This window comes from Streptomyces sp. NPDC002776, assembly GCF_053592195.1.
In genome coordinates, this window is sequence record NZ_JBSFVG010000011.1 from 165,285 (window position 1) to 220,438 (window position 55,154).

General features: G+C 72.0%; 56 protein-coding genes, 3 pseudogenes and 1 riboswitch (1 of these 60 only partly in view). Of the genes and pseudogenes, 29 read left to right on the top strand and 30 right to left on the bottom strand.

Annotated features, from left to right (window positions below; genetic code table 11):
• Window positions 1–827, top strand: partial view of an 8-amino-7-oxononanoate synthase gene (locus ACWD11_RS22905; protein WP_451285135.1) — the 3' portion only. It extends 301 nt beyond the left edge of the window; 827 of the gene's 1,128 nt are visible here — the last part of the coding sequence; the start codon falls outside the window, past its left edge; its stop codon occupies window positions 825–827.
• An 87-nt stretch (window positions 828–914) separates the two neighbouring features.
• Here the strand turns inward: ACWD11_RS22905 and ACWD11_RS22910 are convergent, their stop codons facing one another.
• Together ACWD11_RS22910 and ACWD11_RS22915 are read right to left on the bottom strand one after the other, a co-directional pair.
• Window positions 915–1,142 (bottom strand): DUF397 domain-containing protein, encoded by a 228-nt coding sequence (locus ACWD11_RS22910; RefSeq protein ID WP_389417602.1) that lies wholly within the window; start codon window positions 1,140–1,142, stop codon window positions 915–917.
• Window positions 1,143–1,151: 9 nt separating this feature from the next.
• On the bottom strand, window positions 1,152–2,018 hold the full coding sequence (locus ACWD11_RS22915) for a helix-turn-helix domain-containing protein (protein ID WP_451285137.1): 867 nt from the start codon (window positions 2,016–2,018) through the stop codon (window positions 1,152–1,154).
• 212 nt (window positions 2,019–2,230) lie between these two features.
• Between ACWD11_RS22915 and ACWD11_RS22920 the strand changes: the two genes are divergently transcribed.
• Entirely contained in the window at window positions 2,231–2,689 is a 459-nt protein-coding gene (locus ACWD11_RS22920; protein ID WP_389417604.1) for an ATP-binding protein, read from the top strand.
• Between the two features lie 128 nt (window positions 2,690–2,817).
• Here the strand turns inward: ACWD11_RS22920 and ACWD11_RS22925 are convergent, their stop codons facing one another.
• Window positions 2,818–3,291: a C40 family peptidase gene (locus ACWD11_RS22925; RefSeq protein ID WP_389417605.1), complete on the bottom strand. Its 474-nt coding sequence runs from the start codon at window positions 3,289–3,291 to the stop codon at window positions 2,818–2,820.
• 3 nt (window positions 3,292–3,294) lie between these two features.
• Window positions 3,295–3,420: riboswitch (cyclic di-AMP (ydaO/yuaA leader) on the bottom strand.
• A 738-nt stretch (window positions 3,421–4,158) separates the two neighbouring features.
• Between ACWD11_RS22925 and ACWD11_RS22930 the strand changes: the two genes are divergently transcribed.
• The 6 genes from ACWD11_RS22930 (at window position 4,159) to ACWD11_RS22955 (ending at window position 8,669) form a co-directional block, all read left to right on the top strand.
• Window positions 4,159–4,461: an urease subunit gamma gene (locus ACWD11_RS22930; protein WP_389417606.1), complete on the top strand. Its 303-nt coding sequence runs from the start codon at window positions 4,159–4,161 to the stop codon at window positions 4,459–4,461.
• Window positions 4,462–4,471: 10 nt separating this feature from the next.
• Window positions 4,472–4,783, top strand: coding sequence for an urease subunit beta (locus tag ACWD11_RS22935; RefSeq protein ID WP_328869781.1), 312 nt, complete (start codon window positions 4,472–4,474; stop codon window positions 4,781–4,783).
• Window positions 4,776–6,497, top strand: coding sequence for an urease subunit alpha (locus ACWD11_RS22940; RefSeq protein ID WP_451285140.1), 1,722 nt, complete (start codon window positions 4,776–4,778; stop codon window positions 6,495–6,497). The genes ACWD11_RS22935 and ACWD11_RS22940 overlap by 8 nt, the downstream gene beginning before the upstream one ends.
• Window positions 6,497–7,171, top strand: coding sequence for an urease accessory protein UreF (locus ACWD11_RS22945; RefSeq protein WP_451285142.1), 675 nt, complete (start codon window positions 6,497–6,499; stop codon window positions 7,169–7,171). The genes ACWD11_RS22940 and ACWD11_RS22945 overlap by 1 nt, the downstream gene beginning before the upstream one ends.
• Before the next feature lie 62 nt (window positions 7,172–7,233).
• Window positions 7,234–7,911 (top strand): urease accessory protein UreG, encoded by a 678-nt coding sequence (gene ureG / locus ACWD11_RS22950; protein ID WP_389417609.1) that lies wholly within the window; start codon window positions 7,234–7,236, stop codon window positions 7,909–7,911.
• The gene (locus ACWD11_RS22955) at window positions 7,908–8,669 is read left to right on the top strand and encodes an urease accessory protein UreD (protein ID WP_389417972.1); all 762 of its coding nucleotides are present in this window, start codon (window positions 7,908–7,910) and stop codon (window positions 8,667–8,669) included. The genes ureG and ACWD11_RS22955 overlap by 4 nt, the downstream gene beginning before the upstream one ends.
• A gap of 28 nt (window positions 8,670–8,697) precedes the next feature.
• Here the strand turns inward: ACWD11_RS22955 and ACWD11_RS22960 are convergent, their stop codons facing one another.
• From ACWD11_RS22960 to ACWD11_RS22980, 5 genes are all read right to left on the bottom strand, one after another.
• Window positions 8,698–9,420 carry a lysophospholipid acyltransferase family protein gene (locus ACWD11_RS22960; RefSeq protein ID WP_389417610.1) on the bottom strand — a complete coding sequence of 241 codons (723 nt, stop codon included), beginning with the start codon at window positions 9,418–9,420 and terminating at the stop codon, window positions 8,698–8,700.
• Window positions 9,421–9,554: 134 nt separating this feature from the next.
• Window positions 9,555–12,002, bottom strand: coding sequence for a SpoIIE family protein phosphatase (locus tag ACWD11_RS22965; RefSeq protein ID WP_389417611.1), 2,448 nt, complete (start codon window positions 12,000–12,002; stop codon window positions 9,555–9,557).
• Window positions 12,003–12,114: 112 nt separating this feature from the next.
• A complete protein-coding gene (gene rocD, locus ACWD11_RS22970; RefSeq protein WP_389417612.1) occupies window positions 12,115–13,338 on the bottom strand; it encodes an ornithine--oxo-acid transaminase in 1,224 nt (407 codons plus the stop codon).
• Entirely contained in the window at window positions 13,335–14,156 is an 822-nt protein-coding gene (gene ddaH, locus ACWD11_RS22975) for a dimethylargininase (protein ID WP_389417613.1), read from the bottom strand. The genes rocD and ddaH overlap by 4 nt, the downstream gene beginning before the upstream one ends.
• A 122-nt stretch (window positions 14,157–14,278) precedes the next feature.
• Complete coding sequence (locus ACWD11_RS22980; protein ID WP_389417614.1) at window positions 14,279–14,782, bottom strand: Lrp/AsnC family transcriptional regulator; 504 nt, start codon at window positions 14,780–14,782, stop codon at window positions 14,279–14,281.
• A gap of 77 nt (window positions 14,783–14,859) precedes the next feature.
• Here ACWD11_RS22980 and ACWD11_RS22985 point away from each other — a divergent pair, with 77 nt between their 5' ends.
• From ACWD11_RS22985 to ACWD11_RS23000, 4 genes are all read left to right on the top strand, one after another.
• Entirely contained in the window at window positions 14,860–15,609 is a 750-nt protein-coding gene (locus ACWD11_RS22985) for a LytR/AlgR family response regulator transcription factor (protein WP_389417615.1), read from the top strand.
• A gap of 2 nt (window positions 15,610–15,611) precedes the next feature.
• The gene (locus tag ACWD11_RS22990) at window positions 15,612–15,977 is read left to right on the top strand and encodes a hypothetical protein (RefSeq protein ID WP_389417616.1); all 366 of its coding nucleotides are present in this window, start codon (window positions 15,612–15,614) and stop codon (window positions 15,975–15,977) included.
• A 13-nt stretch (window positions 15,978–15,990) separates the two neighbouring features.
• Entirely contained in the window at window positions 15,991–17,700 is a 1,710-nt protein-coding gene (locus ACWD11_RS22995) for a sodium/solute symporter (RefSeq protein WP_451285146.1), read from the top strand.
• 157 nt (window positions 17,701–17,857) lie between these two features.
• Window positions 17,858–19,063 (top strand): sensor histidine kinase, encoded by a 1,206-nt coding sequence (locus ACWD11_RS23000; protein ID WP_389417618.1) that lies wholly within the window; start codon window positions 17,858–17,860, stop codon window positions 19,061–19,063.
• Between the two features lie 3 nt (window positions 19,064–19,066).
• Here the strand turns inward: ACWD11_RS23000 and ACWD11_RS23005 are convergent, their stop codons facing one another.
• From ACWD11_RS23005 to ACWD11_RS23025, 5 genes are all read right to left on the bottom strand, one after another.
• Window positions 19,067–19,237: a hypothetical protein gene (locus ACWD11_RS23005; protein WP_451285148.1), complete on the bottom strand. Its 171-nt coding sequence runs from the start codon at window positions 19,235–19,237 to the stop codon at window positions 19,067–19,069.
• A 121-nt stretch (window positions 19,238–19,358) separates the two neighbouring features.
• Entirely contained in the window at window positions 19,359–20,309 is a 951-nt protein-coding gene (locus ACWD11_RS23010; RefSeq protein ID WP_451285150.1) for a cytochrome c oxidase assembly protein, read from the bottom strand.
• 105 nt (window positions 20,310–20,414) lie between these two features.
• Entirely contained in the window at window positions 20,415–21,440 is a 1,026-nt protein-coding gene (locus tag ACWD11_RS23015) for a 6-phosphofructokinase (protein ID WP_389417621.1), read from the bottom strand.
• 213 nt (window positions 21,441–21,653) lie between these two features.
• Window positions 21,654–22,382, bottom strand: a complete 729-nt coding sequence (locus tag ACWD11_RS23020) for a type 1 glutamine amidotransferase (RefSeq protein WP_389417622.1) — start codon at window positions 22,380–22,382, stop codon at window positions 21,654–21,656.
• A 24-nt stretch (window positions 22,383–22,406) separates the two neighbouring features.
• Window positions 22,407–23,645 (bottom strand): MurT ligase domain-containing protein, encoded by a 1,239-nt coding sequence (locus ACWD11_RS23025; RefSeq protein ID WP_389417623.1) that lies wholly within the window; start codon window positions 23,643–23,645, stop codon window positions 22,407–22,409.
• An 83-nt stretch (window positions 23,646–23,728) separates the two neighbouring features.
• Here ACWD11_RS23025 and def point away from each other — a divergent pair, with 83 nt between their 5' ends.
• Entirely contained in the window at window positions 23,729–24,268 is a 540-nt protein-coding gene (gene def / locus ACWD11_RS23030; protein WP_389417624.1) for a peptide deformylase, read from the top strand.
• 1 nt (window position 24,269) lies between these two features.
• Here the strand turns inward: def and ACWD11_RS23035 are convergent, their stop codons facing one another.
• Window positions 24,270–24,914, bottom strand: coding sequence for a TetR family transcriptional regulator (locus ACWD11_RS23035; RefSeq protein ID WP_389417625.1), 645 nt, complete (start codon window positions 24,912–24,914; stop codon window positions 24,270–24,272).
• A 172-nt stretch (window positions 24,915–25,086) separates the two neighbouring features.
• On the opposite strand from ACWD11_RS23035, the gene ACWD11_RS23040 reads away from it, so the two are divergent.
• A complete protein-coding gene (locus ACWD11_RS23040) occupies window positions 25,087–26,313 on the top strand; it encodes an acyl-CoA dehydrogenase family protein (protein WP_389417626.1) in 1,227 nt (408 codons plus the stop codon).
• A 16-nt stretch (window positions 26,314–26,329) separates the two neighbouring features.
• Here the strand turns inward: ACWD11_RS23040 and ACWD11_RS23045 are convergent, their stop codons facing one another.
• The 8 genes from ACWD11_RS23045 to ACWD11_RS23080 all read right to left on the bottom strand — a co-directional run bounded on the left by ACWD11_RS23045 (window position 26,330) and on the right by ACWD11_RS23080 (window position 33,975).
• A complete protein-coding gene (locus tag ACWD11_RS23045) occupies window positions 26,330–26,851 on the bottom strand; it encodes a cupin domain-containing protein (RefSeq protein ID WP_389417627.1) in 522 nt (173 codons plus the stop codon).
• 7 nt (window positions 26,852–26,858) lie between these two features.
• Window positions 26,859–28,073: a cytochrome P450 gene (locus tag ACWD11_RS23050; RefSeq protein WP_451285154.1), complete on the bottom strand. Its 1,215-nt coding sequence runs from the start codon at window positions 28,071–28,073 to the stop codon at window positions 26,859–26,861.
• The gene (locus tag ACWD11_RS23055; protein WP_389417973.1) at window positions 28,070–29,155 is read right to left on the bottom strand and encodes a type III polyketide synthase; all 1,086 of its coding nucleotides are present in this window, start codon (window positions 29,153–29,155) and stop codon (window positions 28,070–28,072) included. The genes ACWD11_RS23050 and ACWD11_RS23055 overlap by 4 nt, the downstream gene beginning before the upstream one ends.
• A gap of 105 nt (window positions 29,156–29,260) precedes the next feature.
• Complete coding sequence (locus ACWD11_RS23060; RefSeq protein WP_389417629.1) at window positions 29,261–29,494, bottom strand: DUF6213 family protein; 234 nt, start codon at window positions 29,492–29,494, stop codon at window positions 29,261–29,263.
• A 25-nt stretch (window positions 29,495–29,519) separates the two neighbouring features.
• Complete coding sequence (locus tag ACWD11_RS23065; RefSeq protein ID WP_389417630.1) at window positions 29,520–30,914, bottom strand: NADP-dependent succinic semialdehyde dehydrogenase; 1,395 nt, start codon at window positions 30,912–30,914, stop codon at window positions 29,520–29,522.
• Between the two features lie 69 nt (window positions 30,915–30,983).
• Window positions 30,984–31,445 carry an NUDIX domain-containing protein gene (locus ACWD11_RS23070; protein WP_389417631.1) on the bottom strand — a complete coding sequence of 154 codons (462 nt, stop codon included), beginning with the start codon at window positions 31,443–31,445 and terminating at the stop codon, window positions 30,984–30,986.
• Window positions 31,442–32,980, bottom strand: a complete 1,539-nt coding sequence (locus ACWD11_RS23075; RefSeq protein WP_451285156.1) for an ATP-dependent DNA ligase — start codon at window positions 32,978–32,980, stop codon at window positions 31,442–31,444. Before ACWD11_RS23075 ends, ACWD11_RS23070 begins: the two co-directional genes overlap by 4 nt.
• A gap of 71 nt (window positions 32,981–33,051) precedes the next feature.
• Window positions 33,052–33,975 carry an NAD(P)/FAD-dependent oxidoreductase gene (locus ACWD11_RS23080; RefSeq protein WP_389417974.1) on the bottom strand — a complete coding sequence of 308 codons (924 nt, stop codon included), beginning with the start codon at window positions 33,973–33,975 and terminating at the stop codon, window positions 33,052–33,054.
• 82 nt (window positions 33,976–34,057) lie between these two features.
• Here ACWD11_RS23080 and ACWD11_RS23085 point away from each other — a divergent pair, with 82 nt between their 5' ends.
• From ACWD11_RS23085 to ACWD11_RS23110, 6 genes are all read left to right on the top strand, one after another.
• Entirely contained in the window at window positions 34,058–34,630 is a 573-nt protein-coding gene (locus ACWD11_RS23085) for a helix-turn-helix domain-containing protein (protein ID WP_389417633.1), read from the top strand.
• An 86-nt stretch (window positions 34,631–34,716) separates the two neighbouring features.
• Window positions 34,717–35,682, top strand: a complete 966-nt coding sequence (locus tag ACWD11_RS23090; RefSeq protein ID WP_389417634.1) for an NADPH:quinone oxidoreductase family protein — start codon at window positions 34,717–34,719, stop codon at window positions 35,680–35,682.
• A complete protein-coding gene (locus ACWD11_RS23095) occupies window positions 35,679–36,851 on the top strand; it encodes an acyl-CoA dehydrogenase family protein (RefSeq protein WP_451285159.1) in 1,173 nt (390 codons plus the stop codon). The genes ACWD11_RS23090 and ACWD11_RS23095 overlap by 4 nt, the downstream gene beginning before the upstream one ends.
• The gene (locus ACWD11_RS23100; RefSeq protein ID WP_389417636.1) at window positions 36,848–37,930 is read left to right on the top strand and encodes an acyl-CoA dehydrogenase family protein; all 1,083 of its coding nucleotides are present in this window, start codon (window positions 36,848–36,850) and stop codon (window positions 37,928–37,930) included. The genes ACWD11_RS23095 and ACWD11_RS23100 overlap by 4 nt, the downstream gene beginning before the upstream one ends.
• Window positions 37,931–38,109: 179 nt before the next feature.
• Entirely contained in the window at window positions 38,110–38,973 is an 864-nt protein-coding gene (locus ACWD11_RS23105; RefSeq protein WP_451285161.1) for a phosphatidylinositol-specific phospholipase C/glycerophosphodiester phosphodiesterase family protein, read from the top strand.
• 110 nt (window positions 38,974–39,083) lie between these two features.
• On the top strand, window positions 39,084–39,278 hold the full coding sequence (locus tag ACWD11_RS23110) for a hypothetical protein (protein WP_389417638.1): 195 nt from the start codon (window positions 39,084–39,086) through the stop codon (window positions 39,276–39,278).
• 19 nt (window positions 39,279–39,297) lie between these two features.
• Here the strand turns inward: ACWD11_RS23110 and ACWD11_RS23115 are convergent, their stop codons facing one another.
• The 3 genes and pseudogenes from ACWD11_RS23115 to ACWD11_RS23125 form a co-directional block, all read right to left on the bottom strand.
• Complete coding sequence (locus ACWD11_RS23115; protein ID WP_451285163.1) at window positions 39,298–40,533, bottom strand: phosphodiester glycosidase family protein; 1,236 nt, start codon at window positions 40,531–40,533, stop codon at window positions 39,298–39,300.
• 74 nt (window positions 40,534–40,607) lie between these two features.
• Complete coding sequence (locus ACWD11_RS23120) at window positions 40,608–40,967, bottom strand: DUF779 domain-containing protein (RefSeq protein ID WP_389417640.1); 360 nt, start codon at window positions 40,965–40,967, stop codon at window positions 40,608–40,610.
• 91 nt (window positions 40,968–41,058) lie between these two features.
• Window positions 41,059–41,541: pseudogene (locus ACWD11_RS23125) on the bottom strand (nucleotide triphosphate diphosphatase NUDT15); the annotation flags it as partial.
• 110 nt (window positions 41,542–41,651) lie between these two features.
• Between ACWD11_RS23125 and ACWD11_RS23130 the strand changes: the two are divergent.
• The 9 genes and pseudogenes from ACWD11_RS23130 to ACWD11_RS23170 all read left to right on the top strand — a co-directional run bounded on the left by ACWD11_RS23130 (window position 41,652) and on the right by ACWD11_RS23170 (window position 48,002).
• On the top strand, window positions 41,652–42,125 hold the full coding sequence (locus ACWD11_RS23130; protein WP_389417641.1) for a MarR family winged helix-turn-helix transcriptional regulator: 474 nt from the start codon (window positions 41,652–41,654) through the stop codon (window positions 42,123–42,125).
• Window positions 42,126–42,239: 114 nt separating this feature from the next.
• Window positions 42,240–43,814, top strand: coding sequence for an MFS transporter (locus tag ACWD11_RS23135; RefSeq protein WP_389417642.1), 1,575 nt, complete (start codon window positions 42,240–42,242; stop codon window positions 43,812–43,814).
• A gap of 442 nt (window positions 43,815–44,256) precedes the next feature.
• Complete coding sequence (locus tag ACWD11_RS23140; protein WP_451285166.1) at window positions 44,257–45,153, top strand: ion transporter; 897 nt, start codon at window positions 44,257–44,259, stop codon at window positions 45,151–45,153.
• Between the two features lie 82 nt (window positions 45,154–45,235).
• Complete coding sequence (locus ACWD11_RS23145; RefSeq protein WP_451285168.1) at window positions 45,236–45,670, top strand: VOC family protein; 435 nt, start codon at window positions 45,236–45,238, stop codon at window positions 45,668–45,670.
• Between the two features lie 23 nt (window positions 45,671–45,693).
• The gene (locus ACWD11_RS23150) at window positions 45,694–45,837 is read left to right on the top strand and encodes a hypothetical protein (protein ID WP_389417645.1); all 144 of its coding nucleotides are present in this window, start codon (window positions 45,694–45,696) and stop codon (window positions 45,835–45,837) included.
• Window positions 45,838–45,842: 5 nt separating this feature from the next.
• Window positions 45,843–45,938, top strand: a pseudogene (locus tag ACWD11_RS23155) (dioxygenase); the annotation flags it as partial.
• 193 nt (window positions 45,939–46,131) lie between these two features.
• A pseudogene (locus ACWD11_RS23160) lies at window positions 46,132–46,412 on the top strand (dioxygenase family protein).
• A 55-nt stretch (window positions 46,413–46,467) separates the two neighbouring features.
• Window positions 46,468–46,596, top strand: coding sequence for a hypothetical protein (locus ACWD11_RS23165; RefSeq protein WP_389417646.1), 129 nt, complete (start codon window positions 46,468–46,470; stop codon window positions 46,594–46,596).
• A 104-nt stretch (window positions 46,597–46,700) separates the two neighbouring features.
• Window positions 46,701–48,002 (top strand): phytase, encoded by a 1,302-nt coding sequence (locus ACWD11_RS23170; RefSeq protein ID WP_451285170.1) that lies wholly within the window; start codon window positions 46,701–46,703, stop codon window positions 48,000–48,002.
• Between the two features lie 49 nt (window positions 48,003–48,051).
• On the opposite strand, the gene ACWD11_RS23175 is transcribed toward ACWD11_RS23170, so the two are convergent.
• From ACWD11_RS23175 to ACWD11_RS23195, 5 genes are all read right to left on the bottom strand, one after another.
• The gene (locus ACWD11_RS23175; RefSeq protein ID WP_389417648.1) at window positions 48,052–49,956 is read right to left on the bottom strand and encodes a protein-arginine deiminase domain-containing protein; all 1,905 of its coding nucleotides are present in this window, start codon (window positions 49,954–49,956) and stop codon (window positions 48,052–48,054) included.
• A 132-nt stretch (window positions 49,957–50,088) separates the two neighbouring features.
• The gene (gene adh, locus ACWD11_RS23180) at window positions 50,089–51,612 is read right to left on the bottom strand and encodes an aldehyde dehydrogenase (protein WP_451285173.1); all 1,524 of its coding nucleotides are present in this window, start codon (window positions 51,610–51,612) and stop codon (window positions 50,089–50,091) included.
• Between the two features lie 280 nt (window positions 51,613–51,892).
• A complete protein-coding gene (locus ACWD11_RS23185; protein ID WP_389417650.1) occupies window positions 51,893–53,197 on the bottom strand; it encodes a GAF domain-containing protein in 1,305 nt (434 codons plus the stop codon).
• 71 nt (window positions 53,198–53,268) lie between these two features.
• Window positions 53,269–53,868 carry an N-acetylmuramoyl-L-alanine amidase gene (locus tag ACWD11_RS23190; protein WP_451285175.1) on the bottom strand — a complete coding sequence of 200 codons (600 nt, stop codon included), beginning with the start codon at window positions 53,866–53,868 and terminating at the stop codon, window positions 53,269–53,271.
• Between the two features lie 111 nt (window positions 53,869–53,979).
• A complete protein-coding gene (locus tag ACWD11_RS23195) occupies window positions 53,980–54,993 on the bottom strand; it encodes an acetamidase/formamidase family protein (protein ID WP_451285177.1) in 1,014 nt (337 codons plus the stop codon).
• Window positions 54,994–55,154 lie beyond the last annotated feature (161 nt).

Here is a 55,154-nt window from a genome sequence, read left to right on the forward strand (position 1 = left end):
CCAACCTCGCCGCGGTCACCGCGCTCGGGCCGCACGGCTCGCTCATCGTGTCCGACGCCGGCAACCACGCCTCGCTGATCGACGGCTGCCGGCTGGCCCGCGGCACGACCCAGGTGGTCGCGCACGCCGAACCGGACGCCGTGCGCAAGGCGCTGCGGACGCACGACGGGCCGGCGGTCGCCGTCTCCGACACGGTCTTCTCGGTCGACGGCGACGCGGCCCCGCTGGCCGGGCTCGCCGAGGCGTGCCGAGAGTACGGGGCGGGCCTGGTCGTGGACGACGCGCACGGCCTGGGCGTGCTCGGCGACGGCGGCCGGGGCGCTCCGCACGCGGCGGGGCTGGCCGGCGCCGACGATGTGGTGGTCACGGTGACGCTGTCCAAGTCACTGGGCAGCCAGGGCGGTGCCGTGCTCGGCCCGGCCCGGGTCATCGACCACCTGGTCAACGCGGCCCGGACGTTCATCTTCGACACCGGACTCGCCCCCGCCGCGGCCGGTGCCGCCCTCGCGGCGCTGCGGCTGCTGCGCCGGGAGCCGGAGCGGGCGGCCCGGGCGCGTGCGGTGGCGAGCGAACTGCACGCCCGCCTGACGGCCGCGGGCCATCAGGCGGTGCGTCCGGACGCGGCGGTCGTCTCCGTGCGCGCGCCGTCCCCCGAGGGGGCTCTGCGCTGGGCGGCGGACTGCCGGGCGGCGGGTCTGGCCGTGGGCTGCTTCCGTCCTCCTTCCGTGCCCGACGGCATCTCGCGGCTGCGGCTGACCGCCCGCGCGGATCTCACGGGCGGTCAGATCGAACGCGCTGTACGGGTCATCGGCGAGACACGACCATGAGTCGGCGTGACACGGCCCTGCCGCCGTGGAACTGATGGACGCTGATCAGAACTTGCTCGGTGCTTGCTCGGAACCTGATCGCAACTGTCAGGACCGGATCGCGGCCGTGAAGTCCGCCCAGCTCTCGGGGGAGAAGAGCAGCGCGGGTCCGGCCGGGGCCTTGGAGTCGCGTACGGCGAACAGTCCGGCGCAGGGGCCGGTCAGCGGCCGAGCGGTCTCCACGCAGTTGTTCGCACCCGTGCTGTAACTGCTGCGCAGCCATTGCACGTCGTGCAGTTCGGTACTGGAAGGTACGTTCCGAGGCAGTGCAGTCATGGTGCCTCCTTACGCGCCGTCAGCTAGCCCGGCGATGTAATCCAGCGATTCCTCGGGCGAAAGGGCGTGGATCTGAAGGGTGGTGAAGGCCTCCGTGTACGCCTGGAGGTCTTCTTTCCGTTCGAGGTAGAGGCTACTCGTCAAGTGGTCGAGAACAACCACGTCCAGATCAGAAGTGCGCGAAAATGAGAAAATAACGAAAGGCCCGGTGACTCCGATGTGCGCCCCGGCCGTGAACGGCAGTACCTGCAGCCGCACTTGTGGCAGGCGTCCCGCCTCCACCAGCTGCCACAGCTGCCGGGCCATCACCCCGGGGCCGCCGATCTCCCGGTGCAGCACCGCCTCGTCGAGCACCGCGCTCAGCTCCAGCGGCGGCTCGCCGCGCAGCACGTCCTGCCGGGCCAGCCGCACTTCCACCAGCGTGTCGAGGCGCTCGTCCGTGTCGTCCAGGCCGCCTACCGCGGCCCGGGTCACCTCCCGGGCGTACTCGGGCGTCTGGAGCAGCCCCGGCACCACGGAGGTCTCCAGCGTGCGCAACGCGCTCGCCTGGGACTCCAGGCTGATGAAGTCCCGGTAGGTCGGCGGCAGCACCCCGCGGTAGGCGTGCCACCAGTGGTGCCGGCCCGCGCCGTCGTCGGAGCCCGCCAATACCAGCAGCAACTCCCGTAGTTGGGAGTCGGCGACGGCGTAGGCGTCCAGCAGTAACCGCACATCGGCCGGTTTCACCCCGCTGGCGCCGGTCTCGATCCGGCTGACCTTCGACTGGTGCCAGCCCACCAGCCGCGCCGCCTCACCACTGGTGAGCCCCGCACCGGCGCGCAACGCACGCAGTTCGGCGCCCAGCTTCCGGCGGCGTACCGCGGGACCGTGCTGCATGCGCTACTCCTTACTTCAACCGGGCCGCCCAAATACGCTCTCGCGTCGCAGAGTTCACCGCATCGAGCGACAGATATATGCATATCTTGGTGGATCGCCACCGTGACCGGCGCGGTAATGGCAGTCTGGCGAGGAAGCACCAGTCCGGGACCGTACTCGAACCATCCGCTCCGTGTCGGACCGCGGTCCCGTGGGAAAGGGACGACGCCGCCATGGCAGACCATCTGGAAGCATCCGTCACTCTGCCGAGCGATCCCGCCTCGGTCTCCGCGGCCCGCGGCTATGTGGTCAGCACTCTCGAGGAATGGGGACTGCCCGCAGGGACGGACGTGGCCGACACCATCCGGCTCATCGTCTCCGAACTCGCCACCAACGCCGTACAGCACACCCTCGGCCAGTCACCCACCTTCACGGTGGACCTCGAACTGAGCCATGACGAACACCTGCGCATCGGGGTCACCGACAGCCACCCGCGGTTCCCCAAACGACTGCCGGCCGCTGTCCAGCAGGACAACGGCCGCGGTCTGGTCATCATCCGCTGGCTGACCGCCGAGTGCGGCGGCCGACTCAGAGTCAGGCCGACCCGTGAGGGCGGCAAGACGGTCTCCATCGAACTTCCCTGGACCGTACCGGCCCAGCCGGTCACCACCGCCGGTCAGCAGGAGCCCTAGCGAGCGCCCCTGCGGGCGGTACAGCGCTGACCGCCCCGGGAGCGGTCCGGCTCCTCGCGGCGGTCACTCGGGCACCCGTCAGGGCGGCGGCGTGTCAGGGGCGCCACCGCCCTTCGGGTGGCGGCCGGTCAGCTCACCCGGCCGTACCAGACGCTCTTGGTCCAGATCTTCTGCAGCCTCACCACATCCCCGGTCTTCGGGGCGTGCCAGAGCTTCCCCTTCCCGGCGTAGATGCCGACGTGGTAGACGTTCGACCCCGAGTGGAAGAACACGAGGTCGCCGGCCTTGCGGCTCTTGGCGGAGATGTGGCGTGTCTTGTTGTACTGCTGGGCCGCCGTACGAGGCAGCTTCTTGCCCGCCTTCTTGAACGAGTAGAGCGTGAGCCCGGAGCAGTCGAAGCGGTACGGGCCCGTGGCGCCGTACTTGTACGGGGAGCCTTTCTTGGAGGCCGCGACCTGGAGTGCCTTCGTCGCCGGCGTAGCCGCCTCCGCTTCCGCGGAGAGGCCCGGGGCCACGAGCGAACCGCCCACGGCGGCGATGGTCAGAGCCGAAGCCGTACCGGCCCGGGCCATGAGCGACGGGACACGATTGAGCGCAGTCATGCGCAACCCTTCGTCAGCCGCCTGTGAAGGATGACCTGTCGGATTCGGGCTGGCGAAGTTGCCCGGCCGCGATGCGGCTTCACCCCAAGGGCTGCTCGGCACGGACATCCGTGCCGGCGACCCGTCGTGCTCGGGTCCTCCACTCCTGCCGATCCACTCCTGTCGACCGGTCATCCGGGCGGCGGCAGGACTCGGCGTCCGCCCGGATCGCCCCGCCGTGGTGGCGGGGGCTTGTCGTCAGTCAGGGATCTTGGCTCACGGATGTCCGAAAATCCCAACGGAACCGGGGATTTGTGGCGTTACTCACCACTCACCCGTTCGGGTGGACACTGCTCCGTTCGAACCAGCGTCGAGGCTACGGAGGATGCCCGGACCAGCACCGGAACGTCTCTTTCGGGTGAGGGCCTAGCCTCGTTGCGCAACCCTGACGGGCCCACGGCAGGAGACACGACTACGCCGAAAGGGGGTACCTCCTTTGGTCCGTTTCGACTCCGGTCCGGACGCCTCGACGCCATCGCCGAATGGCCGGACCGGGCTCACCTGCGTCAACTGTCCGAGCGAGGCGGCAGCGTGACACGAGCCGTGCGGCGCTCGCCGTCCAACACCCGCAGTGCGCGCGCCGACGTGGGGCCCGAATGCGCGTCAGTTCCTCGGTCCGGGCCGCCGGATCGCTCGCCCGGCCCCCCCACCGGCTTCCGCCCGGCCGGCAGCTCCGGAGGCGGCGCCCTGGGCCCCTGACGGGTCACAGCTCGGTTAACGTGCCCGAAACCCGGTCCAACTAGCCTCCCTCCACGCCACCAGGGACTTTGCCCGTGGCAGCGGCAACCGGGCCCCGCACGGTCCGGAGCGAGGACTGTGAGGTGGGCTGTGCAACTGACCCCGCACGAGCAAGAGAGACTGCTGATCCATGTGGCGGCCGACGTGGCCGAGAAGCGCCGGGCCCGCGGGCTCAGGCTCAACCACCCGGAGGCGGTCGCCCTCATCACCTCGCACATCCTCGAAGGCGCGCGGGACGGCCGTACGGTCGCCGAGCTCATGGCCTCCGGACGCAAGCTGCTCACCCGGGACGACGTCATGGACGGCATCGCGGAGATGATCCACGACGTCCAGGTCGAGGCGACCTTCCCGGACGGCACCAAGCTCGTCACCGTCCACGAACCGATCGTCTGAGGGGGCTGCGATGATTCCCGGAGAGATCCTGTTCGCGGACGAGCCCGTCGTGTTCAACGAGGGCCGCGAGGTCACCCGGCTGACCGTCCTGAACGCCGCCGACCGGCCCGTCCAGGTCGGCTCCCACTACCACTTCGCCGAGGCCAACCCCGGCCTGGACTTCGACCGTGCCGCCGCCCGCGGCAAGCGCCTGAACATCGCCGCCGGCACCGCCGTGCGCTTCGAGCCCGGCATCCCCGTCGACGTCGAACTCGTCCCGCTGGCCGGCGCCCGCGTCGTGCCCGGACTGCGCGGGGAGACCGGAGGTGCCCTCGATGCCTGAGATCTCCCGGGCCGCGTACGCCGACCTGTTCGGCCCGACGACCGGCGACCGGATCCGGCTCGCCGACACCGATCTGCTGGTCGAGATCGAGGAGGACCGCTCCGGCGGCCCCGGACTCTCCGGTGACGAGGCCGTGTTCGGAGGCGGCAAGGTCATCCGCGAGTCCATGGGACAGTCGCGTGCCACGCGCGCCGAAGGCACCCCGGACACGGTGATCACCGGCGCGGTCGTGATCGACCACTGGGGGATCGTCAAGGCGGACGTCGGCATCCGCGACGGACGGATCACCGGCCTCGGCAAGGCGGGCAACCCCGACACCATGGACGGGGTCCACCCCGACCTCGTCATCGGCCCCGAGACCGAGATCATCTCGGGCAACGGCCGGATCCTCACGGCCGGCGCCATCGACGCGCACGTCCACTTCATCTGCCCGCAGATCGCCGACGAGGCGCTGGCGGCGGGGATCACCACGCTGATCGGCGGCGGCACCGGACCGGCCGAGGGCTCCAAGGCGACCACCGTGACGCCGGGGCCCTGGCATCTGGCGCGGATGCTGGAGGCAATGGAGCAGTACCCCCTCAACGTCGGCTTCCTCGGCAAGGGCAACACCGTCTCGCACGAGGCGATGCTGTCGCAGATCCGCGGCGGCGCGATGGGGCTGAAGCTGCACGAGGACTGGGGCTCCACGCCCGCCGTCATCGACGCCTCGCTGACCGTCGCCGACCGCACCGGCATCCAGGTCGCCATCCACACCGACACGTTGAACGAGGCCGGGTTCGTCGGTGACACCCTCGCCGCCATCGGCGGCCGGGGCATCCACGCCTACCACACCGAAGGCGCGGGCGGCGGGCACGCGCCGGACATCATGACCGTGGTCTCCGAGCCGCATGTGCTGCCCAGCTCCACCAACCCGACGCGGCCGTTCACCGTCAACACCGCCGAGGAACACCTCGACATGCTGATGGTGTGCCACCACCTGAACCCCGCGGTGCCGGAGGACCTCGCCTTCGCCGAGTCCCGCATCCGGCCCTCGACCATCGGCGCCGAGGACATCCTGCACGACCTCGGCGCCATCTCGATCATCTCCTCCGACTCGCAGGCCATGGGACGCGTCGGCGAGGTCGTCATGCGGACCTGGCAGACCGCGCATGTGATGAAGGGGCGGCGGGGAGCACTGCCCGGGGACGGGCGCGCGGACAATCTCCGGGTACGGCGGTACGTCGCCAAGTACACGATCAACCCCGCCCTCGCCCAGGGCATCGCCGGGCAGGTCGGGTCCGTGGAGACCGGGAAGCTCGCCGACCTGGTGCTGTGGGAGCCGGCGTTCTTCGGGGTCAAGCCGCACCTGGTCATCAAGGGCGGGCAGATCGCCTACGCGCAGATGGGCGACGCCAACGCCTCCATCCCCACCCCGCAGCCGATCCTGCCGCGCCCCATGTACGGCGCGATCGGCCGCGGCCCGGCCGCCAACTCCCTGAACTTCGTGGCCCCCTTGGCGATCGAGGACGGGCTCCCCGAGCGGCTGCGGCTCGGCAAGCGGTTCGTGGGGATCGAGTCGACCCGGGGGGTCACCAAGGCCGACATGCGGGAGAACTCCGCCCGGCCCGAGGTGCGGGTGGATCCCGACAGTTTTGCCGTGCACATCGACGGGGAGCTGGTCGAGGCCGCTCCCGCCGCTGAACTGCCCATGGCGCAGCGCTACTTCCTCTTCTGATGTCCAGGGCAGCGCTGCTCGTCCTGGCCGACGGACGGTTCCCCGCCGGGGGCCACGCGCACTCCGGCGGGGCCGAGGCCGCGGTCAAGGCGGGACGGATCACCGGGACCGGGACCCTGGAGGACTTCTGCCGCGGGCGGTTGCACACGGCGGGGCGGGTCGCCGCGGCCCTCGCCGCGTCGGCCGCGCTCGGGGTGGACGCGGTGGCGTTGGACGCGGCCGCGGACGCCCGCACCCCCTCGCCCGCGTTGCGGACCGCCGCGCGGAAGCTGGGGCGGCAGTTGCTGCGGGCCGCCCGGGCCGTCTGGCCCTGCGACGAACTCGACGCCCTGGCCGGGACGTTCCCCAAGGGGGCGCACCAGCCGGTGGTGCTGGGGGTCGCTGCCCGGGCGGCGGGGCTCGGACCGGTGGACGCGGCGTACTGCGCCGTCTACGAGAGCGTCAGCGGGCCCGCGTCCGCGACCGTACGACTGCTGAGCCTCGATCCGTTCGAGGCCACGGCCGTGCTGGCCCGGCTCGCTCCCGAGCTGGACCGGGTCGTGGACCAGGCGGTACAGGCCGCGCGGGCGGTGGCCGACGAGGGAGTCGACGCGCTGCCCGCCGCGTCCTCGCCGCTGCTGGAGATCGGCGCGGAGGTGCACGCCTCCTGGGCGGTGCGGTTGTTCGCGTCCTGAGATCACACGCAAGGCCGGCCCGACGGGCTGAACGGACCAGGCCGGCAGAGAAGGAGCCGTACATGCATCTCGACCACTCCCACGACGGGCCCGCCGCCCTCAGCGCCGACGCCCGGCGCCCCGACGGCTCCCGCCGTGCCCTGCGGATCGGGCTCGGCGGGCCCGTGGGGTCCGGGAAGACCGCCACCGTCGCAGCCCTCTGCCGGGCCCTGCGCGACGAGTTGTCCCTCGCCGTCGTCACCAACGACATCTACACCCGCGAGGACGCCGAGTTCCTGCTGCGGGAAGCCGTGCTGCCGCCCGAGCGGATCACCGCCGTGGAGACCGGCGCCTGTCCGCACACCGCCATCCGGGACGACATCTCCGCCAACCTCGAAGCCGTCGAGGACCTGGAGGACGAGGTCGGGCCGCTGCAGCTCATCCTCGTGGAGTCCGGCGGGGACAACCTCACGGCGACCTTCTCCAAGGGGCTCGTCGACGCGCAGATCTTCGTGATCGACGTGGCCGGCGGCGACGACATCCCGCGCAAGGGCGGACCCGGCGTGACCACCGCCGATCTGCTCGTCGTCAACAAGACCGACCTCGCCCCCTACGTCGGCTCCGACCTCGCCCGCATGGCGGCCGACGCCAAGGCGCAGCGGGCCGAACTTCCGGTGATCTTCCAGTCGTTGCGCTCCGAGCACGGCGTGCGGGACGTCGCCGCGTGGGTGCGGGCGCAACTCGCCGCGTGGTCGGCGTGATCGCCACCGGCGTCGCCGCCACCGCCCGGATCGGCGCCCGCGACGACGGCCGGGGCGGTACGGCGCTGCCCGTGCTGGAGGGCGAGGGGCCGCTGGCGCTGCGGCGCACCCGGGGGAGCGGGAGCGAGGCCCGGGTCATGCTCGTCGGCGCGATGAGCGGCCCCCTCGGCGGTGACCGCTTCGCCGTCGAGGCCGACGTGGCGCAGGGGGCCCGCCTGCACGTCGGATCCGCCGCCGCGACCATCGCCCTGCCCGGCCAGGCCAAGGGCGACGCCCGCTACGACGTCCGGCTCACCGTCGCCGACGGCGGCGAACTGCGCTGGCTGCCCGAGCAGTTGATCTGCGCCGGCGGCAGCGATCTGTACGTCACCACCCGGGCCGACCTCGGTGCGGGAGCCCGGCTGGTGCTGCGCGAGGAGCAGGTGCTCGGGCGGGTGGGGGAGGAGCCGGGGCGGCTCACCAGCCGGCTGACCGTGCGGATCGCCGGGCGGACCGTCCTGGACCAGGAACTCGCCTGCGGGCCCGGAGCGCCGGGCGGCTGGGACGGGCCCGCCGGACTGGCGGGGCATCGCGCGCTCGGGCAACTCGTCGTCGTACGGCCCGAGTTCGCGGTTGAGCCCGTGACGCCCCGCATCCTCGCCGAGCACGCCGTGCTGGTTCCGCTGGCGGGCCCGGCCGCACTGGTGACCGCCGTGGCGCCGGACGCGCGGGTGCTGCGTCAGGTGCTGGACCGGGCGCTGGGGGCGCTCACTGCGTGAACCGCCCGGCCCTGCGCCGTCGGAGGGCTCAGCCGAGCGGCATCTTCCGGAACCTGCGCCGGGGGCCGCTCGCCTCGGCCTCCTTCGCCTTGACCACGGCCGCGTACTCGTCGACGTACTCCTGCTCGGAGAGCGACAGGATGGCGTACATGATCTCGTCGGTGATGGCGCGCAGGACCGCCTTCTCGTTCTCCATCCCCGCGTAGCGGGAGAAGTCCAGGGGCTCGCCGAAGCGGATGACCACCGGGTGGATGTGGGGGATGACCTTGCCGGGCGGCTGGGCCTCGAAGGTGCCGATCATCGCGCAGGGGATCACCGGGACCCCGGCCTTCAGCGCCATCACGGCCACGCCCACCTTGCCCTTGTACAGGCGGCCGTCGTGCGAGCGGGTGCCCTCCGGGTAGATGCCCAGCAACTCGTCCTTGCTCAGTACCCCGAGGCCCTCGCGGATGGCGGCCTGGCCCGCGTCCTTGCCGGAGCGGTCGACCGGGATCTGCCCCGCGCTGCGGAAGAAGAAGGCCGTGAGACGGCCCTTGATGCCGGGGCCGGTGAAGTACTCGGCCTTGGCCAGGAAGGTGATGCGCCGCTTCAGGATCGCGGGCATCAGGAAGTGGTCCGAGAAGGAGAGGTGGTTGCCCGCGACGATCGCCGCCCCGGACGACGGAACGTGTCCGAGGCCCTCGATGCGCGGGCGGAAGACCAGTCTCAGCAAGGGGCCCAGCAACACGTACTTGAGCAGGTAGTAGAACAAAGAGGCGCTCCTCTACGTGCTGGTCAACCGGCGTGTTGTGGGGGTGTCAGTGTAGGCGCAGGCAGGGGCGCCCGTAACCGGGCCGGGACGACTGGCGCAGACCTTTCCGGCGACCTTGACAGCGGCGGCCGTGCTCACTCGACCGGTTCGGTGAGCGACTGCTCGGCCCAGATGATCTTCCCTTCGGGGGCGAAGCGCGTGCCCCAGCGCTGGGCGAACTGGGACACCAGCAGCAGTCCCCGGCCGCCCTCGTCCGTGGCGCGGGGATGGCGCAGATGGGGTGCGGAGGCGCCGCCGTCGAAGACCTCGCAGATCAGCGAGCGTTCCTTGATCAGCCGCAGCCGGATGGGCCCAGAGGCGTGCCGTATGGCGTTGGTGACCAGCTCGCTGACGACCAGCTCGGTGGTGAAGGCCAGCGGCTCCAGACCCCACTCGGTGAGCTGGCGGGTGGCGCTCTTGCGGGCCTCGGCGACCATGGCGGGGTCGCTCGGCAGGTCCCAGTCCGCGACCTGGCCGTCACCGAGCAGCCGGGTGCGGGCCATCAACAGCACCACGTCGTCGCGCGGCCGTACCGGCACCAGTTCGTCGACCACGGCACGGGAGTGCAGCGCGAGCGAGGCCGCCGGGCGCTCCAGGGCCGGCCGCAGCCGGTCCGGGTCCGTGTCGACGGCCCACGAGTCCCCGCGGGCCAGCAGACCGTCCGTGTACAGGGCGAGGACGCTGCCCTCGGCGAGGACCATCTCGACCGACTCGAACGGCGGGCCGCCGATGCCCAGCGGCGGGCCCTGCGGCAGATCGACGAAGGTGACCTCCCCGTCGGGCAGCACCACGGCCGGGGTGGGATGGCCCGCGGCGGCCATGGTGCACTGCCCGTCGACCGGGTCGTACACCGCGTACACGCACCCGGATCCCACCGCCCGCATGCTGCCGGAGCCCTCCGTGTCCGGGGCCACGCCGTCGTCCCGGGCCGACCGTCCGACCAGGTCGTCGAGGTGGGCCAGCACCTCCTCGGGCCGCAGGTCCAGCGCGGCGAGCGTCCGTACGGCCGTACGCAGCCGGCCCATGGCCGCGGCGGCGCCGATGCCGTGCCCCGGGACCTCGCCCACCACCAGGGCGACCCGCGCCCCGGACAGCGGCACCACGTCGTACCAGTCGCCGCCGAGGCCGGTCAGCTCGTCGGCGGGCCGGTAGCAGGCGGCGACCTCCACGGCGTCCTGGTCGGACAGCCGGTGGGGGAGCAGGCTGCGCTGAAGGACGAGGGCCGCGTCCCGTTCGCGGGTGTAGCGGCGGGCGTTGTCCACGCAGACCGCGGCCCGCGACACCAGGTCCTCGGCGAGCCGCAGATCGTCCTCGTCGAACGGCTCCTGGCGGCCCCGCCGGAAGAACGTGGTGATGCCCAGGGTCACGCCCCGGGCCCGGACCGGCACGATCATCACGCTGTGCAGACCCAGCTCCCGGAAGGTGGCCTCCCGGCCGAGCACGTCCGTCGCCCACTCCCGGGCCAGCGGATCCAGCTGTTCCGCGCGCCAGGAGCTGCCCGTGGTCAGACAGCGGATCGGCGGCGATCCGGCCAGATAGGTGGCGACCGAGCCGATGCCGACGGCCCCGTCCTCGTGCACCGAGCGATGGCCCGCCCGGCGCAGCTCCACCGGCTCGCTGTCGCTCAGCGGCCCCGGCGCCGGTTCCCCGCCGCGGATCACCGACTCCAGCAGGTCCACCCGGGCCAGGTCGGCGAAGCCGGGCACGGCCACGTCGGCCAGCTCCTGGGCGGTGTGCACCACGTCCAGGGTGCGGCCGATGTGCCGGCCCGCCTTGTCCAGCAGGGCGAGCCGCCCGCGGGCCCGGTGCCGCTCGCTGACGTCGACGACCGTGTAGTACACGCCCATCGCCCGGCCCCGGTCGTCGTCCAGCCGGGTGAACGACATCATGTGCGCCGTCTCCCGGTGCGGGGCGGAGCGCACCCGGCCCAGGTGTTCGTACCCGACCACCGGCTCCCCGGTCTCCAGCACGCGCCGCATCTGCGCCTCGACGCCCGCCGCGTCCAGACCGGGCTGTATGTCGCCCAGCCGCCGCCCGAGCCGCTGGTGGGCCGGTCCGCCGCCGAACTGCTCCAGCGCGGCGTTGGACCACACGAACCGCAGGTCGGTGTCGACGATCGCTATGCCGACGGGCGAGCGGGCCACCATCTGCTCCAGCACCGGCCGGCTCATGTTCCAGCCGGGCTCCTGCTCCATCTCCGACAGCAGCGCCAGCCAGCGGGCCGGACCGCCCGGCTCCGGCGCCGCCACGACCCGCACCATGACCCGTACCTCACGGCCGTCCGCCCGCCGGGCGGTCAGCAGCCCGGCCCAGCCGCCGTCCCGGCGACAGCGTTCGGCCAATTCGGGGACGCGGGCCGCGTCCCCGGCCGCCAGCAGCCCCGAGACCGGCCGGCCCACCACCTCCGCCGCCGGGTACGCGAACAGCCGCTGGGCCCCGCTGGTCCAGCAGGTCACCAGCCCCTGGGCGTCGAGCAGCACGGGGGCGGCATCGGCCACGTCGAACCGATGCCGCTCCGCGGCGTGCTCCTCGTGTGTGCCCACGGCCGACCTCTCCGTCGCTGGGTTCGCTGAGAGCGGTCCACGTCAGTGGTCTACCACCTCTGATCCCAGTGTTCACCCTCGCAGCGAGGAGCAAAGACGGCCACCGCGCGGATCAGACCTGCCCGAGCACCTTCTCCAGCGAGGCGAGTGCCCCGGTCAGCTCCTCCGCGGTGATCGTCAGCGGGGGCGCGAGCCGGATGGTGGAGCCGTGGGTGTCCTTGACCAGCACACCCTCCCGCATCAGCCGCTCACCGATCTCCCGCCCGCTGCCCACGGCCGGGTCGACGTCCACGCCCGCCCACAGGCCGCGCGTGCGGAAGCCGACGACACCCTTGCCGACCAGCTCCCGCAGACCGCCCCGCAGGACCACGCCCAGCTCGGCCGCCCGGCGCTGGAATTCACCCGTCTCCAGCAGTTCCACCACCGCGGTGCCGACCGCGGCGGCCAGCGGGTTGCCGCCGAACGTCGAGCCGTGCTCGCCGGGCCGCAGCACCCCGAGCACCTCCCGCCGGGCCACCACCGCGGACACCGGGACGATGCCGCCGCCGAGCGCCTTGCCGAGGAGCAGCATGTCGGGGACGACCGCCTCGTGCTCGACGGCGAGGGTGCGGCCGGTGCGGCCGAGGCCCGACTGGATCTCGTCCGCGACGAACAGGCAGCCCTTGCGCCGGGTCAGCTCCCGCACCCCGGCCAGATAGCCGTCGTCCGGGATGAGCACGCCCGCCTCACCCTGGATGGGCTCGATGAGCACCGCCGCCGTGGTGTCGTCGACGGCCTCCTCCAGCGCGGCCAGGTCGTTGTACGGCACGATCCGGAAACCCGGGGTGAAGGGCCCGAAGCCGGCGCGGGCGGTCTCGTCGGTGGAGAAGCTGACGATCGTCGTCGTACGGCCGTGGAAGTTGTCCGCCGCGACCACGATCGTGGCCCGGTCGGCCGGGACGCCCTTGACCTCGTACGCCCACTTGCGGGCCACCTTGACGGCGCTCTCGACCGCCTCGGCGCCGGTGTTCATGGGCAGCACCATGTCCAGACCGGTCAGCGCGGCGAGGCGTTCGGCGAACTCGGCGAGCCGGTCGTTGTGGAAGGCGCGCGAGGTCAGCGTGAGCCGGTCCAGCTGGCGGTGGGCGGCCTCGATCAGGCCGGGGTGGCGGTGGCCGAAGTTGAGCGCCGAGTAACCGGCCAGCATGTCGAGGTACCGGCGGCCCTCGACGTCCTCCACCCAGGTGCCCTCGGCGCGCGCGACGACGACCGGCAGCGGGTGGTAGTTGTGCGCGAGGACGGGCTCCTCGGCACGGATCAGGTCGGCGGAGGAACGGGTGCGCGCGGGTGCGGTCATGAGCGGATCTCCTGGGTGCAGCACTTGATGCCGCCGCCGGCCTTGAGCAGCTCGGACAGGTCGACGGGGACGGGGACGTAGCCGCGCAGGGCGAGCTGGTCGGCGAGGGCGGTCGCGCCCGGGGCGATGAAGACGTGCAGGCCGTCGGAGACGGAGTTCAGGCCGAAGGCCATCGCGTCCTCGCGGGTCGCCAGGACGGCGTCCGGGTACAGGCGCCGCAGCACCTCGCGGCTGCCCGGCGAGAACGCCTCCGGGTAGTAGGCGATGTTCTCCTCACGGCCGTCGTCGAGCACGAAGAGCGCGGTGTCGAGGTGGTAGAAGTACGGGTCCACCAGCGTCAGCCCGATCACCGGGACGCCGAAGAACTCCTGCACCTCGCGATGGGCCTCGCGGGTCGTGCGGAAGCCGGTGCCGGCCAGCACGTACCGGCCCGTGGGGACCAGGTCGCCCTCGCCCTCGCACACCGACTCCGGGCGGTAGACGTCGAATCCGGACGCCTTGAACCAGGTGTCGTAGTGGGTGGACTCGGGGCGGCGCTCGGGGGCGTGGAAGAGGGAGCCGAAGACCCGGCCGTCGACGGTGACCGCGCAGTTGGCGGCGAAGACCATGTCGGGCAGGCCGGGGACGGGCTCCACCGACTCGACGGTGTGGCCGTGGGAGCGGTAGGCGCGGATCAGCGACTGCCACTGCTCCTGGGCCAGATCGACGTCGACCCGGGTGTCGGGTTGCATCCAGGGATTGATCGCGTACTGGACGGCGAAGTGTCTGGGTTCGCAGACGAGAAAGCGCCGTCGGCGCTGCACACGGCTTTCGGGCACAGAGGGGTTCCTCCGCTTCCTGCGGTGTGGATGGGGTTGACACCACGGTAGGAAGTGACGGAGACGCCCGACAAGGAACAAGAGCTGCGTGTTCACGCAGGAATGCTGCGTATTTTCGCCGCTCAGCGCACGACTGCTGCGCCTTCGGGCGCCGGGTGACTGGCGCCCGCCTCCGGGCTGTCCGGGAGGAGGTGGGACAGCACCATCACGCTGATCGTCTTGCGGATGAACGGCTCGACGCGGATCCGCTCCAGCACCTCCTCGAAGTGCTCCACGTCCCGCGCCCGCACGTGCAGCAGCGCGTCCGCGCCGCCGGTCACCGTCATCGCCGCGGTGATCTCCGGATGGTTGCGGACCACCTCCGCCAGCCGCCGCGGCGGGGCCGCGCCCTCGCAGTACACCTCGACGTACGCCTCCGTGCGCCAGCCCAGCGCCGACGGCTTCACCGTGGCCGTGAACCCGGTGATCACCCCGGACTCCCGCAGCCGGTCCACCCGCCGCTTGACCGCAGTGGAGGACAGCCCGACCTCCGCGCCGATCTCGGCGAAACTGCACCTGGCATTCGCCATCAGGGCGGTGAGGATCTTCCGGTCGAGCTCGTCGAAGGGCGTGGGCCTGCTGTTCATGGCCGCACCCTATCCAGCGGGAACGTCCGACCTCGGCCCGTGTGCAGGCGTACGAATTGCTCCTACACTCCACGTTCATGCTGCGCGCCCTGGCTGTCGACGACGAAAGCCCTTCGCTGGAGGAACTGCTGTTCCTCCTCAACGCCGATCCCCGGATCGGCAGCGCGGAGGGCGCGGGGGACGCCACCGTGGCGCTGCGCCGGATCAACCGCGCCCTGGAATCGGGGCCGGGCGGGCCCGAGGCGATCGACGTGGTGTTCCTCGACATCAACATGCCCGGCCTCGACGGACTCGACCTGGCCCGGCTGCTCACCGGGTTCGCCAAGCCGCCGCTGGTCGTGTTCGTCACCGCGCACGAGGACTTCGCCGTCCAGGCCTTCGACCTCAAGGCCGTCGACTACGTCCTCAAACCGGTCCGCAAGGAGCGGCTCGCCGAGGCGGTCCGCCGGGCCGCCGAACTCATCGGCACCGGCCCCCGCATACCCGTCCACGAGCCCGACCCCGACCACATACCCGTCGAACTCGGCGGCGTGACCCGGTTCGTCTCCGTCGATGACATCACCCATGCCGAGGCCCAGGGCGACTACGCCCGGCTGCACACCGACAAGGGCAGCCATCTCGTCCGTATCCCGCTGTCCACCCTGGAGGAGCGCTGGCGCTCCCGCGGCTTCGTCCGCATCCACCGCCGCCATCTGGTCGCCCTGCGCCACATCGGCGAACTCCGCCTGGACGCGGGCTCGGTGAGCGTCCTGGTCGGCACCGAGGAGCTCCAGGTCAGCAGGCGGCACGCGCGCGAGCTGCGGGACCTGCTGATGAGGAGGACCTGACGGTGCCCGGCCAGGACCCCGCCGAGCGCCGCGTCGTCGTCACCGGCCCGCCCCGCCGCACCCCCGCGTCCGGCTACTACCGCCCGCGCACCGAGATCGACGAGCAGACCACCCTCGGCCACACCTACGTCCGCTCCCTGATGCGCTCCCAGCTGCGCGCCGCCCTCGCCGTGGTCGCCGTCCTCGCCCTGCTCATCGGCCCGCTGCCGCTGCTGTTCGCCACCGTCCCGGACTCCGACCGCCTGGAATGGACGGTCCTCGGTTTCGGCCTGTACGCCCCGCTCGTGCTGCTGGCCCGCTGGTACGTACGGCGCGCCGAACGCAACGAGCGGGACCTCGTCCGCCTCGTCGAGGACCAGGACCGCTGAGGGCCGACGGACCGTGAACGAGAACTACGCCGTCCCCGCCGTCGCGCTCGTCGTCCTGGCGACCGTCTTCGTCGGCGCCTTCGGCCTGCGCATCTCCCGCACCACCTCCGACTTCTACGTCGCCTCCCGCACCGTCGGCCCCCGCCTGAACGCGGCCGCCATCAGCGGCGAGTACCTCTCCGCCGCGTCCTTCCTCGGCATCGCGGGCCTGGTCCTGGTCCAGGGCCCCGACATGCTCTGGTACCCGGTCGGCTACACCGCCGGCTATCTGGTCCTGCTGCTCTTCGTCGCCGCCCCGCTGCGCCGCTCCGGCGCCTACACGCTCCCCGACTTCGCCGAGGCCCGGCTCGGCTCCTCGGCGGTACGGCGGCTGGCCGGGGCCTTCGTGGTGGGGGTCGGCTGGCTCTATCTGCTGCCCCAGCTGCAGGGCGCCGGGCTGACGCTGACCGTGCTCACCGGCGCGCCCGACTGGCTCGGCGGGGTGATCGTGGCGGTCGTGGTGGTGGCCATCGTCGCCGCGGGCGGCATGCGCAGCATCACCTTCGTGCAGGCCTTCCAGTACTGGCTGAAGCTCACCGCCCTGCTGGTGCCCGTGCTGTTCCTGGTCCTCGCCTGGCAGCGCGACGGCGCCCCGCACCACGCCTTCGACGAACCCGCCGCCTTCCGCGAGCAGCGCACCGTCCGCGTCGACGACAGCCTGGAGCTGCGCCTGGAGCGTCCGCTGACCGTCACCGTGAGCGGCACCGTCGACGGCCGCCCGCACGAGGACCAGCGGCTCGAACTCCCCGTCGGCACCCACCGCATCGAGGCCGGTACCCGGATGACGTTCGCCGCGGGCGCCGCCGTCCCGGAGGCCGAACGCGACGGCGACGGGGGCCTGTCGCCCTCCCAGGCCGAGAGCCGCGGCGAACGCCCGCTGTACGCGACGTACGGGCTGATCCTCGCCACCTTCCTCGGCACCATGGGCCTGCCGCACGTCGTCGTCCGCTTCTACACCAGTCCGCACGGCGTCGCCGCCCGCCGCACCACCGTCGCCGTCCTCGGCCTGATCGGCGCCTTCTACCTGCTGCCCCCGGTCTACGGCGCCCTCGGCCGGCTCTACGCCCCCGAACTGACCCTCACCGGTGACGCGGACGCCGCCGTGCTGCTGCTGCCGGAGCGGATGATCGGGGGCCTGGGCGGCGACCTGCTCGGCGCGCTGGTCGCCGGGGGCGCCTTCGCCGCGTTCCTGTCGACCGCCTCGGGACTGACCATGGCCGTCGCGGGCGTCCTCACCCAGGACGTCCTCCCCTCGCGCGGCGTACGGCACTTCAGGCTCGGCACGCTCCTCGCGATGGCGGTACCGCTCGCGGCGAGCGCCCTGGTCGGCGGGCTGCCGGTGGCCGACGCCGTGGGCCTCGCCTTCGCGGTGTCCGCGTCCTCCTTCTGCCCGCTGCTGGTGCTCGGCATCTGGTGGCGCCGGCTCACCCCGCAGGGGGCGGCCGCCGGGATGCTGGTGGGCGGCGGCTCCGCCCTGCTCGCCGTCGCCGCGACCATGGCCGGGCTGCCCGGCACCGGCGCCCTGCACGCCCTGCTGGCCTGGCCGGCCCTCTGGTCGGTGCCGCTGGGCTTCCTCACGATGACCCTGGTCTCCCTGGCCACCCCGAGCCGGGTCCCACCCGGCACGGCATCCATCCTGGCCCGCTTCCACCTGCCGGAGGAGCTGGCGGAGGTGAAGACATGAGCGGTGTGGCAGTGCCCCGGAGGGGCGCGGGGCCGTGTCAGGTGCGGCTCCGCCGCGTGGGCGCGATCAGCCACGACGCCGCCGCAACCGGCCGACGGCCTGTCCCGGCTCTCCCCGCGGAGCGCCGCGCGGAGGTGAAGGCATGAACGGTGTGAGCATGAGCGGATTCATCGCCGGGCTGTGCGTGGCGATCCTGCCGTTGCTGGCGGCGGGGTTCTGGCTGGGCCGCCGTACCGCGCGGCCCGAGAACCAGGGCGGGCTCGGTACGCCGGTCGAGCACGCCACCTTCGAGACCCTGCACACCGCCTCCCTCGCCGCGCCTCCGCTGCGGGCCGGACTGACCGAGGAGACCGCCCGCAAGTCGGCCCGCAGGCTGCGCTCCCTGCTCGGCACGGACGCCCTGTGCCTGACCGACCGGAAAGGGGTGCTGGCCTGGGACGGCGTCGGCGCGCACCACCGCGCCGAGATCATGGAACGGCTCGCGGGACCGCTGGAGTCCGGCCGCGGCGAGGCGTTCCCGCTGACCTGCGACACCCCCGACTGCCCCCTGCGCTGGGCGGTCGTCACCCCCCTCACCGTCGACGACCGCGTCCACGGCGCCCTGGTCGCCTGCGCGCCCCGCGAGTCCGCGGTCCTGGTCCGCGCGGCCGGGGAGGTCGCGCGCTGGGTCTCCGTCCAGCTGGAGCTGGCCGACCTCGACCAGTCCCGGACCCGCCTGATCGAGGCCGAGATCAGGGCGCTGCGGGCCCAGATCTCCCCGCACTTCATCTTCAACTCGCTCGCGGTGATCGCCAGCTTCGTCCGCACCGACCCCGAGCGCGCCCGCGAACTGCTCCTGGAGTTCGCCGACTTCACCCGCTACTCGTTCCGCAGGCACGGCGACTTCACCACCCTCGCCGACGAACTCCACGCCATCGACCACTACCTGGCGCTGGTGCGGGCCCGCTTCGGCGCCCGCCTCTCCGTGACCCTCCAGATCGCCCCGGAGGTCCTCCCGGTCGCGCTGCCCTTCCTCTGCCTCCAGCCGCTGGTCGAGAACGCCGTCAAGCACGGTCTGGAGGGCAGGACCGACAAGTGCCGGATCAGCATCACCGCCCAGGACGCGGGGGCGGAGGCCCTGGTCGTCATCGAGGACGACGGCGTGGGCATGGACCCCGTCCTGCTGCGCCGCATCCTCGCCGGGGAGGTCAGCCCGTCCGGCGGGATCGGTCTGTCCAACGTCGACGACCGGCTCCGGCAGGTCTACGGAGACGACTACGGACTCGTCATCGAGACCGCCGTGGGAGCGGGGATGAAGGTCACCGCCCGGCTGCCCAAGTACCAGCCGGGCGTGCACTCCGCGGGCCGGCTGACCGGCGCCTGAGCCTCACGTGGGGCGGGTGACCACCATGCCGAGGGTGATCAGCCCGAGCACGATCCAGCCGAACCACAGCCAGCCGTTGCTGCCGAGCGCCACCGTGTAGGCCGTCACCACGACGAGTCCGCCGACGGTGAGCACCCCCATCGTCCGCGTAGAGCCGTCCGTAGAACCGGGCATCGCAGCACCCTCCTCATGGTTCGTCCCCCACCATGGTGCCCCGTTCTGCCGCCGGACGGTGCCCCGGAGGAAACATGTGCCCGATTTCCGGGGCCGCACGCCCCGGATTCGAACGTACGTCTCAGTTCCCTCGGGCGTTGAGGGAGGCGAGATAGGCGTTGTACGCCTCCAGCTCCTTGTCCCCGTCCCGGTCGGCCGCGCGGTCCGTGCGCCGGGCCTGACGCTGCTCGGAGCGGTACCACTGGAACAGCAGCGCGATCAGCACCAGCACGGACGGGATCTCGCTGAACGCCCAGGCGATACCGCCGGCGGCGTTCTGGTCGGAGAGCGCGTCGATGCCGAGCGAGGCGGGCGGGTTCTCGAACGTGCCGACCATCGGGGCCGACGCCATCATCAGCGCGATCCCGAAGAACGCGTGGAACGGCATGCCCGCGAACAGCTCCAGCATCCGCATCAGATAGCCGGGCCGGTGCGGCCCCGGGTCCACGCCGATGATCGGCCAGAAGAACACCACACCCACGGCGAGGAAGTGCACCATCATCCCGATGTGCCCGACCTTGGAGCCCATCAGGAAGTCGAAGAGCGGGGTGAAGTACAGCGCGTACAGGCTCGCGATGAACAGCGGAATGGTGAAGGCGGGGTGCGTGACGATCCGCATGTAGCGGCTGTGCAGCAGCGCCAGCAGCAGCTCGCGCGGCCCCTTGCGGCCCCGGCCCGCGACCGGCAGCGCGCGCAGCGCCAGGGTGACCGGGGCGCCGAGCAGGATCAGGATCGGCGACAGCATGCTGATCACCATGTGCTGGACCATGTGCACGCTGAACATGACCATGCCGTAGTCGTTGAGCTTGGTGCACATCACCAGCGCGATGGTCAGCACCCCGGCGACGTACGACACCGTGCGGGTCACCGGCCAGGCGTCCCCGCGCCGCCGCAGCCGCACGACCCCCCACCCGTACAGGGCGAGCCCGGCCAGACACGCGACGAGGAAGAAGGCGTCCGGCGACCACTGGAGTCCCCGCCCCAGCGTGAACGGCGGCAGATCCACCATCGTGCCGTGCCCGCTGTGATCCATCCGCCGGCTCCTGTTTCGTGGGGGTTGTGCAAGTCTGTCCGGCCCCCACATTAGAACGGCCCCCGGTCACGCTCGTGACCGGGGGCCGTTCCGTTCACGGCTCGACTACAGGACGCACTCCGCCTCGGTGTACCGGTTCTCCGGCACCGTCTTCAGCGTCTCGACGGCCTCGGCCAGCGACACCATCACGATCTCGGTGCCGCGCAGCGCGGTCATCATCCCGAACTCGCCGCGGTGCACGGCCTCCACCGCGTGCCACCCGAACCGGGTCGCCAGGACCCGGTCGTACGCGGTGGGCGTGCCGCCGCGCTGCACATGCCCGAGGATCACCGGCCGGGCCTCCTTGCCGAGCCGGTGCTCCAGCTCGATGGAGAGCTGCCGGGCGATGCCCGCGAAGCGCTCGTGGCCGTAGATGTCCTTGCCGCCCTCGTCGAACTCCATGGAGCCCGGCGCCGGCTTGGCGCCCTCGGCGGCGACGACGATCGCGAACCGCTTGCCCGCCTCGAACCGCGCGCCGACCTTGCGGGTCAGCTCCTCGATGTCGAAGGGGCGTTCCGGGACGACGACGGCGTGCGCGCCGGCCGCCATGCCGGAGTGCAGGGCGATCCAGCCGGTGTGCCGGCCCATGACCTCCACGACCAGCACCCGCTGGTGCGACTCGGCGGTCGTCTTCAGCCGGTCGAGCGCCTCGGTCGCGACACCTACCGCGGTGTCGAAGCCGAAGGTGACGTCGGTGACGGCGATGTCGTTGTCGATGGTCTTGGGCACGCCCACGATGGGCAGCCCGCCGTCCGACAGCAGCCGGGCCGCCTTCAGCGTGCCCTCACCGCCGATCGGGATGATCGCGTCGAGCCCGAGTTCCTCGACATGGCCCTTGGCCCGCGCCACGCCGTCCCGCAGATGCGAGGGCTGGACCCGGGAGGACCCGAGGATGGTGCCGCCGCGGGCGAGGATGCCGCCCACCGCGTCCAGGTCGAGCTTGAGGTAGTCGCACTCCAGGAGGCCTTTCCAGCCGTCCCGGAAACCGATGACCTCGTCGCCGTGGTCGACGACGGCACGGTGCACGACGGACCGGATGACGGCGTTCAGGCCGGGGCAGTCGCCGCCGGACGTGAGGACACCAATGCGCATAGCCCGAAATACCTTCTCAACGTGGGCCGGGGACCGGACCACGCTGTCCGGCTGGATCCCGGCCACCCTACCGGCGTGAGGGGGTGACACCGTACCGGGCGTCCGCCTGCTGGACGTGCCCGCACATGTGAGCGGACGTGCCGTCAGGCGGGCCCGGTGAGCACGGTGGCAGGGCGCGCTGGAAGGCCGCTTCAGTACCTCTGGAGCACGGGTTCAGGCCGGCTGCTGCGCGGCCGCGATGCGCTCGGTGCGCAGCGCCTCGTACCAGCGGTCGTCGGTCGGCGGCAGGGCGTTGACGTCCAGCGCCAGCTTCAGCAGCAGATCGGCGATGAGCGGGTTCCGGGCCAGCACGGGGCCGTGCATGTACGTACCGAAGACCGTGTCGTTGTACGCGCCCTCCGTGCCGTCGCCCGTGCCGTTGCCCTTGCCGAAGCGGACCTGGGCGAGGGGGCGGGCCGTGGGGCCGAGATGGGTGACGCCCTGGTGGTTCTCGAAGCCGGTCAGCGGGGGCAGGCCGAGGCGCGGGTCGATGTCGCCGAGCACGTCGCCGACGCACCGCTGGCCCTCGCCGCGCACCGACACCACGTCCAGCAGACCGAGACCGGGCTCGCGCTGGCCGAGGTCGTTGATGAACTCGTGGCCGAGGATCTGGTAGCCGGCGCAGACCGAGAAGACGATCGCGCCGTTGCCCACGGCCCGGTGCAGACCGCCGTCCCGGCGCAGCCGCTCGGCCGCGAGCCGCTGCGGCCGGTCCTCGCCGCCGCCGATCAGATAGATGTCCCCGGAGGTCGGGATCGGCTGGTCGCTGCGCACGTCGAGGCGGGCCACGTCCAGGCCGCGCTGCCGGGCCCGGCGCTCCACGACCAGGACGTTGCCCTGGTCGCCGTAGGTGCTCAGCAGGTCCGGATAGATCCAGACGACCCGCAGTTGGTTGTCGCTCATGAGGTCACTGTCCTTACGGATACGTCAGTTGCCGACGCGGCGGCGCAGGTCCTGGAACGCGGTGTAGTTGGCGATGACCTCGATCCGTCCCGGCGGACACTGCTGCACGGCCTGGTCGAGGTTCTCGCAGACCTGGAAGTGCTGGTTGGCCACTTCCAGCCGCACCGCGAGGTCGAGCTTGCGGTCCCCGATGACGCAGATGGGGTGCCCGGTCAGACGCGTGTAGTCGACGTCCCACAGCCAGGAGGTGTCGGTGCCGTCGGCGCCGCGCGCGTTCACCGACAGGATCACCGGGGTGGGCGGCGGGTCGATCAGGGAGAACGTCTCCAGCCAGCCGGCCGGGTTCTTCGCGAGCAGCAGGCGCAGGTCGCGGCCCTGGAACTGGACGACGTCGTAGCGTCCGGCGACCGCCTGCACCTGGTACATGCGCTCCAGGGCCACCTGCGGCGGCACCCCGAACACGGCGGCGACGGCGGCCGAGGAGGCGGCGTTGGCCTTGTTGGCGCGGCCCGGCAGCTGGAGGTGAATGGGCCAGGCGGAGCCGTGCGGGTCGAGGACGTGGTCGCCGGAGAGCGCCCAGCTCGGCGTCGGCCGGCGGAAACCGCACTCACCGCAGAACCAGTCGTCGCCCGGCCGCTGCATCACACCGCCGCAGGACGGGCAGGACCAGGCGTCGTCCTTCCACATCTGCCCGGCGGCGACCCAGATCACATTGGGGGAGGAGGACGCGGCCCACACCACCAGCGGGTCGTCGGCGTTGGCGACGATCACGGCCTTCGACCCCGCGAGCCCCTCGCGCCAGGCCTCGGCGAGCATCCGGGTCTCGGCGGCGCGGTCGAGCTGGTCGCGGGAGAGGTTCAGCAGGGCGATGCACTTGGGGTCGGTGTCCCGGGCGACGCCCGCGAGGTACTTCTCGTCGACCTCGATGACGCCGTAACGGGCCTCCGAGCCACCGGCCAGCGCGGAGGTGATACCGGCGGGCATGTTGGCGCCGAGCGCGTTGGAGACCACCGGGCCCGCGGCGCCCAGCGCCTCCGCGATCAGCCGGGTGGTGGTGGTCTTGCCATTGGTCGCCGACACCAGGACCACGTCCAGGTTCTGCGCGAGCCGTGCGAGGAGGTCGGGGTCGAGCTTGAGCGCCACCCGGCCACCGATCACCGAACCGCTGCCGCGCCCCGCTGCGCGCGATGCCGCCGCCACCGCCTTGCCCGCGGTAACGGCGATCTTGGCCCGCGGAGTGAGCGGGTCCGAGTTGCCTGCCATCAGTCCTCGATCCTCCCAACGTCGTAGGTGGTCAGCCTATCGAGATCCCCTCGCGCTCCCGAATCGGCCGTAATCTTGCGCCCATGCGACACGGCTCGATTCCGGGCGCCCACGGGCGTGTCCGGCCCCTCACCCTGCTCGGCGACCCGCTCCTGCACACCCCCGCCGAGGAGGTCACGGACTTCGGCCCCGAACTGGCGAGGCTCGTCGAGGACATGTTCGCCACGATGTACGCGGCGCAGGGGGTCGGCCTCGCGGCGAACCAAGTCGGCGTGCCGCTGCGGGTGTTCGTCTACGACTGTCCCGACGACGAGGACGTACGGCATCTGGGGCATGTGGTGAACCCGCGTCTGGTCGAGGCCGACGGTGTGGTGGTGCGGGGGCCGGAGGGGTGCCTGTCCCTGCCCGGTCTGGAAGCGGGGACGGAACGGTACGACCACACGGTGGTGGAGGGGTTCACGGTGACGGGCGAGCCGGTGACGGTGCAGGGGACGGGCTTCTTCGCGAGGTGTCTGCAGCACGAGTGCGACCACGTGGCGGGGAAGGTGTACGCGGACCGCGTCACGGGGTGGCGGCACCGGCGGCTGATGCGGCAGGTGGCGCGAGCCTCCTGGAGCGGCTGACTCAGAAACCCGGGCCACCCACCTTGTCGCCGGCCGCCGCGAGACGGCCCCACAGCAGATCCGCCAGACTCCGCACCAACTCGGCCCGGGAACAGGGCCGTTCGCCCAGCCACCAGTCGCCCGCGGCATGCATCATCCCGACGATCCCATGGCCCCACACGCGGGCCAGCTGCTGGCTGCCCGGCCCGAGGTCCAGCCGCTCCTCGATGACCTGCGCCAGCTCCTCACCCATCCTCCGCAGCAGCGGAGCCGAGTGCTTGCCAACGTCGAACCCCTGGTCCCCGGTGTGCCCGCCCTCGGCGGGGTGCATCAGGAAGCGGTACACCTGGGGCCGTGCCTCGATGGCGGCCAAGTAGGTCTCCAGCGTGGCCTCCACCCGCTGCCGTCGCTCCGCGGGAGCGTCCAGCGCGGCCCGCAGCGAGTCCAGCAGCGCGTCGGTGTGCCGCTTGGCCAAGGCCGCGTAGAGTCCGCCCTTGTCGCCGAAGTGACGGTAGAGGATCGGCTTGGTGATGCCCGCCTCGGCGGCGATGGCGTTCATCGAGGCCTGTGGACCGTCGCGCAGCACCACCCGGTCGGCGGCCTCCAGCAGCTCGCGCCGACGGCGGTCCGCGGACCGCTGCTGCTCGGTCCGCTGTGTGGTGTCCATGTGCTCTCCCCACCCGTGCTTTTTCGGTGACGCCTGCGCAAACTAACACTCAACACGTTCCTGACATCGAACGGGCTACCGACCGGTCATCAGGAGTTGACTTTTCCTACCCGTCGGTAACAGACTGCGGTTACCGCAAGTAACATGCACGTGCGCTGCCGCTGGAGGGGACATGGCCGAGTTCACCATGGAGCTCAACGACGAACAGAAGGAGGTCCGGGACTGGCTGCACGGTTTCGCCGCCGATGTCATCCGCCCCGCGGCCGCCGAATGGGACGAGCGTGAGGAGACTCCCTGGCCGGTCATCCAGGAGGCCGCCAAGGTCGGAATCTACTCCCTCGACTTCTACGCCCAGCAGTACTTCGACGCCACCGGCCTCGGCATCCCGATGGCGATGGAGGAGCTGTTCTGGGGCGACGCCGGCATCGCGCTGTCCATCGTCGGCACCGGCCTGGCCGCCGTGGGCGTCCTCGCCAACGGCACCGAGGAGCAGATCGGCACCTGGATCCCCCAGATGTACGGCGACGCCAACGATGTCAAAGTGGCGGCCTTCTGCTCCTCCGAGCCCGACGCCGGCTCCGACGTCGCCTCCATGCGTACGCGGGCCGTCTACGACGAGGCAAAGGACGAGTGGGTGCTCAACGGCACCAAGACCTGGGCGACCAACGGCGGCATCGCCAACGTCCATGTCGTCGTCGCGGTCGTCGACCCCGAACTCGGCTCCAAGGGCCACGCCTCCTTCATCGTCCCGCCGAACACGCCGGGCCTGTCCCAGGGCCAGAAGTTCAAGAAGCACGGCATCCGCGCCTCGCACACCGCCGAGGTCGTCCTGGAGAACGTCCGCGTCCCCGGCTCCTGCCTGCTCGGCGGCAAGGAGAAGCTCGACGAGCGCCTGGCCCGGGCCCGGGAGCGGGCCCGCAGCGGCGGCGAGCGGGTGAAGAACGCGGCGATGGCGACCTTCGAGGCCTCGCGGCCGGCGGTCGGCGCCATGGCGGTGGGCACCGCCCGTGCCGCGTACGAGGTGGCGCTGGACTACGCCACCACCCGTGAGCAGTTCGGCCGCCCGATCATCGACAACCAGGGCGTCGCCTTCCAGCTCGCCGACATGCGGACGTCGATCGACGCGGCGCGGCTGCTGGTCTGGCGGGCGTCCTGGATGGCGGTCAACGGCAAGCCGTTCACCGCGGCCGAGGGCTCGATGTCGAAGCTGTTCGCCAGCGAGACGGCCAAGAAGGTCACCGGCCAGGCGATCCAGATCCTCGGCGGCAACGGCTACACCCGGGAGTACCCGGTGGAGCGGATGCACCGGGATGCGGCCATTTATACGATCTTTGAGGGCACGAGTGAGATCCAGCGTTTGGTGATTGCTCGGACGCTCTCGGGGATGACCATTCGGTAGCTTCGGGTGGGAACGCTCACCGGTGCTTCAACGGCGTGAGCTGCTCGATGTCGTACCGCTTGCGCAGCTCCTCGATCGCCGTGTGGTCCGGCGGGCCCCCGTTGCCCAGGATCTCCAGCAGTTCCTCGAAGTACCGCTCATGGTCCGGCGGCGGGCTCGCCTGGAAGAACATCTTCGCGGGCTCGTCCGTCGGGTTGGCGAAGGCGTGCGGACAGCCGGGCGGTACGACGATCACCGTGCCCGGTGTCGCGCGTACCACCCGGTTGCCCGAACCGGACTCCCAGCGCTGCCAGTTGTCGGGGGTCCGGATCCTCGGCTCGAAGGCGAGCACGTCCAGCTCGCCTTCGAGCACGTAGAACAACTCCTCGCTGCGGGTGTGCACATGGGCGCCCACGTCGAAGCCGGGTGGCACGATCACCTCGAACGTGGACGCCATGCGCGAATGCGAGCCGGTGACCTTGAAGGTCACGTGCTGGGCCGGAGTCTGCACGACCCGGCCCTGGCCCGGCGGCACCAGCAGCCCTTCCGTCGCCGTCATCGACCGCTCACCACGTCACCGGCAGCGCCTCGGGCCCGCGGATCAACGCGCCCTTGCGGAACGGCACCTTCTCCGGCGGCACGGCCAGCTGCAGCCCCGGCAGTCGGTCCAGCAGCGCGTCCACCAGGAGCTGCGACTCCATCCGGGCCAGCATGCCGCCGGGGCAGTAGTGCGGACCGAAACCGAAGGACACATGCGGGTTCGGCGAGCGCGAGAAGTCGATCGTCTCGGGGAACGGGAAGACGTCCGGATCACGGTTGGCGGCCAGGTACGACACATAGATCGCGTCCCCGGCCCGGATCCGTACGCCCCTGATGCCCACGTCCTCCGTCGCGATCCGCGACAGGCCCACCGCGTTGCGGTGCGGGATGTAGCGCAGCAGCTCGTCGATGGCCTGGGGCCGGATCTCCGGCTCCGCGCGCAGACGTTCGGCGAGGTCGGGGCGGGTCAGCAGGATGTAGAACATCTGCCCGCTGTTGTTGGTGACCGCCTCGCCGCCGATCTGGAGGAGCACCGCGAGCCCCACGGCCTCCTCCAGCGTCACCTCGCCCCGGCCCACGGCGGCGCCGAGCAGGGAGGTGACGTCCTCGGCGGTACTGCCCTCCCGGAGCCCGATGAGATCGGCGAAGTAGGCGCCCATCTCGTGCTTCGCCTTCTCGCTGACGTCCGCGCCGTGCGCGGAGGACAGGATCAGCTGGGTCCAGGTGTGCATGATGTGGCGGTCCGCGGCCGGCACGCCCATCAGCTCGCAGATCACCGCGATGGGGAAGGGGGAGAGGACCGTCGCGGTGAGGTCGGCCGGCGGCCCGGCCCGGAGCAGTTCGTCGACCAGGTCGTCCAGCATCCGGCGGGACATGTCGCGGATGCGCTCCACGCCCTTGGTTGTGAACGCGGCGGCCACCGAGCGGCGCAGCCGGGTGTGGTCGGGCGGGTCCAGGAAACCGACCGCGCCGCGGGCCGGGATGAAGTGCGGGGCGAGCCGGGTGACCGGCCGGTCCATGACGGCCTCGCGGCTGAACCGGGGGTCGTTGGTCACCATGCGTACGTCCTCGTACCGGGTGACCAGCCAGGCCCAGCCGTCGCCGTTGGGCAGCTGGATCCGGGTGATGGGGCCCTCCCGCATCAGCTCGGTCAGCACCGGGTCGAAGTCGACTCCGGTCAGATCGAGCGCCGGCCAGTGCCGGATCGGGGGGAGGATCTCGGTGAGCGTCTCTTCGGTCATACCGCCTCTTCGTCCGTGCGCCAGCGGCCGAGTGCCATCTCGGCGGTGATGCCGGGACCGAACCCGGCCAGCAGCCCGCGCGCCCGGTCCTGGGCCCCGCCCTCGTCGAACAGCCGGCGCAGCGCGTCCAGGACGACGGCGCTGGCGATGTTGCCGTACTCGGTGAGCGTGGCCCGGCTGAACCGGAAGGCGTGCGGGTCGACCTGCAGGAACTTGCTGAGGTCGTCGAGGATGCGGGGCCCGCCCGCGTGGACGATGTAGAAGTCCAGGTCGGCGGCGTCCCAGCCGTGCAGCCCCGCGAGATCCTGGAGCGCCGGGGCGAGCGGCTCCATGGTGGCCGGCACCCGCTTGTCCAGCAGGAAGTGGAAGCCGGTGGCGCGGACGTCGTACATGATCCACTCTTCGGTCTTGGGGATCAGGTACGAGCCGTTGCGCTCCAGCTCGATGCCCTCGCCGCCCCGGCCGCGCACCACGGCCGCGGCGATTCCGTCGCCGAACAGGCCGTTGGAGAGCAGGGAGCCGACGCCGATGTCGGTGGGCTGGTAGCACAGCGAGCAGAACTCGCAGGCCACGATGAGCGCGTTGGCCTTGGGGTAGGCCGTGCAGAAGTCGTGCGCCCGGTTGATCGCCGCGCCGCCGGCCGCGCAGCCCAGCTGCGCTATGGGTATCTGGCGGGTGGTGGCGTCGAAGGCCATCTCGTTGATCAGCCAGGCCGTGAGCGAGGGCATCATGAAGCCCGTGCACGAGACGTAGATGATCACGTCGATGTCGGTGGTGAGCAGCTCCGCGTCGTCGAGGGCCCGCTGTACGACGGAGGGCACCCGGGCCTTCGCCTCCGACACGTAGATCTTGTTGCGCTCCTCGAAGCCCGGATGCTTCAGCGTCTCCTCGATGGGCTGCACGATGTGCCGGGTCTTCACGCCCGTGTTCTCGATCAGCCGGAGTGCCAGCGGGAGTTGAGGGTGGTCTGCGTGGCGGGAGCGCGCCAGCTCCAGCGTCTCCTCCATCGTGATCACGTGCTCTGGAACGGACACCGAGGGTCTGCACAAAGTCGCCATGAACCGTGCCTGCTTTCGCCTCAGAGGGTGGTCCAGTCCACCTTCACCCGAGGACGCGGCGACTTCGCGTCGGGCTACTCCAAACGCGCGATCACGACGAACCTGCACCCGGCCACGAAGCAATGACCCCTACGGCGCGCCGCCGCTGCTGTGGGCGATGCACGCCACGTCGATACGATCCGCCAGCTTGGCCAGCTCGATGGTCAGGGCGGCCACGGTGTCCTCGTCGAGATCCTCCCCGGCCTCGACGAGATGCAGCCACCGCCCACCCACGGTTCGCAACAACTTGCTCACATCGGCGGCAGCCACCTGCAAGGTCCCGCGGTCGTCGACGATCAGAGGCAGAGTCACTTCGCGGTTCACAAACGGGATGGTAGCCGCGCAGGCGTCACGCCCCGTGCCAAACCGTCGTGATGTTGCAGAACTCGCGGATTCCGTGCCCGGACAGCTCACGCCCGTACCCGGACCGCTTGACCCCGCCGAACGGGAACGCCGGGTGGGAGGCCGTCATCCCGTTCACGTACACGCTGCCGGCCTCCAGGTCCCGTTCGAACCGGTCGGCCTCGGCCTCGTCGCGCGTCCACACGTTCGAACTCAGCCCGAAGGGCGTGTCGTTGGCGATGAGCACGGCCTCGTCGATGTCACCCGCGCGGTACAGCGTGGCGACGGGACCGAAGGCCTCCTCGCGGTGGATGCGCATCTCGCGGGTGATGCCGGCCAGGACGGTCGGCGGGTAGTACCAGCCGGGCAGCTCGGGCCGCCGCAGCCGGTGGCCGCCGCACAGCACCTGAGCCCCGCTCCGCCGCGCGTCGTCGACCAGGTCCTCCAGATCGGCCCGCCCCTGCTCGGTCGCGACCGGCCCGACCTCGGTGGCCTCCTCCATCGGGTCGCCGACCTTCAGCGCCCGCATGCCGGCCGTGAACCGCTCCGCGAAGGCGTCGTAGACATCGGTGTGCACGATGAACCGCTTGGCGGCGATGCACGACTGCCCGTTGTTCTGCACCCGCGCGGTGACCGCGACCTCGGCGGCCCGGTCGAGGTCGGCCGAGGGCATGACCACATACGGGTCGCTGCCGCCCAGCTCCAGCACCGTCTTCTTCACCATGTCCCCGCACACCGAGGCGACCGCCCGGCCCGCGGGCTCGCTCCCGGTGAGGGTGGCCGCCTTGACGCGCTCGTCGCGCAGGATCTCCTCGACCGCGCCGGAGCCGATCAGCAGCGTCTGGAAAGTGCCCTCCGAAAAGCCCGCCCGGTGGAACAGGTCCTCCAGGTACAGCGCGGTCTGCGGCACGTTCGAGGCATGCTTGAGCAGGCCGACGTTGCCCGCCATGAGCGCGGGCGCGGCGAAGCGCATCACCTGCCACAGCGGGAAGTTCCACGGCATCACCGCGAGCACCGGGCCGAGCGGGCGGTAGCGGACCCGGACCCGGGCGGCGCCGGAGTCCCGTACGTCGGTGTCGTCGGGTACCTCGTCGGCGAGGAGCGCCTCGGCGCGTGCGGCGTACCAGCGCATCGCCTTGGCGCACTTGGCGGCCTCGGCGCGGGCCTGCTTGACCGGCTTGCCCATCTCGGTGGTCATCACCCGTGCGATGTCCCGCTGGTCCTCGTCCAGGAGATCCGCGGCCCGGTTCAGCAGCCGTGCCCGCTCGTCGAACGTGGTCGTCCGGTACGTGCGGAACGTGGCCTCGGCGAGCTGGAGGCGGCGCTCGGTCTCCTCCGCGCCCATGGCCTCGTACGTCTTGAGTGTCTCGCCGTTCGCCGGGTTCACCGTTGCGATGGGCATGACTGACCTCCCGGGGAGCTGATGTGCTTCGACCTTCCCGCGCGTCGCCGGTGGCCGCAACGCGGCGGCTCAGCCCGAGTGCTCCGCCAGCCGGTCCAGAAACGCGCCCTGCGCCTTGACGATCACCTCCCGGGCGCGGACCAGCGGGAACCACGCCACCCGGTCGAGCTCGGGGAACTCCTCGGTCAGGCCCGACTTCGGGGGCCACTCCATCCGGAAGGTGCCCGGGGTGACGGTGTCCGGATCGAGGTCGGCCTCGATCGCCCACACCGTGACCAGCTTGCCGTTCGACTGGCGGGCGTCACCGAGGGGCACCGCGTCACCGTCGGGCGGCGGCAGGCCGAGCTCCTCCTGGAACTCCCGCCGGGCCGCCTCCCAGGCCGTCTCCGACTCCGGTTCGTACTCGCCCTTGGGCACGCCCCACGCCCCCGCGTCGCGGCGCGCGAAGAACGGGCCGCCCATGTGGCCGAGCAGCACCTCCACGCCCCCCGCGGTCCGGCGGAACAGCAGCAGGCCCGCGCTGTACTTCATGGCCTCACCTCGGGATGGGCCGCCAGCAGGGTCTCCACGGTGTCCGCCTCCTCGGGGCGCTTGTCCTCCCGGTAGCGGATCACCCGCGCGAACCGGAGGGTGACGCCGGCCGGGTAGCGGGTGGACCGCTGCAGGCCGTCGTAGGCGATCTCGACGACGAGTTCGGGGCGTACGGTGACCACGTAGCCGCTCTCCGCGACCGCCAGCTCCTTCAGGCGCTCCGTCTGCCAGCTGAGCATCGCGTCGGTCATGCCCTTGAAGGTCTTGCCGAGCATGGCGAAGGAGCCGTCGGCGGTGCGGGCGCCGAGGTGGAGGTTGGAGAGCTTGCCGGTGCGCCGGCCGTGGCCCCATTCGGCGGCCAGGACGACCAGGTCGAGGGTGTGCACCGGCTTGACCTTCAGCCAGGACGCGCCGCGCCGGCCCGCGCTGTAGGCGGCGTCCAGGGCCTTGACGACGACGCCCTCGTGGCCGCGCTCCAGGGTCCCGGCGAGGAAGTCCTCGGCCTGCCGCACGTCCTCGGGTCCGGAGACGAGGGTGCGCCGGACCCGCATCGGCTCGGGGACGAGCCGGGCCAGTTCCGCGTGGCGGTCGGCGAAGGGGAGGTCGAGCAGGTCGTGGCCGTCGACGGAGAGCGCGTCGAAGAAGACGGGGGAGACGGGGACCGCGCGCGCCGCCGTCGCCACGTCCACCCGGGAGCCGACCCGGCCCGCGGTCTCCTGGAAGGAGCGGGGCCGCCCCTGCTCGTCGAGGGCGATGACCTCGCCGTCGAGGATGAACCGCTCGCCCCGCAACTGCAGAGCCGCGGAGGTCACTTCGGGCAGCCGGTCGGTGATGTCGTCGAGGGTGCGGGTGTAGACCCGTACGGCATCGCCGTCCCGGTGGAGCTGGACGCGGATGCCGTCCAGTTTCTCCTCCACCGCGCAGGTGCCGAGCTTCTCGACCGCCTCGGACACCGAGGAGGCGCTGTGCGCCAGCATCGGCAGGACCGGGCGGCCCACGGTGAGCCGGAAGCGGTCGAGCGCGGCGGGGCCGTCGGCGAGCAGGGCCTCGGCCACCGTCTGGAGCGAGCCGGCCAGCATCACCGCCCGCCGCACGTCCGCCGCGGGCGCCTGGACCGCCTGCGCCAGCCCTTCCACGGCGACCGCGTCCAGGGCGCCCTGGCGGACCTCGCCGGTGAGGAGACCGAGCAGGAACCGCTGTTCGTCCGCCGTCGCCGCGCCCATCAACTCGCCCACCAGGCGAGCCCGTTCGGCCTGTGAACCGGCGCCCGACACCTTGCCCAGCTCGGTGAGCAGGGCGTCGACCCCGGCCACCGTGAGGGTCGGTTCGGCGGCGGGGGCGACCGGGCGGCCGAGCACCTTCCAGCCGACGCCGAGCCGCCCCTGCGGCAGGCGTCCCGCCAGATACGGGATGACGATCGGCACGTCCGCGGCCTCGGCGTCCCGGAACAGCTCCGCCAGCAGGGCGACCTTCCGGGACCGGGCCGAGGTCGCGGCGACATCCTGGGACACCTGGGCCAGCCGGGTCAGCAGCATGCAGCCCATGGTGCCCCGGCCCCGGCCGCCTCACACCCGGACGGCGCCGCCCCGCAGGGGCACGACACGCCTCAGCGCCGGGCGTCCAGGTCGGCCATCAACAGGTCTCCGTTGATGGTGGCCCCCGCCCGGTAGCCGCCGGCTGCGGCGTTCACGACCTGCTCGCCGAAGCCCATCGCGTTCCCGGCGGCCCACACCCCGGGCACGCTGGTCAGGCCCGTCGGGTCGACCACGGGGTAGGCGCCGAACGGGGTCTGAGTCAGCTCCGCGCCCAGCCGCTGCAACAGGTCGGTCTGCGGGACGGCGCGGGGCGCGACGAACAGCACCTGGTGGGCGTGCGCCGTGCCGTCGGCGAGGCGCACGCCGGTGAGCCGGTCGTCCTCGACCAGCACCTCGGCGACCGCGCCGGGCACCGTCTCGACCCCGGCGGCGGCCAGCCTGCGCAGGTCGTCGCCGGTCAGCTCGCTCTCGTCGACCTCGTGCAGGAAGAGCGTCACGTCCTTCGACCACTGGGAGACCATCAGCGCCTGGTGGACGCTCAGCGGGCTCGTCGCGAGCACCCCGAACGCCTGGTCGCGCACCTCCCAGCCGTGGCAGTACGGGCAGTGCAGCGCGTCCCGTCCGAACCGCCCGGCGAGCCCCGGCACCTCCGGCAGCTCGTCCTTGAGGCCGGTGGCCATCACCAGCCGCCGGGCCCGGACGCTGCGTCCACCGGCCAGGACGACGGTGAAGTCCTCCTCCTTGGCGACATCCACCGCCCGGTCCCGGACGAGCTCCACCCCGTACCGGGCGATCTCCTCGCGCCCGATCGCCAGGAACTCGGCCGGCGCCATGCCGTCCCGGGAGAGATAGCCCTGCATATGGGCGGAGGGAGCGTTGCGCGGCTCGCCCGCGTCGACGACCAGGGTGCGGCGCCGGGCGCGGCCCAGGACCAGGGCGGCCGAGAGGCCGGCCGCTCCGCCGCCGATCACGATCACTTCGTAGGTCTCGGTCATGTCGTGTGTCTCGCTCATGCCGTCACGGTCGCTCCGAGGCGCGGGATTGACAAACTTCTTTGCCGATTCTGCAATTGTCCTCATGACTACCGAGGACGTTCTGGCGGAGGTGGGCCCCCGGCTGCGGCGGCTCCGCAAGGACCGCGAGGTGACCTTGGCGGCGCTGGCCGAGAAGACCGGCATCTCGGTCAGCACCCTGTCGCGGCTGGAGTCCGGGCTGCGCAAGCCCAGCCTGGAGCTGCTGCTGCCGATCGCGCAGGCCCACCAGGTGCCGCTGGACGAGCTGGTCGGGGCACCACCGGTGGGGGATCCGCGGGTACGGGCCGAGCCCTTGATCCGCCATGGGCGCACCTTCTGGCCGCTCACCCGGCAGCCCGGCGGCCTCCAGGCCTTCAAGGTGCTGGTACCGCAGCGCGAGGAGGAGCCCGAACCGCGTACCCATGAGGGCTACGAGTGGCTGTACGTGCTGTCCGGGCGGCTGCGGGTCGTGCTGGGCGAGCATGATGTGGTGCTCACGGCGGGAGAGGCGGCCGAGTTCGACACCCGGGTGCCGCACTGGTTCGGGTCGACGGGGGAGGGGCCCGCGGAGTTCCTGAGTCTGTTCGGACCGCAGGGGGAGCGGATGCACGTGCGCGCCAAGCCCCGGCAGGCGTGACCGGCGTGACTGTTCCCTGATCGGCAAGCGACCGCTTAGTATGCGAACCGACCCCGGTCAGACGACGCAGTCCGTGGAGGCTCCGCATGCAGGCATGGCAAGTGCACGAGAACGGCGAGCCGAGCGAGGTGATGCGGCTCGCGAACGTCGAGCGGCCCACCCCCGGCGACGGCCAGGTCCTGCTGAAGGTACGCGCCGCCAACATCAACTTCCCGGACGTGCTGATGTGCCGGGGCCACTACCAGGTCAGGCCGCCGCTGCCGTTCACCCCGGGCGTGGAGATCTGCGGCGAGACCGAGGACGGCCGCCGCGTCATCGCCAACCCGGCGCTGCCGTACGGCGGTTTCGCCGAGTACGCCGTGGCCGACGCCGCGGCGCTGCTGCCCGCGCCCGACTCGCTGGACGACGCCGAGGCGGCCGCCCTGCACATCGGCTACCAGACGGGCTGGTTCGGTCTGCACCGCAGGGCCCGCCTCGAAGCGGGGGAGACGCTGCTCGTCCACGCTGCCGCCGGAGGGGTCGGCAGCGCGGCCGTGCAGCTCGGCAAGGCCGCCGGCGCCACCGTCATCGGTGTCGTCGGCGGCGCCGAGAAGGCCGCGGTCGCCCGGGACCTGGGCTGCGACGTGGTGATCGACCGGCGCGCCGAGGACGTCGTGGCCGCGGTGAAGGAGGCCACCGGCGGCCGGGGCGCCGATGTGATCTACGACCCCGTCGGCGGTGAGGCGTACACCCAGTCCACCAAGGTCGTCGCCTTCGAGGGCCGGATCGTGATCGTCGGCTTCGCCAGCGGCACCATCCCCAGCCCGGGACTGAACCACGCGCTGGTGAAGAACTACGCGATCCTCGGCCTGCACTGGGGCCTGTACAACACCAAGAACCCCAAGCTGGTCCAGCACTGCCACGAGCAGCTCACCGAGATGGCCGCGCGTGGCGCCATCAAGCCGCTGATCAGCGAGCGGGTACCGCTCGGCGAGGCCGCCGCCGCCGTGCAGCGGGTCGGCGACGGCGTCACCACCGGCCGCGTCGCCGTCCTGACGGGGGGAGCGGCATGACCGACGTCCGCCGTCTGACCCAGGAGTTCCTGGCCGCGCATCCGCCCGCCACCACCGAGCGCCTGGACTTCCTCAGGGCGCGCTTCGACGCGGGCCTCGCCTGGGTGCACTACCCCGAGGGTCTCGGCGGCCTCGGCGCCCCGCGCTCCCTCCAGGCCGTCGTGGACGCCGAGCTGGAGGCGGCGGGTGCCCCCGACAACAACCCCCGGCGCATCGGCATCGGCCTCGGCATGGCCGCCCCGACGATCCTCGCCTACGGCACGGAGGAGCAGAAGCGGCAGTACCTGCGTCCGCTGTGGACGGGCGAGGAGGTCTGGTGCCAGCTCTTCAGCGAGCCCGGCGCCGGATCCGACCTGGCCGCGCTCGGCACGCGGGCCGTCCGGGAAGGCGAGGACTGGGTGGTCAACGGGCAGAAGGTGTGGACCTCCAGCGCCCATGTCGCCCGCTGGGCCATCCTCATCGCCCGCACCGACCCGGACGTGCCCAAGCACGCGGGCATCACCTACTTCCTCTGCGACATGACCGACCCCGGCGTCGAGGTGCGGCCGCTGCGCCAGATCACCGGCGAGGCCGAGTTCAACGAGGTGTTCCTCACCGGCGTCCGCATCCCCGACTCCCGCCGCCTCGGCGCGGTCGGCGACGGCTGGCGGGTCGCGCAGACCACCCTGAACAACGAGCGCGTCGCCATCGGCGGCTCGCGGCTGCCCCGCGAGGGCGGCATGATCGGCGCGGTCGCCAGGACCTGGCGCGAGCGCCCCGAACTGCGCACCCACGACCTGCACCAGCGGCTGCTGAAGCTGTGGGTCGACGCCGAGGTCGCCCGGCTCACCGGCGAGCGGCTGCGCCAGCAGCTCGTCGCGGGCCAGCCGGGACCCGAGGGCGCCGGGATGAAGCTCGGCTTCGCCCGCCTCAACCAGGAGATCAGCGGCCTGGAGGTCGAACTCCGCGGCGAAGAGGGCCTGTTGTACGACGACTGGACCATGCGCCGCCCCGACCAGGTGGACTTCACCGGCCGCGACGCCGGCTACCGCTACCTCCGCTCCAAGGGCAACAGCATCGAGGGCGGGACCAGCGAGGTCCTGCTGAACATCGTCGCCGAGCGCGTCCTCGGCCTGCCCGCCGAGCCGCGCACCGACAAGCACGTCGCATGGAAGGACCTGGCCCGATGAGCGCACAGCCCGATCTGCTGTACTCGGAGGAGGAAGAGGCGCTGCGCGCCGCCGTCCGGGACCTGCTCGCCGACCACTGCGACGCGCCCGGGGTCATCGCGCGCACCGAGTCCGACGCCCCGCACGACCTGGAAGCCTGGAAGGCGCTGGCCGACCGCATGGGCCTCGCGGGCCTGCTGGTGCCCGAGGAGCACGGCGGCCAGGGCGCCGGCCATCGCGAAGCCGCCGTCGTCCTGGAGGAGCTGGGCCGCGCGGTCGCCCCCGTGCCCTACCTCACCAGTGCCGTCGTCGCCACCGAGGCGCTGCTGGCCTGCGACGCCTTCGACCTGCTGGCCGAGCTCGCCGCCGGCCGCCGCATCGGCGCCCTCGCCGTCGCCCTGCACCTCGCTCCGGGCGCCGCCCACAAGGCCGTACGACTGGAAGACGGCGCCCTGCACGGGGAGTTGACCGGGATCGCGGACGCGGCCGTCGCCGATGTGCTGCTCGTGCCCGCGGACGACGGCGGGCTGTACGCCGTGGACGCCGCCGCCGTGACCGTCACCCCGCAGGTGTCCCTCGACCTGACCCGGCCCGTGGCGACGGTGACCCTGGCCGGTGCGCCGGGGCGTCGGCTGGGGGACGCCGAGCCGGCCGTACGGCGGGCACTGCGCGCCGGTGCCGGGCTGCTCGCCTCCGAGCAACTGGGGCTCGCGGACTGGACGTTGACCGAAACGGTCCGGTACCTGAAGGAGCGCAAGCAGTTCAACCGGCCCGTCGGCGGCTTCCAGGCGCTCAAGCACCGGCTCGCCCAGCTGTGGCTGGAGGTCGTCAACCTGCGGGCCGCCGCCCGCAACGCCGCCGGAGCCCTGACGGCCGGCACGGACGCCGATGTGGCGGTCGCCGTCGCCCAGGCGTACGCGGCGTCCGTCGCCGTCCATGCCGCCGAGGAGGCGTTGCAACTGCACGCCGGTATCGGGATGACCTGGGAGCACCCGGTCCATCTGTATCTGAAGCGGGCCAAGGCGGACTCCATCGCCTACGGCACGGCGGGCGCCCACCGGGCGGCCCTGGCCGAACTCGTCGACCTCCAGGCCCCCTGACGCGGCCGGGAGTTCACCGGGCAAAGCCCGCCCTGCCTGGGGCGGGCTTTTCCGTGCGCCCGCGCGGGAGGAGTGAACGGGTGGCGGCAGTCCGGCCAACTCCTGGCACGGACAGGTCCCTTGCGGCCCGGGCCGCTCCATACTCCCTGTGGTCCGGATCGGCCACAGGGAGGCAGACCATGGCGCTCATCACCCGTCGCAGAGCCCTCACCACCGTCGGCGCCGCACTCGCGGCCGTCGCCGCCCAGCCCGTCGAAGCTGCGTTCGCGACCGAACGCAAGCACCGCCCGCGCCCGTTGTGGCGCGCCCACGCCCACAACGACTACGAGCACCCGCGCCCGCTCCTCGACGCCCTCGACCACCGCTTCGGCAGCCTGGAGGCCGACATCTTCCTGGTCGGCGACCAGCTCCTGGTCGCCCACGACCCCGAGGACCTGGACCCCGCGCGCACCCTGGAGTCCCTCTACCTGGACCCGCTCGCCGCCCGCGTCAAGGCCAACCACGGCTCCGTGTACCGTGGTTACCGCAGGCCGCTCCAACTGCTCATCGACATCAAGACCGAGGGCTCCTCGACGTACCTCGAACTCGACCGGCACCTCAGGCGTTACAAGCACCTGTTCACCACCTACGCCCGCGGCCGCGTCTTGCCCGGACCCGTCACCGCCGTGATCTCCGGAAACCGCGCCGCCCGCGTCCCGATGGAGGCGCAGACCGTGCGCCGCGCCTTCTACGACGGCCGGCTCGCCGACCTCGGCAGCGCGGCCCCCGCCTCCTTCATCCCGCTGATCAGCGACAACTGGACCAACCACTTCACCTGGCGGGGCGTCGGCGCCTTCCCCGACGCCGAGCGGCAGAAGCTGACCACGATCACGCAGGCAGCGCACTCCCGCGGCCGGCGAGTGCGGTTCTGGGCCACCCCGGACCTGCCGGGCCCCGAGCGCGACGCGCTGTGGACCGAACTCGTCGCCGCCGACGTCGACCACCTCAACACCGACGACCTCGCGGGCCTGCGCGCCTTCCTGGAGGCGAACGACCGGGCGTGACACCACACGTTCGGCGGACAGGTCAGCCGCCCGGACGAACCCTCCGCTACGCCACACTTACGGCCGAACGCCGTGAACCGGACGTGACGGCGTGGCGGAGGAGGTTGACGATGGCGATTTCCATCTCTGTGGTGCTGCTGCTCCTGATCCTTGCGGTGATCTTCCTGCGCAGCGGCGGGCTGAAGGTCTCTCACGCCCTGGTGTGCGTGCTGCTCGGCTTCTACATGGCCGGCACGAGCATCGCGCCCACCATCGAGAGCGGCCTCACGGCCACCGCCGGCATCGTCAGCGGTCTGCGGCCGTGAGGATTCAGGGGGTGACGATTCAGGGGGTGACGAAGACCCCGATGCCGTTCGGGACGGGGCGTTCCGCGCCGCCCGAGGGATGGTTGCGGACCGTGACCGCCGAGGCCCCCGGGTCCCGGGCGACCAGGGTCGAGGACCCGCCGCCGTCCAGGCTGAAGGCGTCGGCCGCACCCAACTCGCCCAAGATGTCGGCGATTTCGGCGATGGTCAGGCCGCGGTACGCCGGTCCGCCGTCCAGTGAGAACAGCAGCACCTGCCTCCCGCCACCCCCGATGCCCACGGCGCTGCGCACCGCCGAGGTGGTGTCGTCCAGGCCCGGCAGGGGCTGTCCGCCGACGAGCACCGGGTACCCGCCGACCGCGAACCGGTACGGGATCCGCGAGTCGGCCGACACCAGCCGGTGCCGTACCGCCACCGGCTGACCCGTGACGAACTTCCGCAGCTCCTGTGCCCCGGCCTCCCGGCCCACCAGCACGGTGGTCCCCGGCTCGATGGGGCCGCCGCCCGGTACGTCGGCCGTCGACACCACCCGGCCGCCCCGGAGCGTCACCTCGTGGGTGTCCCCGCTGCACGGCGCCGCCCGCTCGGTGTCGGTGCCGCAGGTCGCGCGCACCCGGGAGGCGGAGCCCCACGCGGAGGTGAACGCCCCGACGGAATTCACCGGCAGCGCGTACTGGTTGAGCCCGCCGAGCCCCATCTGTCCGGTCACCGTGCGGATCGAGCCGTGCAGCGCCATGCCGTCGAGGCGGACCCGGCGGTCCACGCCCATGCCGACGACGTCCTCGGTGGAGGTGCCGGGCGGCAGCGCGGGCCCGAAGCGCTGACCGTTCGGCACGGCCGCCTTGAGCGTACGGCCGCTCGCCACGGCCGGTCCCACGCTCGCGCCGGTCGCCTCGACGCCTGGGTGCTGGGTCTCGGTGATGTTGAAGAAGTCGCCGTTGACCCCGGCGACGGCGCCCTGGGTGTCGGCCAGCCGGGACACGGGCTCCCGCGCTGCCACCTTCCCCGGGTACAGCAGGTCCAGCGAGACGCGCGGGTCGGTCAGGTCCACGCGCAGCAGATGGCCGTGCGCGGTGCCCCGGGCGCCCTCGATGTCGAAGTGCTCGTAGACGACACCCGGGGCGAGCCGGGTGCCGTCGGCAACTGCGCCGGCCGGTGCCGCCCCCACCAGGGCGGTACCGGCCAGCGCACCGAGTGCGGTGAGAAAGGCCAGCGCTGTTCTGCCTGCTGCTAACCGCTTCTGAGGTTGGGTCACGCTTCCCCCTGAGGGCTCGTCAACTGTCCCAGGTCTCGGGGAAGTGCATCAGACGGAGGCGGACGGCGGGACGGCTAAGCGCCGACGACGCGAGAACGGATGAGGAAACGCACTCCCTCGGGTGCCTCCAGCGAGAAGCCGCTGCCCCGGCCCTCGACCACGTCGACGATCAGCCGGGTGTGGCTCCACGCCTCGTACTGGCTGCGGGACATCCAGAACCCGACCGGCTCCTCGACGCCCTCCACGTACAGCTCCGCGAGCAGCACGTCCGAGCCGCCGGTACGGAACTCGCCCTTCGGGTAGCACATGGGGGCACTGCCGTCGCAGCAGCCGCCGGACTGGTGGAACATCAGCGGGCCGTGCGCCGCGTGCAGCCTGCGCAGCAGTTCGGCGGCCGCGGGCGTGAGTTCGACGCGCGGGATCTCCTCGTACATGCCAACCATCCCCAGGGGAACCGGATCCGGACGGACCAGGAGACCACGGGGGAGGTTGCGAGAGGGTTGCAGGACCGCCGGGCCCTCTCGGCTAGGGGAGCGCGTACGGCGTGAAGTGGGCCGGGGTGTGGTCGATCGGCAGATCGGGACGCCAGGCGGTCAACGCCTGGGCGCTGCACACGAACAGCTCCTGCGGCAGCCGGTCCAGGGCGTACCAGCGCCAGTCGCCGACCTTCTCGCCCGGCTGGTCGGCCGGTTCCCCCTGCCAGGCGGTGACCTCGGCGGCGACGGTGAGCCGTACCACCCCGTCGACCCGGTCCAGCAGGGTGCCGAGGAGGCGTACGTCCGCCGGGCGGGCCGTCAGGCCGGTCTCCTCGGCCAGCTCGCGCACGACCGTCTCCCGCAGCGACTCGCCGGGCTCCACCATGCCCCCGGGCAGCTCCCGGGTGCCGTGCCGGTGGCGTCCCAGGAGCAGGCCCCGGGGGCCGTGCAGGATCGCGCCGACGCCCAGGGCCGTCTGGGGGGCGGGCGGACGGGGGGTACGGGGGCGGGAGGAGACGCGGTCCGGGGGTGTCATCGGGCTCCGGGCTCTCGTAGAAGGGGGTCTTGAGGGGAGGGCTTGTAGGCAGATCTTCTCAGGTAGGTATTTTGACATACCTATGCTGTCATACCTATAGTCGGAGGGTGACCCCCTCCAGCGCCCCCGGCCGGGACCTCGACCGCGTAGCCGCCGTGCTCGCGGACCGCGTGCCCGCGCTGCACCGTGCCCTGGACCGCCGGGTCGCCGCGGAGTATCCGCACCCCAAGCCGCCCGAGGGGCAGCTCGCCCTGCTGCGGTTCGTCGCGCAGCGCGAGGGCGCCACCGTGCGCGAGGTGGCCGAGGCGCTGCTGATGAAGCCGAACAATGTCAGCACCCTCGTCTCCCAGCTGACCGAGCGCGGGCTCCTGGAGCGCCGGCCGGACGGCACCGACAAGCGGGTCGCCCACCTCCATCTCACGGCCACGTCCCGGCAGCGGCTCGCCGAGGTGCGCGAGCTGGAGGCCACGTACCTCCGCCAGGCGCTGATGTCCCTCACCGAGGGTGAGAAGGACGCGCTGGGCTCCGCCCTGGGCGCCCTCAACTCCCTGACGAACCGGCTCCACTCCGCCGTCCGCTGAGCGGCCGGCGCGCCCCGGGAGGGGCGTGAAGCCGTCGGTTCACCCCCTCCATGGGCCTCCCATCCCCTTTTTCCCTCTTTCTCCGCACCCCCTTTTCGAAGAGAAGGCTCCTCCATGCCGTCCACCTCCGTGGATCACTCCACCCTGCCCGCGTCCGGAACGGCCGCAGCGGTCGCGGGCCGTCGCGCCAACCCCTGGCTGACGCTGTGCGCCGTCGCGTTCGGCCTGTTCATGGTGCAGCTCGACGGTTCCGTCGTCGCCATCGCCAACCCCGCGATCGGAGAGGCGTTCGACGCCGACACCGCCCAGCTCCAGTGGGTGACCAACGCCTACCTGCTCGCCCTCGCCGCCACCCTCATTCTTGGCGGCAAGCTCGGTGACCGCTTCGGGCGGCGCACCTACTACCTCGTCGGCGTCGCCGGGTTCACCCTCGCCTCGGTCGCCATCGGGCTCTCCGGGTCCATCACCGGGGTGATCGTCTTCCGGGCGCTCCAGGGTGTCTTCGGCGGACTGCTGATGCCCAACACGCTCGGCCTGCTGCGGGCGGTCTTCCCGCCGCGGAGGTTCGGCATGGCCGTCGGCATCTGGGCCATGGTCTCCGCCGTCTCGACAGCGCTCGGCCCGATCGTCGGCGGTCTCCTCGTGGAGCACGTCAGCTGGGAGTCCGTCTTCTACATCAACGCCCCCATCGGGGTCGCCGCCCTGCTGTTCAGCATGTTCGTGCTCCCGCAGAGCAAGAACTCCACCGGGCACCAGCGCTTCGACATCCCCGGCGTCCTGCTGCTCGCGGCCGGACTGCTCTGTGTGGTCTTCGGCGTGGTCAAGGGCGAGAGCTGGGGCTGGACCTCGGCCGGCACCTGGGCGGCCGTCGGGGCGGGCGTGCTCGTCCTGGTCCTGTTCGGCCGGCACGAGACCCGGGTGGAGCACCCGCTGCTGCCCATGCGGCTGTTCCGCAACCGGTCCCTGACCGTCGGCGCGATCATCACCGCGCTCAACTTCTTCGTCATGCTCGGCGTGATCTTCTTCGTGATGCTCTACCTCCAGAACGTCCGCGGCTTCACCCCCGTCGAGGCGGGTGTGCGCACCCTCCCGCTGAGCCTGGCCTCGCTGGTCGCCTCCCCGCTGGGCGCGGTTCTCACCCAGCGCCTGGGCGCCCACTTGACGATGCCGCTCGGCATGGTGCTCCAGGCCGCCGCCTGCTTCGGCATGCTCACCTGGCAGACCGACTCCTCCTACGCCACGATGTGGCCGCCGTTCGTGGCGCTCGGGCTCGGTGTCGGCATGGTGCTGTCCGCGTCCTCGGACGCCATCGTCGGCAACGCCCCCGTCCAGGACGGCGGGGTGGCGGGCGGCCTCCAGGCCACCACCCTCCAGATCGGCGGCGCCCTCGGCACGTCCGTGCTGGTCTCCGTGATCAGCGCCAAGGTGGGCGCCACGCTCACCGGCGAACTGACCGGGGCGGGCGTCCCGTCCGCCCTCGCCGACCGGCTCCAGGAGGCCGAGGACGCGGTGGCGATGGGCATCGCACCGGTCTCCGCCGACATGCCTGCGGGCCTGCGGGCAGCGGTCGTGGAGGGCAGCGGGGAGGCGTTCCTGAACGGCGTCCACGCGGCCGGGGTGCTGACCGGTGCGTTGTGTCTGGTGGGCGCGGCCGTGGCGGCGGCCGGTCTGCGGCGCCCGGCGAAGTGAAGTGAGGGGACGGGCACGGTCCCCGGCGGAGCCGTGCCCGTTCGCCCGTCCCGGCGTGGCGGCCCCAGCAGGGGGCATTCTGCATGCGTTCGCCCGTCAGGGCGTGGCGGGGCGATTGGGGCGCGTTCACCCGTCCAGCGTGGCGACGCAATCGGGGCGCGCTCGCCCGTCCCGCCCTGGCGGGGCATTCTGCGCGCGCTCGCCCCGTCACGCCCTGGCGGGGCATTCTGCGCGCGTTCGCACGTACCGCCCTGGCGGGGCATGCCGTGCCCGTCCGCCCGTCCGCCCGTCCGGTCCTGGCACGGCACTCCGCGTCCGTCCGCCCATCCGGCCCCGGCGCGCTATTCCGCGCCCCCTCGCCCCCCGCCCCGGCGCGCCATCCCACCTGTTCGCACATCTGAGCCCGGAATAGCATTCTCCGCGCCGGAGCAGATACAGCACGATGACCGAGCACCCGCTTCTTCCGGAGAACGCGTCATGGCCCGCCCGCCGAGCACTCGCCCGGTGGGCCCGGACCATCACGGAGGCCCGCTGGTTCGCGTTCACCGTCCTCGTCCTGGTCCTCGCCAACGCCGCCCTGCTGGGCGTGGAGACCTACCGCGGCCTGGCGGTTGACTGGTCCCAGGGTCTGCGGACCGCCGAGTACGTGTGTCTGGCCGCCTTCACCGCCGAGATCGTGCTGCGCGCCTGCGCCCACGCCGACCGCCCCCGCGTCTTCTTCCGTGACCCGTGGAACCTGTTCGACCTGGCCCTCGTGGGCTGCGCCTTGCTGCCGTTCGTTCGCGAGAACGCCACGGTCCTGCGGCTGCTGCGGCTGGCCCGCGTCCTGCGCACCGCCCGCTTCCTGCCCCAACTGCGCATCGTCATGGTCGCGGTGGGCCGCAGCCTGCCCGGCACGGTCAGCTTCCTGCTCGTGGGCGCCCTGCTGCTGTACGTCTACGCCATGGTCGGCTGGATCCTCTTCGGCCACCACGACCCCGAGCAGTACGGCTCGATCGGCCGGGCCGTGCTCACCCTCTTCCTGCTGATGACCCTGGACGGCCTCGGCGAGGCGGTCCACTCCGGCCTGGAGGCGACGCGCTGGAGCATCGTCTACTACGCGTCGTACGTGCTCATAGCCTCGTTCGTGCTGGTCAACGTCCTGATCGGGGTGGTGATCAGCTCGCTGGAGGAGGCGCGGGAGATGGAGCGGGAACAGCGGGACGACACCCCGTCCGCCGCCCCGACCGCCGACCGGGAACTGCTCAACCGGATCGCCGCGGCGCGCAGAGCCCTCGACGAGCTGGAGGCGAGCCTTCCGGCGCAAAACCGCTCGACGCGTCGCCGGCCCTGTGCCTAGGGTGATCATTGCGGCATCGCGTGCCGGTCACCGGCTGGGTGAGGCATGGAGGTTCCGCGGAGATGCCCGTGGAGGCATTCCCTTGGCAGTCGAGTTCAACCACACCATCGTTCTCTCCCGCGACCGGGAGAAGTCCGCCCGTTTCCTCGCCGACATCCTCGGCCTCGAAGTCGGGGCACCCGGCGGGCCGTTCCTCCCCGTCGTCACCGCCAACGGCGTCACGCTGGACTTCATGACCGCCGGTGCGGACATTCCCATCCAGCACTACGCCTTCCTCGTCTCGGAGGCGGAGTTCGACGAGATCCTCGCCCGGCTCGTCGCCGGGCGCGTGCCCATCCAGGCCGATCCGCACGGCAGGCACCCGGGCCGGATCAACCGCAACGACGGCGGCCGGGGCGTGTACTTCCTCGATCCCTCCGGACACGGCCTGGAGGCCTTCACCCGGCCCTACGGCTCCGACCCGGCCTCCGAGCTGAACGGCGTGACCGAAGAGGTGCCCGGCGCGACCGTGAACTGACCGTGCTGTGAAGGAGGCGGCAGATGACCGAGCAACCCCGCGACCCGACCGGGACCTTCGAGACGGAACGGTCCGCGGAGATCGTCGCCGCCTCCTTCGCCGGCGCCCCGGACGCCCGCCTGCGCGAGATCCTGACGTCCCTGGTCCGGCACGCCACGCCTTCGTGAAGGACGTGGGCCTGACCGGCGAGGAGTGGGCCGAGGGCATCCGCTTCCTCACTGAGACCGGACAGCGGTGCGACGCCACCCGGCAGGAGTTCATCCTGCTCTCGGACGTGCTCGGGGTGTCGATGCTGGTGGAGTCGTTGGACAACCCGGCCGACGGGCAGTGCACCGAGGCGACCGTGGAGGGCCCCTTCCACCTGGTGGACTCCCCCCGAGCGGGAACTCGGGGACGCCATCGGCGAGGGCGGCGAGCCCTGCCTGGTCACCGGCCGGGGCACGGAGACCTCCGGGGCACCGGTGGCCGGGGCGCGGGTGGACGTGTGGCAGGCCGACGCGGACGGGTTCTACGACGTCCAGCGGCCCGGCGAGGTGCCGGAGCGCAATCTGCGCGGCCTGTTCACGCCGACGGCGACGGCGGGTTCCGGTTCCGCACGGTCGTTCCGCGCCATTACCCGATCCCGGCCGACGGCCCGGTGGGCGCCCTGCTGCGGGCGACCGGCCGCCACGCCAACCGGGCCGCGCACATCCATCTGCGCACATCCATCTGCAGGTGTCGGCGCCGGGGTTCCGCACCCTGACGACCTATCTGTTCGCCGACGACTCGCCCTACTTGACTCCGACGCGGTGTTCGGCGTGAAGGTGAGCCTGATCCGCACGTTCGCCCGCGTGGACGATCCGGGACGGGCCGCCGAGTACGGCCTGCCGAACCCTTTCCGCCAGGTGGACTTCCCGGTCACCGTCCGCCGCGAGCCGGGTATGTAGTGTTCATGCCACGGCCATGTCCCGGCAAGTGACCTGCCCCCACCCGTCACACGCGCCGGGAAGGCTGCGAGCCGCATCCGATCATGAGCCGAAGGAGCGTTCGCGTGCCCGAGCCCCGTACCCGCCGACCGTACGTCTTCCTGATGACCGCCACCCTGGTGGCACTCGCCGTGACCCTGCCCGCCCAGGCAGGGGCGTCGTCCGGTCTGCCCGCGCTCACCCCCCGGGCCGAGACCGCGCCGCTCTACGACGACGAGGCGGGCGGCAACTCCGACGCGGACGACCCGGCGATCTGGCGCAACGCCGCGGAGCCGGGCCGCAGCCTGGTCGTCGCCACGGCCAAGGAGGGCGGCCTTCGGGTCTACGACCTCGACGCTCGCGAGATCCAGTCCCTGCCCGCGCCGGCCGGTCCGACGCCCGAGGACGCCCCCGGGCGCTTCAACAACGTCGACCTGGTGCAGGGCCTGAAGCTGTCCACCGGCCGCGCCGACCTCGCCGTCACCAGCGACCGCGGCAACGACCGGCTCCGCTTCTACCGCATCGACCGCGACCGCGCCGGCGGCCCGCTCACCGACGTCACCGACCCCGCCGCGGCGCCCGTCTTCTCCGCCGACCAGGAGGAGATCAACGACCAGCGCACCGCGTACGGCCTCGCCACCTGGACCGACCGCGCGTCGGGCCGCTCGTACGCCCTCGTCAGCCGCCGCGAGACCACCAGCGTCGCCCTCCTGGAACTGCTCCCCACCCGCTCCGGGACGGTCGGCTACCGCAAGCTGCGGACCATCGGCCTGCCCTCGTCCTTCACCCTGCCCGACGGCACGTCCTGGACCCCCTGCCTGGAACCCGGTGAACTGCCCCAGGTGGAGGGCATGGTGGTCGACCCCGCGAACGGTGTCCTCTACGCAGGCCAGGAGGACGTCGGCATCTGGCGGCTGCGCGCCGACCTCACCGGCACGCCCCGGCTGATCGACAAGGTCCGCGAGTACGGCGTCCCCGGGACCTACGACGAGGCCACCGAGGAGTGCACCCCGGGCGCCGACCCCGGCTACGGCGGCACCCGCCTGTCCGCCGACGTCGAGGGCCTGACCCTGCTGCCCGAGGCCGACGGCGACGGCTATCTCCTCGCCTCCAGCCAGGGCGACAGCACCTTCGCCGCGTACGACCGCGAGTTGGCGGACCACAACGAGTACGAGGGCGGCTTCCGGGTGACGGCCGCCTCCGCGACCCTCGACGGATCCGAGGAGTGCGACGGAGCGGCGGCCCTCAACGCCCCGCTCGGCCGCCGCTACCCCAACGGCCTCCTCGTCGTCCAGGACGGCGACGAGACCCCGCAGGGCGACGACCGCGCCGCCACGGGCTTCAAGTTCGTCGACCTCGCGGACGTCCTGACGGCCCTGGACGACTGACGCACGGGGCGCCCGGGGATCCCGGGCGCCCCTCGTACGCGGCCCCCGGCTACGGCTTCCACCACAGGCCGGACGCGTCGCGCAGGGTGTTGGTGCCGCAGTGGATCTCACCCATGCCGAGGTGGTACGTGTACCAGTCGTCGACGTACGAGACCTTCAGGCCCGCGCGGGTGTACGCGGCCGTGACGGCCTCGGTGAAGATGTCCTTGCCCCCGACGACGGGACCCCACTGGCGCGGGGCGAGGTAGCGGTCGCGGGAGAGCAGGATGCCGTTGACGGCACCCGGGACGTACGCGCTGGTCATGACGGTGGGAGCCGGTGCGGCGGCAGCCGTGTCCGCGGCGAGCTTCTGCTGGCCGTACTTCCGCGCGGCCTCCGGGGTGCCGCCGCCGAGGCGCCGGAGCAGCGGGACGCGCGTCTCGGCGCTGTCCCCCACGATGCCCCGGGTGTAGAGGGCCGGCACGCGCACGATCTCCTCGTCGGTGACGCCCGTCTCCCGCTTGAGGATCTCCAGGTTGGCCGCGATCTTCCCGGCCGCCATCTCGTTGTCGGACACGAGGTGCCGCGAGGCGAGGGCCTCGTCGATGGTCTCCGCGGGGGGCAGCAGTTCGTCGAAGCCGGGAACGGAGAACATCTTCTTCGCGCCGTGGCCGTCGCGCTGCGCGTCGCGCAGGAGTTGCAGTCCGCCCTCCGGGTCGGCGACACCGATCCGCCAGCCGCGCGGCGTGTCGGCGGGCAGGAACTGCACGAACTCGTCCACGTGCCCCACATGCAGCCACGAGGTGTCCAGCAGGAGCGGATCCTGCAGCCCCTGGGACTTCAGCAGCGTGCGTATCTCCTTCGAGGGGCGGATGCCACTGCCGTCCTTGCGCTCACCCATGATGATCCGCCCGGCCGGGAACGAGCGGCCGCCCAGCGCGTAGGGCGGGATGGTCTCCAGGTTGCCGTAGGAGTTCAGGGTCTCCCACCCCTGCATGTCCTGGCCCTTGGCCTGTACGACACCGACGTTCGGGCCGCGCAGCTTCTCGTAGAGCTCGCGGCCCGCCTCGCGGTCCTGGGCGGAGCGCAGCATCACGCGCATCGTCCGCTGCCGTCCGTCCGGGCCGGTCATGTTGAGGTAGGCCGGCTCGACGAAGTCCTGGGCCCAGATGTCGCCGTACTTCTCGAAGGTCACCAGCGGCTTGGTGACACCCGCCCGCCGGGCCTCCTTGTCCAGCTTCGTCACGAACGCGCGCTGGCGCTTGGCCCAGGGGTCGTTGCCGCGGACCTTGGTGACCATCAGCTGCTGGGTGTTCTGGCGAGCATGGTGGGTGAGCAGCGGGGCGGCGCGCAGGGTGACGGTGTCCGAGGCGGTGCCGGACGCGGAGGTGACCTTCAGCCGGATCGCGACGCGTCCGTCCCACTTCGCGCTGTCCCGGATCACGTCCTTGCCCTCGACCCCGAACTCGACGCCGGAGCGCAGCTCGGCCCGGGTCAGCCGGGTCGACGAAGTGACAAGTTCCCAGGCGCCGTTGCGCAGGAGGAAGACTCTGGTCTGCGCCGCTCCCACGGTGACCTTGACGCTGCCCTTGGCGTCGGACGGCAGACCGCGCATCGGCACCGAGCGCACCCGGGCGAGGTCGGCGGCGTCGGCACGGCCGTTGACCTTCTTGTCGGAGGCGTCGTTGCAGGCGGCCAGCTTGGCGTCGGAGAGCGGCCGGCCGCCCGGACCGGTGGTCGGGCACCGCTTGCTGTCGTCGTCGATGTTGGGCAGGAAGACCGCCCCTCGCCCCGCGGACCAGGTGTCCTCACCGGCGGTGTCCGTGCCACCGGTGAGGTCGACCCGTCCGTCACGGTCGGTATCCGCCCTCAGGTCCACCCGCAGCGGCTCCTCCGCGTACGCCGCGGGGGGCGTCAGCACCGCTCCCGTCGCGGTGAGGGCCAGCAGCGCCCGTACAGCGTTCTTCGTACGCACATCGCGTCCTTTCGTCCCGTGCGGTTCTCCCCGCTGAAGGGGATGAGGCGGAACGGACGCCGTGCGTTGGCTGAGCCGTGCGAATTCTTCTCGTCTGCTGACGGGTTGAGGGAAAACTGTGCCGCTCGGACTCTAGAAGAACCCCAGCTTCTTCGGGCTGTAGGAACACAGGAGGTTCTTCGTCTGCTGGTAGTGCTCCAGCATCATCTTGTGCGTCTCGCGGCCGATGCCCGAGCCCTTGTAGCCGCCGAAGGCCGCGTGGGCAGGGTAGGCGTGGTAGCAGTTGGTCCAGACGCGGCCCGCCTGGATCGCGCGGCCCGCGCGGTACGCCGTGTTGGCGTCGCGGGTCCACACGCCGGCGCCGAGGCCGTACAAGGTGTCGTTGGCGATCTTGATGGCGTCGTCGAAGTCGTCGAAGGACGTCACCGAGACGACGGGGCCGAAGATCTCCTCCTGGAAGATCCGCATCCGGTTGTTGCCCTCGAAGATCGTCGGCTGGACGTAGTAGCCGCCCTTGAGTTCGCCGTCGTGCTCGACGCGCTCGCCGCCGGTGAGGACCCGGGCGCCCTCCTGCCGGCCGATGTCGAGGTAGGAGAGGATCTTCTCCAACTGGTCGTTGGAGGCCTGGGCGCCGATCATCGTGTCGGTGTCGAGCGGATGGCCGGTCCTGATCAGCTCGGTGCGGGCGACCGCCGCCTCCATGAACTCGCCGTAGTGGCCGCGCTGGACGAGCGCCCGCGACGGACAGGTGCACACCTCGCCCTGGTTGAGCGCGAACATCGTGAAGCCCTCGAGGGCCTTGTCGCGGAAGTCGTCGTCGGCCCGCCAGACGTCCTCGAAGAAGATGTTCGGGGACTTGCCGCCGAGTTCGAGGGTGACCGGGGTGATGTTCTCCGAGGCGTACTGCATGATCAGCCGGCCCGTCGTGGTCTCACCGGTGAACGCCACCTTCGCCACCCGCGGGCTGGACGCCAGCGGCTTGCCCGCCTCCACGCCGAAGCCGTTGACCACATTGACGACGCCCGGCGGCAGCAGATCGGCGATCAGGCTCAGCCAGTAGTGGATGGAGGCCGGGGTCTGCTCGGCCGGCTTGAGCACGACCGCGTTGCCCGCCGCCAGCGCCGGGGCCAGCTTCCAGGTCGCCATCAGGATCGGGAAGTTCCACGGGATGATCTGCGCGACGACCCCGAGCGGCTCGTGGAAGTGGTACGCCACCGTGTCGTCGTCGATCTCGCCGAGCGAGCCCTCCTGGGCGCGGATCGCCCCGGCGAAGTAGCGGAAGTGGTCGATGGTGAGGGGGATGTCGGCCGCCAGCGTCTCGCGCACCGGCTTGCCGTTCTCCCAGCTCTCGGCGACCGCCAGCCGCTCCAGGTTCGCCTCCATCCGGTCGGCGATCTTCAGCAGGATGCCGGACCGTTCGGTCACCGACGTACGGCCCCAGGCCGGGGCTGCCGCGTGCGCCGCGTCCAGGGCGCGCTCCACGTCGTCCGCGGTGCCGCGCGCGATCTCGGTGAACGGCTGCCCGTTCACCGGGGAGGGGTTCTCGAAGTACTGCCCCCGAGCCGGCGGCACGTACTCGCCGCCGATGAAGTGGTCGTAGCGCGCCTGGTAGGAGACGATCGCGCCCTCGGTCCCGGGTGCCGCGTAACGGGTCATGCCGGCCTGCCTCCCTGCACAGCGCTGCCCGCCGTTGGGCAGCTCTCGGCGCGAGGCTAGGCAGCGGGAGGTTGCATGGACGTTGCGCGGGCCGGGGCGGCGCGGGGGGCGCGGGGGGGGCCTCGTATGGGCCGCGGGGCCGGGGCTGTGGGGTGGGTCTCGTATCGGCTGCGGGGCCGGGGGCGTGTGGGGTGGTCCTCGCATCAGCCGAGGGCCGGGGGCGTGTGGGGTGGTCCTCGCATCAGCCGAGGGGCCAGGGCCGTGCGCGGTGGTTCCCGCATCAGCGCGGCATCCTGCCCGGGGGCGCCGCCAGCTCCGACTCCAGGGCGGCGAGCCGGGAATGGACCGTCGCGGTCGGGCGTACGGCGGCCAGGGCACGCCACACGTCGAGGTCGTCCTCGCCCCAGGGCGCGTGCGCCCAGTCCGCCAGCAGGTCCGGGTCCCGGCGGGCGATCAACGCCGTCCGCAGTCCGTCGGCGAGCCGGCGCCTGATGCGGGCCACCGCCGGCGCCTGCGAGGCGGGCAGCAGCGGACCGGTGTACGCCGTCGCCGCCGCACTGACCGCCCCCGCCGCCAGCCGCCGCTCCACGACGCCGAGGTCCGACTCGACCGGCACGGTGAGCCGGTACGGCCGGGAGGCCAGCAGACCCGGGCCGAGCAGCCGCCGCAGCCGGGCGAGTTCGGCCCGCAGCGTCACGGGCGTCACCGACTCGTCCTCGTACAGCGCGCACAACAGCTCGTCGCCGGTCAGCCCCTCCGGATGCCGGGCGAGCAGCACCAGGATCTCGCTGTGCCGGCGGCTGAGCCTGACCTTGCGGCCGTCGGCGAGCAGCAGGGCCTCGTCCCGGCCGAGCGCGGACAACTCGTGCGCGTCCTCGGCCGGGCCCGGCGGGGTGAGCAGCGCCAGCTGGGACTCGGCCGCCCGCGCTACCGCCTGCACGAAGCCCAGGCTGTGCGGATGGGCCAGCCCGTCCCCGCCGGTGATGTCCACCGCCCCGAGCACCCGCCCGGTGCGCGGATCGTGCACCGGCGCCGCCGCGCACGTCCAGGGCTGCACCCGCCGGATGAAGTGCTCCGCCGCGAACACCTGCACCGGCCGGTCGACGGCGACCGCGGTGCCCGGAGCGTTCGTCCCGACCGCCGTCTCCGACCAGCGGGCACCGGGGACGAAGTTCATCCGGCCCGCCTGCCGCCGGGTCGTGGCATGCCCCTCGACCCACAGCAGCCTGCCGTGCGCGTCGCACACCGCGAGCAGATGCTCGCCGTCTGCCGCGAAGGTACCCATCAACTCACGGATCAGCGGCATCACCCGGGCCAGCGGATGCTCCGCCCGGTAGGCGCCGAGGGCACCGTCGGCGAGTTCCACGCGTGCCGTGCCGTCCGGCCCGACGCCCGCTCTCGCGGAACGCCGCCACGAGTCGGCCACCACGGCACGCACCGGCTTCGGCACGGTGCCCGCCGCGGTGAACGTCTCATGTGCGCGGCGCAGCATCCGGGCGCGCTCGGCAGGGTCGGTCCCCGGCTCCAGGGCCACCCACGGATCGATCAACTCGGCCTCCACGGACGGCGATGCGGCTGGGGACATCGTCACTCCGCGTACGCGTGCGGACAACCTTTTCGACCGGCGTCACCCGAACGACTGGCCGGAAGCGTCGGTCAGGCCGCCTCGACGAGTCCGATGTAACGCTTCCAGTCCCAGTGCGGTCCGGGATCGGTGTGGTCGGTGCCAGGAACCTCGTGATGGCCGATGATGTGCCTCCTGTCCCTCGGGATGCCGTGCCGGGCGCAGATCGCCGCGGTCAGTGCGGCCGACCGCTCGTACAGGGCGTCGGTGAAGTAGGCGGGCCGGTCCACCCAGCCCTCGTGTTCGATGCCGATGCTGCGGGTGTTGTAGTCCCAGTTCCCCGCGTGCCAGGCGATGTCCGACTCCCGGACGCACTGCGCCACATGTCCGTCGGCGGAACGGACGACGTAGTGCGCGGACACCTTCTTCTTCCGGTTCCCGAAGACGGCGAGGGTGCCGAGGTAGTCGGTCTGGGTGACATGGACGACGACCAGGTCGACTCGGTGGTCCAGGGGTCTGCGGGCAGCGGTGAAGTTGGCGGTGCTCGTCGGCCGCCACTCGGCGGTCGGCTGGTCGGGGGCGGGAATCTGCGCGCCGGCCTGCGGCCCGGGGAGCAGCCCGTAGGTCACGGCGGTGAGGGCGGCGCCCTTGAGCAGTGTGCGTCTGTCGGTCAGTGGTTGTACCCGGTCCATACGGGGTCGTGCCTCTCGATCGGGTGGGCGGGTCGAGTGGGTGGGCGGGCTCGGGTGGGCGGGCTCGGGGGAGTCGGGAGAAGCGGGGCGGGGGCGGAAGCGGGTGCCGGGTCAGTGCCGGAGCGCGGACGCGGTCTCGCGCAGGCGCGTGTGGAGTCCGCGGTGGGTCTCGCGCGGGGGCAGCCACTCCTTGCGGAGCTTGGCCACGCACGTGTAGTTGGTGTCGCACACATTGGCCAACGGAGACTCCACGGCCTGGGTTGCGAACTGGTACGCGTCCAACTCGCTGAAGCCGTAGTCGCGCACCAGCCACCGCACCAGGTCGAGCTGGGATATCCGGAACGCGTCCTCCAAGGGACGCGCCGATCCGGTCGAGATGATGTGCGTGTCCGACTCGATGCGCGGCCAAGGGGTGGCGATCCCCTTGAGCAGCTCGACGATCACCACGGTGTTCATCGCGCACTCGACGGCGACCCCGCAGGTCTCACCCTCGCCCTGGCGGGCGTGTCCGTCGCCCAGGCTGAGCAGCGCTCCCTCGACGTTCACCCCGAGATAGCAGGTGACGCCGGCCCGCATCTCGGGCGTGTCCATGTTCCCGCCGTGCGCGTCCGGCACCAGCGCCGAGCGGACCTCCAGATTGGCCGGAGCCACCCCCACCGTGCCGTGCATCGGATCGATCGGCAGCTCGGCCTCGAAGTCGCTGTCGTGCGCGCGGAATAGGGCAGTACGCCGGGTTCTGTCCAACTGCCAGATCCAGACGGTCTCCGGCAGCGGCGGCTGAAGCGTGGCCGTGGTGGGGGTCGAGGTGAGGGCGCCGAACAACGGGACGGTGGTGGAGGCGGCCCAATCCCGGGCGGGTTCGATGGAGACGAAGTGCACGGCGACGGTGTCGCCGGGCTCGGCGCCCTCGATGTGGAAGGGGCCGGTCTGCGGGTTGAGGAAGGGGAACTCGCAGACCTCGGAGACCAGGTCCTTCTCCGACCGCACCCGCCCGCCGAAGCAGTCCTCCGTGAACAGGTCCAGCACGGTGCCCGGCGCGATGCGGGCGATGGGTGGGGCGCCGCCGAACGTCCAGGCGTATGCGTGGGGCTCGGGTCGGACGGTCAGGATCCGGGGGTCGCTCATCGCCGCACAGCTCCGTTCTGCCGCAGGTCACGGGGAGAGGGGCCGGGAGCGCCCTCGCGTGGTTCACGGTACGGCGCGCAGGGGCCGGGCCGGAGGGCCCGGTGCATTTCCGTGGACAGCGGTCGCCCTGTGGACAACTCGCTCACTCGACCGAGTGAAGT

Excerpts from the sequence above, each read along its gene's own strand:
- ACWD11_RS22910 (WP_389417602.1), bottom strand. The coding sequence starts at position 1,142 with ATGACTGCACTGCCTCGGAACGTACCTTCCAGTACCGAACTGCACGAC.
- ACWD11_RS22915 (WP_451285137.1), bottom strand. The coding sequence starts at position 2,018 with ATGCAGCACGGTCCCGCGGTACGCCGCCGGAAGCTGGGCGCCGAACTG.
- ACWD11_RS22920 (WP_389417604.1), top strand. The coding sequence starts at position 2,231 with ATGGCAGACCATCTGGAAGCATCCGTCACTCTGCCGAGCGATCCCGCC.
- ACWD11_RS22925 (WP_389417605.1), bottom strand. The coding sequence starts at position 3,291 with ATGACTGCGCTCAATCGTGTCCCGTCGCTCATGGCCCGGGCCGGTACG.
- ACWD11_RS22935 (WP_328869781.1), top strand. The coding sequence starts at position 4,472 with ATGATTCCCGGAGAGATCCTGTTCGCGGACGAGCCCGTCGTGTTCAAC.
- ACWD11_RS22940 (WP_451285140.1), top strand. The coding sequence starts at position 4,776 with ATGCCTGAGATCTCCCGGGCCGCGTACGCCGACCTGTTCGGCCCGACG.
- ACWD11_RS22945 (WP_451285142.1), top strand. The coding sequence starts at position 6,497 with ATGTCCAGGGCAGCGCTGCTCGTCCTGGCCGACGGACGGTTCCCCGCC.
- ureG (WP_389417609.1), top strand. The coding sequence starts at position 7,234 with ATGCATCTCGACCACTCCCACGACGGGCCCGCCGCCCTCAGCGCCGAC.
- rocD (WP_389417612.1), bottom strand. The coding sequence starts at position 13,338 with ATGACCGCACCCGCGCGCACCCGTTCCTCCGCCGACCTGATCCGTGCC.
- ACWD11_RS22980 (WP_389417614.1), bottom strand. The coding sequence starts at position 14,782 with ATGAACAGCAGGCCCACGCCCTTCGACGAGCTCGACCGGAAGATCCTC.
- ACWD11_RS22985 (WP_389417615.1), top strand. The coding sequence starts at position 14,860 with ATGCTGCGCGCCCTGGCTGTCGACGACGAAAGCCCTTCGCTGGAGGAA.
- ACWD11_RS23000 (WP_389417618.1), top strand. The coding sequence starts at position 17,858 with ATGAGCGGATTCATCGCCGGGCTGTGCGTGGCGATCCTGCCGTTGCTG.
- ACWD11_RS23005 (WP_451285148.1), bottom strand. The coding sequence starts at position 19,237 with ATGCCCGGTTCTACGGACGGCTCTACGCGGACGATGGGGGTGCTCACC.
- ACWD11_RS23010 (WP_451285150.1), bottom strand. The coding sequence starts at position 20,309 with ATGGATCACAGCGGGCACGGCACGATGGTGGATCTGCCGCCGTTCACG.
- ACWD11_RS23015 (WP_389417621.1), bottom strand. The coding sequence starts at position 21,440 with ATGCGCATTGGTGTCCTCACGTCCGGCGGCGACTGCCCCGGCCTGAAC.
- ACWD11_RS23020 (WP_389417622.1), bottom strand. The coding sequence starts at position 22,382 with ATGAGCGACAACCAACTGCGGGTCGTCTGGATCTATCCGGACCTGCTG.
- ACWD11_RS23025 (WP_389417623.1), bottom strand. The coding sequence starts at position 23,645 with ATGGCAGGCAACTCGGACCCGCTCACTCCGCGGGCCAAGATCGCCGTT.
- def (WP_389417624.1), top strand. The coding sequence starts at position 23,729 with ATGCGACACGGCTCGATTCCGGGCGCCCACGGGCGTGTCCGGCCCCTC.
- ACWD11_RS23035 (WP_389417625.1), bottom strand. The coding sequence starts at position 24,914 with ATGGACACCACACAGCGGACCGAGCAGCAGCGGTCCGCGGACCGCCGT.
- ACWD11_RS23040 (WP_389417626.1), top strand. The coding sequence starts at position 25,087 with ATGGCCGAGTTCACCATGGAGCTCAACGACGAACAGAAGGAGGTCCGG.
- ACWD11_RS23045 (WP_389417627.1), bottom strand. The coding sequence starts at position 26,851 with ATGACGGCGACGGAAGGGCTGCTGGTGCCGCCGGGCCAGGGCCGGGTC.
- ACWD11_RS23050 (WP_451285154.1), bottom strand. The coding sequence starts at position 28,073 with ATGACCGAAGAGACGCTCACCGAGATCCTCCCCCCGATCCGGCACTGG.
- ACWD11_RS23065 (WP_389417630.1), bottom strand. The coding sequence starts at position 30,914 with ATGCCCATCGCAACGGTGAACCCGGCGAACGGCGAGACACTCAAGACG.
- ACWD11_RS23070 (WP_389417631.1), bottom strand. The coding sequence starts at position 31,445 with ATGAAGTACAGCGCGGGCCTGCTGCTGTTCCGCCGGACCGCGGGGGGC.
- ACWD11_RS23075 (WP_451285156.1), bottom strand. The coding sequence starts at position 32,980 with ATGCTGCTGACCCGGCTGGCCCAGGTGTCCCAGGATGTCGCCGCGACC.
- ACWD11_RS23080 (WP_389417974.1), bottom strand. The coding sequence starts at position 33,975 with ATGACCGAGACCTACGAAGTGATCGTGATCGGCGGCGGAGCGGCCGGC.
- ACWD11_RS23085 (WP_389417633.1), top strand. The coding sequence starts at position 34,058 with ATGACTACCGAGGACGTTCTGGCGGAGGTGGGCCCCCGGCTGCGGCGG.
- ACWD11_RS23090 (WP_389417634.1), top strand. The coding sequence starts at position 34,717 with ATGCAGGCATGGCAAGTGCACGAGAACGGCGAGCCGAGCGAGGTGATG.
- ACWD11_RS23095 (WP_451285159.1), top strand. The coding sequence starts at position 35,679 with ATGACCGACGTCCGCCGTCTGACCCAGGAGTTCCTGGCCGCGCATCCG.
- ACWD11_RS23100 (WP_389417636.1), top strand. The coding sequence starts at position 36,848 with ATGAGCGCACAGCCCGATCTGCTGTACTCGGAGGAGGAAGAGGCGCTG.
- ACWD11_RS23105 (WP_451285161.1), top strand. The coding sequence starts at position 38,110 with ATGGCGCTCATCACCCGTCGCAGAGCCCTCACCACCGTCGGCGCCGCA.
- ACWD11_RS23110 (WP_389417638.1), top strand. The coding sequence starts at position 39,084 with ATGGCGATTTCCATCTCTGTGGTGCTGCTGCTCCTGATCCTTGCGGTG.
- ACWD11_RS23120 (WP_389417640.1), bottom strand. The coding sequence starts at position 40,967 with ATGTACGAGGAGATCCCGCGCGTCGAACTCACGCCCGCGGCCGCCGAA.
- ACWD11_RS23135 (WP_389417642.1), top strand. The coding sequence starts at position 42,240 with ATGCCGTCCACCTCCGTGGATCACTCCACCCTGCCCGCGTCCGGAACG.
- ACWD11_RS23140 (WP_451285166.1), top strand. The coding sequence starts at position 44,257 with ATGACCGAGCACCCGCTTCTTCCGGAGAACGCGTCATGGCCCGCCCGC.
- ACWD11_RS23150 (WP_389417645.1), top strand. The coding sequence starts at position 45,694 with ATGACCGAGCAACCCCGCGACCCGACCGGGACCTTCGAGACGGAACGG.
- adh (WP_451285173.1), bottom strand. The coding sequence starts at position 51,612 with ATGACCCGTTACGCGGCACCCGGGACCGAGGGCGCGATCGTCTCCTAC.
- ACWD11_RS23185 (WP_389417650.1), bottom strand. The coding sequence starts at position 53,197 with ATGTCCCCAGCCGCATCGCCGTCCGTGGAGGCCGAGTTGATCGATCCG.
- ACWD11_RS23190 (WP_451285175.1), bottom strand. The coding sequence starts at position 53,868 with ATGGACCGGGTACAACCACTGACCGACAGACGCACACTGCTCAAGGGC.
- ACWD11_RS23195 (WP_451285177.1), bottom strand. The coding sequence starts at position 54,993 with ATGAGCGACCCCCGGATCCTGACCGTCCGACCCGAGCCCCACGCATAC.